This window comes from Micromonospora sp. NPDC049204, assembly GCF_040647935.1.
GTDB lineage: Bacteria > Actinomycetota > Actinomycetes > Mycobacteriales > Micromonosporaceae > Micromonospora.
The window spans coordinates 1-56,943 of the sequence record NZ_JBEZDC010000016.1 but is presented as its reverse complement, the minus strand read 5'-3'; the positions used below and the strand labels follow the sequence as shown (position 1 = coordinate 56,943).

The following is a 56,943-nucleotide window of genomic DNA, read 5'->3' as shown; positions in this document are numbered from 1 at the left end:
GGCATCGACGTGGTGGAGGTGCCGGTGGCCACCCCGGACGCCGTAGCGTCGCTGCGCGCCGCCGTCGAGGCGGGCACCGCGCGGGGCCGGATCGTGGGCGCGGGCACCGTGCTCGACGTCGAGCAGGTCGCCGCTGCCGCCGACGCGGGCGCCCGGTTCACCGTGGCGCCCGGCCTGGACCTCGCGATCGCCGACGCGGCGGCCGCCCGTGGTCTGCCGCACCTGCCCGGTGTGGCCACCCCCACCGAGGCCCAGCAGGCGCTGCGGCACGGGCTCACCTGGCTCAAGGCGTTCCCCGCGATCTCGCTCGGACCGGCCTGGTTCAAGGCCATGGCCGGCCCGCTGCCGCAGTTGCGCTTCGTCGCGACCGGCGGCCTGGACGCGGGCAACGCCGAGGCGTTCCTGCAAGCCGGCGTACGGGTGGCGGCGGTCGGCTCAGCCCTGTCCGACCCGACCCAACTCGACCGGCTAGCCGCCCTGCTAACCCGCCCCTCCAGCTAACCCACCCACCCCCACCCACGACCGGGTTGATCAAGAAGTTTGCGTCACCGGAAGCCGGAATCCTGACGCAAATCTCTTGATCAACCCGGTGGGGCGGGGCGCGGCCGCCAGGGCGGGTGGCGGGTTTGTGCCATGGCGTAAGTGCGTCGGGGGTTGGTGGGCGTCGGGGGTGGGTGTTGCGTCGATGCTGTGCGGCGTACCACTTCTCGACGCAAAGAGGTCATCTTGGCTCTGTCTCGCCGGCGTCGCCGATCCGGGCTGATCGCCCTCGGCACCGCCCTCACCCTGGCGGCCGGGTTCACCCCACCCGCCGCGGGGGCGTCCGCCGCCCCGCCGACCACCCCCGACCGCCCGGTCGGCCTTCCTCCGGCCGCCGCCGGACGCGCGTCCACCGTCACGCTGATCACCGGTGACACGGTCACGGTGACCACCGCGGCGGACGGCAGCACCGTGTCGACCGTGCGCCGCCCGGACGGCAGCACGCCGACCTTCCACCGCACCGTGCAAAACGGCGACACGTACGTCTACCCGGACAGCGCGCTGCCGTACGTCACCAGCGGCGTGCTGGACCGGCAGCTGTTCAACGTCACCGAGCTGATCGCCGACGGCTACGACGACACCCACACGGACAAGCTGCCGCTGATCGTCACGATGACCGACGCGGCGGTCCGCGCCCGCACCCGCCCCACAGTGGACGGCTCCGAGCTGGTCCGCCCGCTCGACAGCGTGCGGGGTGCCGCGCTGACGCGCCAGCGCGCCACCGCCGACCGGTTCTGGACCGCCCTCACCGCCGGCACCGCCCGGCGTACGGGTGCCGCCCCGACCCTCGCCAACGGCATCGCCAAGGTCTGGCTGGACGGACGGGTCCACGCCGACCTGGCCGACTCCACCGCGCAGATCGGCGCCCCGACGGTCTGGGCCGGGGGCAACACCGCCACCGGTGTCGACGTCGCGGTCCTCGACTCCGGCGCCGACGCCGAGCACCCGGACCTCGCCGGTCAGATCGCCGAGTCCAGCAGCTTCGTGCCCACGGAGCCGGACATCCTCGACTACAAGGGCCACGGGACACACGTCGCCTCGACGATCGCCGGCACCGGCGCCGCGTCCGGCGGGGTCGAGCGGGGCGTCGCCCCCGGTGCCCGCCTGCACATCGGCAAGGTGCTCAACAGCGAGGGCAGCGGGCAGGACTCCTGGATCATCGCCGGCATGGAGTGGGCGGCCCGCGAGCAGAAGGCCCGGGTCGTCAGCATGAGCCTGGGCGGCGAGGCCACCGACGGCAGTGACCCGATGAGCCAGGCTGTCGAGCGGCTCAGCGCCGAGACCGGCGCGCTGTTCGTGATCGCCGCCGGCAATGGCGGGCCGAACAGCATCGGCAGCCCGGGAGCCGCGGACTCCGCGCTCACCGTGGGCGCCGTCGACGCCACCGACCACCTCGCCGACTTCTCCAGCCAGGGACCCCGGGCCGGCGACGGCGGGCTCAAGCCCGAGATCACCGCGCCCGGCGTGGACATCCTGGCGGCCCGCTCCCACCACGTACGGGGTGGGTCGGGGGACTACACGCTGATGAGCGGCACGTCGATGGCCACCCCGCACGTGGCCGGCACGGCGGCGCTGGTTGCCGCGGCGCACCCGGACTGGACCGGTCAGCGCATCAAGGAGGCGCTGGTCAGCACGGTCAAGACCACTCCGGAGTACACCCCGTACCAGGCGGGTGCCGGCCGCGTCGACGCGGTCGCCGCCACCCGGGCCACCGTCTTCGCCACCCCGAGCGCGTACTCCGGCTTCCAGGCCTGGCCGCAGCAGCCGGGCAGGACCGTCGACCGGACGGTCACCTACACGAACCTCGGCACCGCGCCGGTCACGCTGAAGCTGGCCCTCGACGCGACCACCGCGCCGGCCGGCCTCTTCGCCCTCTCCGCCGACCGGGTGACCGTGCCCACCGGCGGCACCGCCACGGTCACGCTGACCGCGGCGTACGACAAGCTGCCGGTGGAGAAGCAGGTCAGCGGCATGGTCGTCGCCACCGACGACGCCGGTGTGGTCCGCGGTCGCACCCTGATCGGCGCCGGCAAGGAGGGTCAGCGGCAGAACCTGACGCTCGTCGCCAAGGACCGGGACGGCAAACCGCTCGTCGGCAAGGTCATCCTCACCACCGACGGGCTGTTCACCGCCGTGGACCTGCCCGAGAGCGGCACCGCCACGCTGCGGCTGCCGGTGGCGAGTTGGACCGGCTGGATCACCGCGGACGTGCGCGGCGTGAACGGTCCGCGTTCCAGGGGCATGGCGATGCTCAGCTTCACCGACGTCAACCTGGACCGCGACCGCACCGTCACCCTGGACGCGCGGGCCGCCCGGCAGGTACGGGCCACGGTGCCACAGCAGGTCACGGCCACCTCGCTGCGGATGGACATCCACCGGTCCACCGCGAACGGCCTCACCGAGAGTCAGGTGCTGCCCAACGACTCGTACGACAGCATGTGGGCGTTGCCGACGAGCCGCAAGGTCACCGACGGCGAGTTCGAGTTCGGTGCCCGGTGGCGGCTCGAACAGCCGGCGTTGACGATCTTCGCGGCCGGCCGCGCGTACGACGATCTGCTGGTGAAGCGGGCGACCCCCGCGCTGCCGGCCGGTCGTCGCCAGCTGGACGCGGTCTACGTCGCCGACACCTCGGCGGCCGGGCTGGCCAAGCGTCCGGTCCGGGACCGGGCGGTGGTGGTGCGGCGCAGCGACACCGTGGACATCGCCACCCAGGCGCGGGCCGTCGCGGCGGCCGGGGCGACGCTGCTGCTGGTGGTCAACGACGGCGTCGGTCGGCTCGACCCCTGGGACGAGACGCCGTGGAGCCCGCAGAGTCCGGCCCCGGTGACCGTGGCGACGCTGACCGCCGACGAGGGCGACCAGCTCATCGCGGCGCTGGGCCACGGCCCGGTGCGGCTGACCGCCGAGTCGCACCCGGAGACCACCTACCTGTACGACGTGGCGCACCACTGGACGGGAACGGTGCCGGCCGACCCCACCTACCGGCCGGCCAAGCGGGACCTGGCCCGGGTCGACGTGGAGTTCCGCAACTACCGCCCGGGCAAGGCGCTGGAGTTCCGCACCGACGTCTGGAAGGGCATGGCCTCGGGCAACCAGGAGACCGTCCCGGCCCAGGGTCGGCGCACCGACTGGGTGACCGCCGGCGAGCGGTGGATCGACGACGCGTACATCGTCGGCGAGACGGGCCAGCACCTGATGGAGGTGGCCACCTATCCGGCCGGCCGGCCGAGCGCCGTCGAGTGGTTCGGGCCGATCCAGCGACCCCGGATGGGTGGGGGTTACGTGCCGGTGCGCTACCTGGACACCCTCTACCTGCCCGCGCCCGGCTGGGGCGACGGGGGTGGTCACATCGGTGAGGCGCGCGCCAACTACGACATGGTCAACCGGACCACCCTCTACCAGGGTGACCGGGAGCTGAACTGGGGCAACGCCGAGTATCTCCAGGTCTCCGGCCTGGCGGCGCAGCGTCTGCCGTACCGGTTGGTGGTGGAGAACGACCGGGCCGCCTGGACCAACCCGTACTCCCGGCAGACCCGCACCGAGTGGGGCTTCACCTCGGCCGCCACCGGGGAGGAGTCGTCGGCGGTGCTGCCGATGATCCAGGTGGACTACCGGGTGGCCCTCGACTCCGCCGGCACGGCGTCGCGGCGGGCACCGTTGACGGTGGTCGCCGCCCACCTGCCCGGTGTCTCGGGCACGGTCGGCGCGGTCACCGTCGAGGTGTCCTACGACGACGGGGCGACCTGGCAGAAGCAGCGCTTGAGCCGGCACGGGGACGGTTGGCGTACCTCGCTCGCCGCACCGGCGAAGGCCGGCTTCGTGAGCCTGCGCACCACCGCGCGGGACGCCGCCGGCAACACCGTGAGTCAGCACATCACCCGGGCGTTCGGTCTGCGCTGACGCCCGTGTGACCGGCCGCCGGTCGGGTGCCTCGGCATCCCGGCCGGCGGCCGTGTCAGTCCCGCTCCTCGATGAGCTGGTCCCAGGAGGTGGTCACCGGCAACAGTCTTCCGGCCAGCCAGGCGGCGGTCTGGTCGTCGTGGTGCGGGTCGCCGGGCACCCCGCTGGCGCCCAGCGGGACCACCCAACGGCTGTCCTCGCGCCGGGCCAGGTCCCAGACGAAGCGCGCCGCCGGCCCCCGGAAGCACCAGTGGGTGACCCCGGGCACGCTGGAGGTGGCCAGCACACAGTCGTGGTCGCCGTCGAGTCCGGGGCCGGGTCCGAGATCCGGGTCGGGCAGCGCCCGCCACGCCGCGAGCCGGTGCAGGTCCCCCCACCGCACCGGGCAGTCCGCCGCTTCGGCGACCTCCTCGGCCGCGGCGCGCACCAGCGCGGCCACGTCCACACCAGGCAGCGGGGCCGCGCCGACCAGGTGCTCCAGCGCGTGACCGACGCGCGGGGTCAGTGCCAACCAGGGCGCGAAAACCTCGGGGTACGCGGGCGGCTCGGCCAGCGCGGCCAGCGCCGGGTGGGCGGCGAACCGGCGGACGACCGCGGCCCGCAGGAGGGCGAACTCCGCCGCGTCGGTGCTGTCGGCGGCCATCCGCCGGTCCCAGCGCAGCAGCCGTTCACGCAGCGCGGCGGCGGTCGGACCGAGGCCGGTCGACTCGGCCAGCACCGCCAGCAGCGGTCCGGCGGAGCCCAGGTGTGTGTCGGTGTGCACCGCGGCCACCGCGTCGGCCGTCCAGGCGTGCCCGGCGTCGAGCAGTTCGGCGATCCGGTCTGCCCGGTGCGGTGGGGCGAACTCGACGCCGAGCGGCGCCGCCAGCCCTCGCTCGTTGGCCATCACCGCCCGGCCGACCACCTCGGCCCGGGGCATCGGCGCGTACCAACCCTGCCAGGCGTGCGCGGCCTCCCAGGCGGGGACCACCCGCCGGCCGTTGTCCGGATGCCGTACCGGCACCGCCCCGGCGACCCGGTGCAGCAGCCCACCGGCGGTGTCCGCCGCCTGCACCACGTTGACCGGCTCCACCCAGTGCCGCAGCGCGTGGTCCACATCGGTCACGGTGCGGGCGCGCAGCAGCTCCGGCAGCGTCGCGAAGCCCAGCTCGGCGCGGACCCGGGGCGGGTAGCGCAGGCTGATCGCCGTCGCGTCGTCCGGCCCGCCGCTGATCACCGGACCCCGGTCGGTCTCCACCACCTCCACCTGGACCGGGTCGGCCCCGGCCACCAGGATCGTCTCGACGTGGACGTGCACCGGCCGCCAACCGTCCGGGCCGAGGGCCTGCACCTGCTCGCCGTCGCGGCGCAGTTGCTCGACGTACAGGTCCTGGTAGTCGGCCATCGCGTTGGTGATCGACCAGGCCACCGCGCCGGTGTGCCCGAAGTGCGCGATGCCCGGCACGCCCGGCACCGCCAGCCCGACCACGTCGTACTCCGGGCAGGCCAACCGGATCTGCTGGTAGACGCCGGGATCCTCCAGGAACCGGTGCGGGTCACCGGCGAGCAGCGCGGCGCCGGTGCCGGTGCGCGCGGCGGCGAGCAGCCACCCGTTGCTGCCGGCCACGGCGGGACCGTCGGTGGCGAACGCGTCGACCGCGTCCGGGCCGAGCCGCTGCGCCACGTGCTCACGCCAGAGCTTGCTCGGGAACCCCGCGAACAGGATGTGGTGGCCCAGCCAGACCGCCAGCGGTGTCCACGGCTCCCACCGGCCCGGTCGCAGCCCGGTCTTGGCGAACTCCGGCGCGCGTGCCGCCCCGGTGGCGAGGCTCTCGTTGACCCCGTCCACGTACGCGCCCACCCACTCGGCGGTCGCCGGGTCGAGTGTCGCGTGGCAGCGGCGTGCGGTGTCGTCGAGCCGGACCTGCCGGGCGAACCGGTCCCAGCCGAGCGCGTCGACGCCGAGGAAGGTGGCGCTGCTGCCCTGGGCGCGGTGCCGTTCCACCTCGAGCTGCCACGCCCGGTCGTACGCGGTCACCCGGCCCTGCGCCGCCGCCAGCGCGAGGGGGTCGTCGGCCCGCAGGTGCGGTACGCCCCACGGGTCGCGGAAACGCCGAGCATTCACGTGTGGGGCTCCCCAGTGGTGTGACGGCGAACCGCTGTTGACAATGACCGAGGTTAGGCTAACCTAACCCCGCTGCCTCGGTCGACCCGACCACCCCTTGATCGACAGCACTGCCCCCGGGAGGCGCGCGACCGCCCCGGGGGTGGTTCCGGCTGCCCTCGTCGAGAACGTGGAAGGACATCCAGTGACCGTGCCGACGTACCCCGTCGAGACCACCGCGCCACGACCGGCGCCGGCCGCCGCGCGGGCCCACCTGTTGCAGGACGGCTCGGTCGAGCAGTATCGGCGGGCCATCGCCGAGGGCGTCGACCGGGTCGCCCGCCGGGTGGCCACGGTGGACCGCCCGCTCACCGGCATCACGCCGGCCGAGCTGGCCCCCCTGGTGGACCGGGTAAACCTGGACCGGCCGCTGGGCGACGCGAGTGCCGCGCTCGACGAGCTGGAGGACGTCTACCTGCGCGACGCCGTCTGGTTCCACCACCCCCGTTACCTGGCCCACCTCAACTGCCCGGTGGCGATCCCGGCGCTGCTCGGCGAGGCGGTGCTCACCGCCGTGAACTCGTCGCTGGACACCTGGGACCAGAGCGCCGGAGCGACACTGATCGAGCGGCGGCTGATCGACTGGACCGCCGAACGGATCGGCCTCGGTCCCACCGCGGATGGTGTGTTCACCAGCGGCGGCAGCCAGTCCAACCTCCAGGCCCTGCTGCTGGCCCGGGAGGAGGCGTGCGCCGACGCGATCGGGCCGGCGGCGCGCGCCGAGTTGCTGCCCCGGCTGCGCGTGCTCACCTCCGCCGCCGGTCACTTCAGCGTGCAGAAGTCGGCCAAGCTGCTCGGCCTCGCCCCGGACGCCGTGATCGCGGTGCCCACCGACGCCCGGCGGCGGATCCGCCCGGCCGCCGTCCGCGAGGAGATCGCGCGGTGCCGGCAGGCCGGCCTGGTGGTGATGGCCGTCGTGGCCACCGCCGGCACCACCGACTTCGGCTCCATCGACCCGCTCCCGGAGCTGGCCGAGATCCGCGCGGCGACAGGCGTCTGGCTGCACGTCGACGCCGCGTACGGCTGTGGGCTGCTCGTGTCGCCGACGCGGCGGCACCTTCTCGACGGCATCGAGCGGGCCGACTCGGTGACCGTCGACTTCCACAAGTCCTTCTTCCAGCCGGTCAGCTCCAGCGCGCTGCTGGTCCGCGACCGGCAGGCGCTGCGGCACGCCACCTACCACGCCGACTACCTCAACCCGGCCCGGATGGTGCAGCAGCGCATCCCCAACCAGGTCGACAAGAGCCTGCAGACCACCCGCCGCTTCGACGCGCTGAAGCTCTGGCTGACCCTGCGGGTGATGGGGCCGGACGCCCTCGGCGCGCTCTTCGACGAGGTGATCGACCGGGCCGCCGACGCGTGGCAGTTGGTCAGCGAGGACCCCCGCTTCGAGGTGGTGACCCGCTCCGATCTGAGCACCGTGGTCTTCCGGTACCTCCCCACCGGGGCGGGCCGGGGCCTCGCCGACGCCGCCAACCTGCACGCCCGGGAGGCCCTCGCGGCGTCCGGTCTCGCCGTGGTCGCCGGCACCCGGGTCGACGGCCGACACTTCCTGAAGTTCACCCTGCTCAACCCGGCCACCACCGTCGACGACGTCGGCTACGTGCTGGACCTGATCGCCACCCACGCCGGCCGGTACGTGCACGACCACGTCGCCGCCGAGCTGACCTGCCACGTCGGCTGATGCCGACCGACCTGCCACGTCGGCTGATGCCGGTGAACCCGAATTCGCGCCTGGAGACCCGGATGTCCACCCACGACTTCATCGCCATCGGGCTGGGCCCGTACAACCTGGGGCTGGCCTGCCTCACCGCGCCCATCGACGACCTGGACGGGGTGTTCCTGGAGGCCCGGCCGAGCCTCGCCTGGCACCCCGGCATGCTGCTGGAGTCGGCCCGGTTGCAGACCCCGTTCATCGCCGACCTGGTCAGCCTCGCCGACCCGACCTCGCCGTACTCCTTCCTCAACTACCTCAAGGAGATCGGCCGGCTCTACCCGTTCTACATCCGGGAGAGCTTCTACCCCCTGCGCAGCGAATACGACGCGTACTGCCGGTGGGCGGCGGCGAAGCTGCCGAACCTGCGCTTCGGTCAGACCGTGACCACTGTGGAGTTCGACACCGCCGACCAGCGGTACGTGGTGCGGGCCAGCACCGGCACGGGGGAGACCGTCGAATATCGCGCCCGGCACCTGGTGCTCGGCACGGGCACGCCGCCGCACCTGCCCGACGCGGTCGCCGACCTGCCCGGCGACGCCGTGCACAACTCGCGCTATCTGGAGCAACGGACGGCGCTGCGCACCAAGCGCAGCATCACCGTGGTGGGCAGCGGACAGAGCGCCGCCGAGGTCTACCACGACCTGCTCGGCGACATCGACAGGTACGGCTACCAACTCAACTGGGTGACCCGGTCGCCGCGGTTCTTCCCGCTGGAATACACGAAGCTGACGCTGGAGATGACCTCACCGGACTACGTGGACTACTTCCACGCGCTGCCCGAGACGACCCGCTACCGGTTGGAGTCCGACCAGAAGGGCCTGTTCAAGGGGATCAACGCCGACCTGATCAACGACATCTTCGACCTGCTGTACGCGCTGAGCGTCAACGGGCCGGTGAACACCCGCCTGCTCACCAACACCGAGTTGGTCAGCGCCGCGCACCAGGACGGCGCGTACACGTTGGGGTTGCGTCAGGTCGAGCAGGAACGGGACCTCACGCTGCGTACGGAGGGCCTCGTCCTGGCCACCGGCTACCACTACCGGGTGCCGGAGTTCCTCGCGCCGGTGCGCGATCGGATCCGCTGGGATGCGCACGGCCGCTTCGACGTAGCCCGCAACTACAGCATCGACCACAGCGGGCGGGGCATCTTCCTGCAGAACGCGGGCACCCACACGCACAGCATCACCTCACCGGACCTGGGGATGGGCGCCTACCGCAACTCCTGGATCATCCGGGAGCTGCTCGGCCGGGAGCACTACCCGATCGAGAAGAGCATCACCTTCCAGGAGTTCGGGGTGACGTCGTGAGCGCCGTCTTCACCCGCGTCGACGATCGGCTCGGTGAGTTCGCGCTGCGTCCGCTCGACGCCGACGCCGACGCCGCGCTGCTGCACACCTGGGTAACCCACCCGAAGGCGGCGTTCTGGCTGATGCAGGACGCCGACGTGACCCGGGTGGCCGACGAGTACCGGCGGATCGCCGCGCACCCGCACCACGACGCGTACCTGGGGCTGTGGCGGGGGAGTCCGGCGTTCCTCGCCGAACGCTACGACCCGGCCCACGTCGAGCTGGTCGGCCTCTACGACCACCAGCCCGGTGACGTTGGCATGCACTTCCTCTGCGCGCCGGTCGGCACTCCGGTGCACGGCTTCACCAGGGCGGTGCTCACCACCGTCATGGCCTGGCTCTTCGCCGACCCGGCGACCCGTCGGGTCGTGGTCGAGCCGGACGTCCGCAACACCGCGGTGCACGCGCTGAACGCCGCCGTCGGCTTCACCGTCGTCGGCCCGATCGTCAAGCCCGAGAAGGACGCGCTGCTCAGCGTCTGCACCCGAGCCCAGTTCCAGGCCGCTGCCGACCGCGCCGCTGCCACCCGAACCGAAGGAGCCCCGGCGTGACCGCCACCGCCGTCCCCGCCCAGACCACCGTCGCCGCCGCGTACGACAGCCCCGGCGACCCGGTCGCGCATCTCACCCCCCAGCGTTGGGCCCGGGCCAACCGGCTGCTGGTCCGCAAGGCGTTCGCCGAGTTCACCCACGAGCGGCTGCTCACCCCGCAGCCGGTGCCGGGTCCGGACGACCGGCAGTGGTACGAGGTGCGCAGCGACGACGGCACGGTCACCTACCGGTTCGCCGCGCGGGTCCTGGCCCTGGCGCACTGGCAGATCGACGCGGACAGCATCACCCGGCACCGCGACGACACGACGCTGCCGCCCGACGCGGTGGACCTGATCGTCGAGCTGCGCGGCACCCTCGGGCTCTCCGCGCGGGTACTCCCGGTCTACCTGGAGGAGATCACCTCGACGCTGGCCGGCACCGCGTACAAGCTGGCCCAGGCCGCGCCGAGCGCCGCCGAACTGGCCGACGCGGACTTCCAGACCATCGAGACGTCGATGACCGAGGGTCACCCGTGCTTCGTGGCCAACAACGGCCGGCTCGGCTTCGGCGTCGACGAATACCACAGGTACGCGCCGGAGGCCGCCGCCCCGGTCCGGCTGGAGTGGCTCGCCGCGCACCGGGACCACTCGACGTTCAGCAGCGCCGCCGACCTCGACTACGACACGCTGATCGAGAGCGAGCTGGACGCCGAGACCCGGGGCCGGTTCGCGGCCACGATGACCGATCTCGGGCTGGACCTCGCCGACTACCACCTGATCCCCGCGCACCCGTGGCAGTGGTGGAACAAGCTGGCGGTCACCTTCGCCGGGGAGTTGGCCGCGCGCCGGCTGGTGCACCTCGGCCCGGGGCCGGACGTGTACCTCGCCCAGCAGTCCATCCGCACCTTCTTCAACGTCACCGCGCCACACCGGCACTACGTGAAGACCGCGTTGTCGGTGCTGAACATGGGCTTCATGCGGGGGCTGTCGGCGGCGTACATGGCGGCCACCCCGGCGATCAACGACTGGCTGGCCGAGCTGATCGCCTCCGACGAGGTGCTGACCGGCACCGGCCTGACCGTCATCCGGGAGCGGGCCGCCGTGGGTTACCGGCACCGGCAGTACGAGGCGGCGACCGACCGCACCTCCCCGTACCGCAAGATGTTGGCCGCCCTGTGGCGGGAGAGCCCCGTGCCCGACCTGGCGCCGGGACAGCGACTGTCCACCATGGCCGCGCTGCTGCACGTCGACGACGAGGGTGGCTCACTGGCGGCGGCGCTGATCGCCCGGTCCGGCCTGGCCCCCGAGGTGTGGCTGCGCCGCTACCTGGATGCCTACCTGACCCCGCTGCTGCACAGCTTCTACGCCCACGACCTGGCCTTCATGCCGCACGGCGAGAACGTCATCCTGGTCCTCGACGAGCACGACACGGTCCAGCGGGTGATCTTCAAGGACATCGCCGAGGAGATCGCGGTGATGAGCGACAAGGTCGAGCTGCCCGCCGAGGTGGAACGGATCCGGGTCGACGTGCCCGACGACACCAAGCTGCTGACCATCTTCACCGACGTGGTGGACTGCTTCCTGCGCCACCTCAACGCGGTGCTGGTCGAGGCCGGTGTGCTCGCCGAGGACGACTTCTGGCGTACGGTCGCGACCTGCGCCGCCGACTACTTCGACCGGGTGCCGCACCTGGCCGAGCGGGTCCGCCACTACGACCTGTTCGCACCGGAGTTCACGCTGTCCTGCCTCAACCGGCTCCAGTTGCGCGACAACCAGCAGATGATCGACCTGTCCGACCCGTCGGCGGCGCTGCAGTTCGTCGGCACCCTCGTCAACCCGTTGGCTGCCCACGCTCCGACCCGGTGACCATGATCGGGTCTGGTCAGCAGGCGTGCCAGCGGGTGCAATGGTGCCCATGGGATTCCTGAGTACCGCGAGCCTGTTCGTCGCCACGGTGACCACCGGCCTGACCGCCGGGTTGTTCGCCGCCTTCGCGTACGCGGTCATGCCGGGCCTGGGCCGCACCGACGACCGGACGCTGGTGCTCGCCATGCGACGGATCAACGAGTCCATCCTCAACGGGTGGTTCGCCGTCTGCTTCGGCGGTGCGCTGCTGTTCACGCTGCTGGCGGCGGCGCTGCACCTGGCCGCCGACCGCCGGGCGGTGCTGCCCTGGATCGTCGCCGGGCTGCTGCTGTACCTGGTGGTGCTCGGTGTCACCGCCGCGGTGAACGTGCCGCTCAACAACGTGCTGGCCCGCGCCGGCGACGTGGACGGGGGCACCGACCTCGCGGCCCTACGGGAGCGTTTCGAGGTGAGCTGGGTACGCGGCAACGTGCTCCGCGCGGTCGCGTCGACCGGCGCCTTCGGGCTGCTGGCGTGGGCGCTGGTCGTGGCGGGGCGGCTACCCGGTTGAGTCGCCGGACGACCGGCTGGGCGGGGCCGGGCTCAGTCGGTCGTCTCGGTGCTCTCGGCGGTGCCGGCCCGCTGGAACGCGCGGGTCAGCTGGGCGAGGTCGAAGCTCTCGAAGTGCTGAAGGAAGCGCCGGCGGACGGCGTCCAGGTGGCTGGGCCAGGACTCCTCCAGGCGGGCGAACCCCGCGTCGGTGAGCACGGCGTTCCAGCCGCGCGCGTCCTCCGCGCAGCGCTCCCGCTTGACCAGGCCCTGTGTCTCCAGCCGGATGATGGTGCGGGTCATGCCGCTGAGCGAGAGGTAGCAGGCCGCGGCGAGCTCGTTCATCCGCATCCGCCGGTCCGGCGCCTCGGATAGGTTCATCAGAGCGGTGTATTCGGTGAGCGGTAGCTGACGGTCACCGACCATGTCGGCGTCGATCGCGCGGGGCAGCACGTGCATCACCTGACCCAGGGCGCGGACCAGGGCCTCCTCGTCGGGGTTGAGGGGTTGCAGGGGTTCTGCGGCGGGGTTGGACATCCTCACAGCATACTTGCTTGATTGAGCAACTGATTACTCAGCGTGTGACCACGACCATAGAGGCGACATTTGCTTGACCAAGCAATCACCGGCTAGCGTCGGGCCGTCAGCCCAAGCACCGAGGAAAGGCGCCACCATGACCAGGATCGGGATCATTCTCGGCAGCACCCGCCCGGGGCGTAACGGTGAAGCCGTTGCCCGCTGGGTGCTCGAGATCGCCAAGCAGCGCTCCGACGCGGAGTACGAGCTGATCGACCTGCTCGACTACCAGCTGCCGCACCTCGACGAGGCGTACCCGCCGTCGATGGGCCAGTACTCCCAGCCGCACACGAAGCGGTGGGCCGAGACGATCGCCTCCTACGACGGGTTCATCATCGTCACCCCCGAGTACAACCACTCGACCTCGGGTGCCCTGAAGAACGCGATCGACTTCCTGTACGCCGAGTGGAACAACAAGGCCGTGGGCTTCGTGAGCTACGGCTCGGTCGGCGGCGCGCGGGCCGTTGAGCACCTGCGGTTGATCTCCGGTGAGCTGCAGATGGCCGACGTGCGTTCGCAGGTCGCGCTGTCGCTCTTCACCGACTTCGAGAACTTCAGCGTGTTCAAGCCCAACGAGTTCCAGCGCGACGCGCTGACCACCACCCTTGACCAGGTGGTCGCCTGGAGCGCCGCGCTCGCGCCGCTGCGCCAGGCCTGATCGTCTCGAGCACGTCCGTAGGCGGCCGCGGGATCCCTCCCGCGGCCGTCTGCGTCTGTCCGCCTCCCGGGCGGTCAGGCCCGCCCCGCGTCGGCGAGCAGGTCGAGCGAGACCTGCCACAGCCGCGCCGCCGCCACGGGATCGGTCGCGTGGTCGGCGACGCCCTGCAGCGGCGTCTCCGGGCGGTGGCGTGCAGCCTGGTTGCAGTCCTCGAAGTAGCGACCGCCCACGCCGTCGAGCTGCGGCCAGGCGGCGAGCAGCACCGAGGTCGCCGCCCCCTGCTCCGGGGTCTTGAAGTCGAACGCCGGCAGCCCCGCGTAGTCCTCCTCGGTGAGGTGCCGCCCCAGGTTCGTGGCGACCGCTCCCGGGTTGGCCGCGTTGACAGTGATGCCGTCGTCGGCCCAGCGCCGGTTCGCCTCGACCGCGAAAAGCGCGGTGGCGGTCTTCGACTCGCCGTAGGCGAGCATCCGGTCATAGGGGCGTGTGCGGAAGTTGACGTCCTCGAAGACCATCGGCGCCTGCACGTGGGCGATGGAGCTGAGCGACACCACGCGGGCGCGGCCGGCCGCCGCGAGCGCCCGGTGCAGCCCGGTGGTGAGCGTGAAGTGGCCGAGGTGGTTCGTGGCGAACTGCAACTCCCAGCCCTCCGGCGTGCGCGTCTCGGGGGTCGCCGACACACCGGCGTTGTTCACCAGGATGTGCAGGGGACCCGCCCAGGCCGCGACGAAGGCCGCGATCGACCGCTGGTCGGAAAGATCCAACGGTACGACCCGGATGGACGCGCCGTCCCCGATGTCCTGCGCTGTCCGCTCCCCGGCCCGGATGTCCCGTACCGCCAGGGTCACCTCGGCGCCCGCGCTCGCGAGGGCTCGGGCCGTCTCCACGCCGATGCCCGACGAGGCGCCGGTGACGACGGCGCGCTGCCCGCTGAGGTCGACACCGGCCACCACCTCACTGGCGGTGGACCGGGCGTGGAACGGCGTGGTGAGTCGTGTTGCACTCATGATCGGCTTCCTTCGGTGGGTGTCGTCGCGAGGCCGTTACCGCCTCCCGAACGATCCTGCGCGGAGGTCCGACGAGACGGCCAACACACGCTTCCTGACCTGGCTACAGTCTGTCCCTGTGGCCACCCCTGAGCTGCGGCAACTGCGATACTTCCTGGTCCTCGCGGAGGAGCTGAGCTACACCCGTGCCGCCGCCCGGCTGATGATCGCCCAGCAGTCGCTGTCCCAGCAGATCACCGCACTGGAACGCACCCTCGGGGCGAAGCTGTTCGACCGCGACTCCCGCGGCACCACCCTGACCGACATCGGTGCCCTGTTCCGGCCCGAGGCGCAGGCCGTGACGGACCGCGCCGACGAGGCCGTCGCCGTCGTGGGGCGGGCCCTGCGGGGCGAGGTCGGCAGCCTGCGACTCGCCTTCCTGACCACCGTCGCCAACCACCTCCTGCCCCCGGTGGTCCGGGCCGTGCACCAGCAATTTCCCGATCTTCACCTGGCCACCGAGTCCACCGCCATCGCGCCGCTGGTGCGGGGCGTGCTGGGCGGCCACTACGACGTCGCCTTCACCCGGACCCCGCTGGTCCCCGGCCTGGCGTCCCGGAGGCTGACGACCGAACCGGTGTGCGCGGTGCTGCCCGAGGGCCACCCGCTCGCGGACCGCGCCGAGCTGACGCTCGCCGACCTGGCGGACGAACCGTGGGTGACGACGCCGCGCACCTCCTGGGAACCCTGGCACCGCACCTTCGAGGAGCAGTTCCGGGAGGCCGGGTTCGTGCCGAACGTCGTCCAGGAGGACGCCAGCGTGCAGAGTCTCCTCGGCCTGGTCGCCGCCGGAGTCGGCGTCACCCGGCTCGCCAGCTCGGCAGCCAGCCTTCGCCGCAGCGGCGTGGTGTTCGTCCCACTGACCGGCGCCTACGCCCACACCGAGATGGTCTGGCTGCCGGGCGACGCCGCGCCTGCCCTGCGCCGGCTCCTGGACGTGGTAACCGACCTCGCGGCCACGACCGACCTCACCAGGACCGGCTGACCGGCCGGCCCGTCAGCGGCTCAGCCCGTCCGGAGATGGTGGGTGGTGCCGTCGGCGACCGCTCGGAGCTTGTCGGGGTTGGCCACGTTGTGGATGGCGGTGACGCGGCCAGCGGCGTCGATGTCGAGGCAGATGGTGGCGACCACGCGGCCCGCACCGCTGAACACCAGGCCCGGACGACCGTTGATCTCGACCAGGGCGGCGTGCATGTCGTGCGGCTCGACGCCCTGGTAGGTGACGGTGCCGATGGCCGCGAACCAGGCGGCGACCGACTCCGCGCCCCGGACGGGACGTCGGGCCTGGCGGACCTTTCCGCCACCGTCGGTCCACAACGTCACGTCCGGGGACAGCAACTCCAGCAGGGTGTTGAGGTCCCCGCCGGTCGCGGCGGCGAGGAACCGCTCGGTCACGCTGCGCTGCTGCGACCGGTCCACGGTGAAGCGGGGCCGCTGGGCCCGTACGTGCTCGCGCGCACGGTGGGCGGTCTGGCGGACCGCGGCCTCGGAGCGTTCCACCGCCACCGCGATCTCCGCGTGACTGAACTCGAACACCTCCCGCAGGACGAACACCGCGCGTTCGAGCGGGCTGAGCGTCTCCAACACCACGAGCATCGCCATCGACACCGACTCGGCGTCGGTGACGGCGTCGGCGGTGTCCCCAGCGGTCAGGACGGGCTCGGGCAACCACGGTCCCGGATAGGTCTCGCGGTGCCGTCGGGCCGAGCGCAGGCGCTCCAGCGCGAGGTTCGCCACGATGCGGGCCAGGTACGCCTTGGGGTCGGCGACCTGGGCGCGGTCGGCCGAGGACCACCTGATCCAGGCGTCCTGCACCGCGTCCTCGGCATCGGCCGCGGTGCCGAGGATGCGGTAGGCCACCGAGAACAGCAGGTTGCGGTGACGGTGGAAGACCTGCTCGTCCGGGTCGGGCGGGTGCGTCACCGCGCGTCGTCCCGCCGACGGGTGAAGCGGCCGCCACGCGGCCAGAAGACGCCGGAGGAGGGCATGGTCGTCATGCGCCGGTACGTCGGCCAGGGTGAGGCGCTCACGGTCTCCTTGTACCAGACCGCCGGACGCCCGGTCAGGCACCCGCGGCGAGGGCTGTCGTCGGGGCGGGTGAACTGCACGACCGCGTCGTTTCGGCCCAGGCTCACCGGCGTGTGGTAGTAACCGAACCGGAACTGCCGGGGTTGCCTGCCCCGCAGCGAGCGGACGATCGACACCGCCGCGTGCACTCCGGTCGGCATGCCGCTCTGGCAGGTTCCGTGCAGGACGCCGTAGCCCTGCCGGATCGCCGCCGCGTCGCCGATCGCGTACACGTCGGGGTGCGACACCGACCGCAACGTGGCGTCGGTGACGACGCGACCGCGTTCGTCCACGGTCAGCCCCGCGGCGACGGCCAGCGGCGACACCCGCGTACCGGCCGTCCAGAGGACGACGTCGGCCGCGATGGTCCGCGCACCGGCCAGTTCGACCCCGTCGGGCAGCACCTTCGTGACCGCTGTCCCGCTGATCACCTGGACACCGAGGCGGGTGAGCGCGGCCCGCAGGTGCGACCGCGCCCTCGCGGTCATCCTCGCCCCGGGATCCTGCCGGCCCACCAGCACGACGTCGAGTTCCGGGTGGCGTTCGGCGATCTCCGCGGCCGACTCGACGCCGGTCAACCCGCCGCCGACCACGACGACCGTGCCGCCGCCGAGCCGCGCCAGCCGATCCGCCAGCGTCGTCGCGTCGCTCGGACCGTCCAGCGTGTACGCGTGCTCCTCGACACCCGGCACCACCGCCGTGTCGGTCACGCTGCCCAACCCGTACACCAGGGTGTCGTAGCGCAGCACCCGACTGTCGTCGATCCGGACGGTCCTCGCCTGCGCGTCGACAGCCGTCACCCAGCCGCGGACGAAGTGTGCGCCCGTGTCCGCCAGCAGCGTGGGGATGTCCAACTCGGCGACGCGTTGCCCGGTCGCCGTCAGGTGCAGCCGGAGGCGCTCGGTGAACCGCTCGTGCGCGTTCACCAGGGTCACCCGCACGTCGGCCTTCCTGGTCCGGGCCGCGAGCTGGGTCGCCGCGGCCATGCCCGCGTAACCCGCACCGAGCATCAGGACGTGGTGCGTGCCCGCCGGGCCGGTGGTGTGCGCTGTGCTCATTGTTGTCGCCTCTCTGCGGGGATTGACGACCACGAGATGCGCGGCGGCCCCGGCTTCGTGACATCGGGTCGGTGTGACGCCCGCCACGGCCAGCACCGGGTGGCCGGGTCCACTACCCTCGTCGCGATGAGCCGATCCGCCGCCCTCGGCCGGCCTCCGCTGTGGCGGGACCGCACCTTCGGCACGTACTGGGTCGCCCAGTCGCTCTCCGCGGCCGGTGACTCGTTCGCCTACCTGGCGGTGCCGCTGCTGGTCCTCCAGGCCACCGGGTCGGTGGCGCAGATGGGCCTGCTCACCGCCGTCGCGGGCGCGGCGTCCGTCGTCGCCGGGATCTTCGGCGGGGTGCTCGTCGACAGGTACGACCGCCGCACCCTGATGATCGTGGCGGACCTGGCTCGGTTGGTGCTCTACGGCCTGGTGCCACTTGCCTGGCTCGCCGGCCCGCAGGTCTGGCTGCTCTTCGTCGTGCTGCCGATCTGCGAGGCGGCCGGCATGCTGTTCCAGGTCGCGGCGGTGACCGCGGTCCGCAACCTCGTCGACTCCGACCGGATCACCGAGGCCAACGGCCGGTTGCAGGCGACGTACGCGGCGGCGGCCGTCCTCGGGCCGCTGCTCGCCGGCGTGGTGTCGGCCAGCTTCGGCCCGGCGCTCGCCATCGCCGTCAACGCGGCGAGCTTCGCCCTCTCGGCAACCGGTCTGTGGCTGATCCGGCTGCGACCCGTACGAGCCGACGCCGCCGCACCGGCGACCCGCGAGCGGCCACTGGCCGAGTTCCTGGCCGGTGCGCGGTTCCTGTGGCGGCAGCCCGTGCTGCGCGCGCTGACCGTCCTGTTGTCGGTGTTCATCTTCCTGACCTACGGCTTCACCGACGTGCTGATCTACCACGTCACCCACGACCTCGGCGGCTCCGAGGGCACGGTCGGCGCGGTGCTCGGCCTGGCGGCGCTGGGCACGGTCGCCGGTGCGCTGCTGGTGGCCCCGCTGCGCCGTCGACGTGGCTTCGGCGCGACCTGGATCGGCGCGCACTCGGTCTGCGGTTTCGCCGTGGCGGGCGTCGGCCTCGCGACGAGCGTGCCGGCGGTCACCGCGCTGACCGCGGTGTACCTGTGCTGCCTGAGTGTCGGCGGGATCTGCTCGATGTCGCTGCGCCAGGAGATCACCCCCGACCACCTGCTCGGTCGGGTCACCTCGGCGTTCTGGAGCACGCACTACGCCCTCGGGCCGATCGGCGCCGCCACGCTGACCTGGGCCGCCGGCCGGTACGGCGTCCAGGCGGTCACCCTCGCGGCCGGCGCTGGCTGCCTGTTGGTCGCGGTCGGTGGCCTCTTCACCCCGGTCCGCCGCGCCGGCGCCGAGGCGCGTCGTCCGCCGGCCGTGGCCGAGGCCGGTCAGCCGCCGGTCAGAACTCCTGGTACATGACGTGCAGACCGACCCGGCCGAGGGTGGGGTGGCGGAACGCGCCGGGCACGGTGCCGACCACCGCGAAACCCTCCCGCCGGTACAGCTCGACCGCTGAGCTGTTGCTCTCCACCACGGCGTTGAACTGCATGCCGGCGTACCCCTGAAGGCGGGCCCAGGTCAGGGCGTCGCGGCACAGCGCGGTGCCCACGCCCCGGCCCCGGGCCTCGGCGGCGACCAGAAAGCTCGCGGTGGACACGTGCGCTCCCGGCCCGGGCCGGTTGGTGCCCATCTTCGCGGTGCCGAGCACCCGCTCGCCGTCGACCGCGACGACGGTCCGACCCGGCGGCGTCTCCACCCACATGCCGTACGCCTGCTCGGTGGTCATCGCCGGGTCGTAGGGGAAGGTCTCCCGCGCCCGGATCACCTCCTCGACGATCGGCCACACCTGCGACCAGTCCTCCGCCACGAACTCCCGAATCTGCACGCCGAGAAGGGTAGGAGCGGCGAGCCGCCCGGACAAACGGAATTGGGGTCAGGCCGTGAGCGCGCGAAGTTCCGCGTCCAGCAGCGTTGCGAGCCGGGCGTGCCGCTGCGGATGGCTGCTCGGGGTCATGCCACGGCTGGGCATCTCCACGGTCATCAGCAGGTACAGGTGCAGTCGATAGAGACCGAGGCGGCGGCGTGCGGAGGCGTCCAGCACCAAGGGTGTGTCGGCGGCGTCGCGGTAGCCGCGCAACAGCGGATGCTCCGGGTCGTCCTCGACGCGCCGGAAGAGCAGCGGCGAGACCAGGTCCAGCAGGGGGTCGCCGTAGAGGAACCGTTCGCCGTCGACCAGGCCGCACAGCCGAAGGCGACCCTGCGCGTCGGGCGCGGCCAGCACGTTGCCGTCCCAGCAGTCGAAGTGCAGCAGCGCCGGTCGGCGTACCTCGTCCAGCGCGTCGGCGTGCCGTCCGACGAGCGTGTGCAGGCGATCCGGGGTCACCGGCAGCCGCACGTGCCAGTCGGTCGCGTCGGCGAGCAGCGCGTCGAGCATCGCCGTGAACGCCACCCGCCAGGTCGCTGCGCCGGCCCGGTCGCCGTCGTACCCGAACCGGTCGCCGGTGACCCGATGCAACGCGGCGAGGGCGACGCCGAGGTCGTAGCGCGCGTCGTCGACGGCGACGTCGGCCTTGGCCAGCTCGGACAGGGACCGGCCGGGCAGCAGCGCGGTGACCAACCACTCGCCGTACGCGGGGTCGGTGCCGTGCCACAACACCGGGGGTACGGGTACCTGCGGGGCGTGCTCCGCGACGAGGCGGAAGTATCGGGCCTCGGCGGCGCAGAGTCCGCGTTCGTAGCGCAGCAGCGGCGTACCGGCCGGCGGGGCGAGCTTCAGCACCACCCGGCGGTCGTCGTCGAGGCGTGCCCACCAGACCGTCGCGTATCCGCCGCCGGCCAGCGGTCCGGCGTCCCGGACCCGGGTGTGCGGGCCGAACGACGCCCGGACCAGATACGCCACGTCGTCACCGGTGAGCAGACGCTGCGTCGGGCTGACGCCGGTCACGAGACGGTGTCACCCGCTCGAGCGCGCGGCGCGGCGCCGACGGTCACCGGTGCGGCGGGCGGAACGGGACCGGCGGTGTCCCTGCGGACCAGCTCGGCGGGGAGCACCTCGACCCGCGGGGTCGGGGCCTCCGCACCGAGCACCAGGGACATCGCCCGGACTCCCAGGTCCACGAGCGGCAACCGCACGGTGGTCAGCGCCGGGGTGACGTCCCGGGCGATCGGCATGTCGTCGAACCCCACCACGGAGATCTGCTGCGGCACGGCCAGCCCACGGGTCCGCAGGGTGGCGAGCGCCCCGATGGCCATCGAGTCGTTGAGGGCCACGATCGCGGTCAGCTCCGGGTCGGCGTCGAGTAGTCGGGCGGTCGCCTCGGCGCCGCCGTCGCGGTCGAACCCGGCGTACCGGATGCGCCGTTCCGGCAGGTCCCGGCCCTGCTCGCCGAGGGCCTGCCGCAGGCCGGCCAGGCGGTCGGTCGTGGTGGTCAGGATGCGCGGACCGGCGGCCACCCCGATCACCCGGTGCCCCAGCCCGCACAGCTCCCGTCCGGCGAGGTAGCCGCCGGCCCGGTTGTCCGGCATCACCGCGTCGCCGGAGTGTTCGTGCCGACCGATCACCGCCACCCGCCCGCCGGTGGCCTCGTACGCGGCGAGCTTCTCGTTGAGCTGCCGGGTGAACGCCTCGTCGTGGTAACCGGACCCGGCCAGGATCAGCGCCGCGACCTGGTGGCCGCGCAGCAGCTCCACGTACTCCAGCTCGCGGTCCGGATCCCGGTAGCTGTTGCAGATCATCAGCAGCCGGCCCTGGTCGGTGGCGACGCGTTGCAGGCCGCGGGTGATCTCGGCGAAGTACGGGTCGGAGACGTCGTGCACGATCACGCCCACCGCGCTGCGGTGCGAGCGGGCCAGCAGTTGAGCGTGGGCGTTCGGCACGTACTGCAACTCGGCGACGGCGGCGAGCACCCGCTCCCGCAGCTCGTCGGTCACCGGTTTGCTGCTGCAGTTGATCACGCGGGAGGCGGTGGCGGGTGAGACGCCCGCCCGGCGTGCCACATCGGACAGGGTCGCCATGGCCCGCCCTCTCGGTCTGTCGACGGCGTCTCGCCGTGCCGGCTAGCGCCACGGTACCGCAGAGAAAGCCCTTTCCCGCGGGGTGACCGGGCACTGTCGCAGGCTAGGCGGCGGGCGGGATGGTGGCGTCGATGAGGTGTGGACCGGTCCGGGCCAGCGCCTGGGAGAACTGCTCCGCGAGTTGCTCTGCGGTGGTGGCGCGGGTCGCGGGCATGCCGAACGCGTTCGCCAGCCCGACGAAGTCGATCTGAGGGTTGGTCAGGTCGAACATCGGATTGGCGCCGGGCTCGGCGCGGCCCGGGCGGTTGCTGAAGTATCCCCACTCCTGGCGCAGGATCGCGTACGCGTGGTTGTTGAGGATCACGTTGGTGATGTTCAACTGCTCGCGTACCTGGGTCCAGAGCGCCGTGGCGGTGTACATGACGCAGCCGTCGGCCACCAGCGCCACCACTGGCCGGTCGGGTGCGGCGACGGCGGCGCCGACGGCCAGGGGCAGGCCGTCGCCCATGGCGCCACCGGTCTGCATGAGCACGTCGTGTCGGGGAGCGCCGGCGGTGGCGGCGGCGAGGGCGATGCCGGAGCTGACGGATTCGTCGATGATGATGGCCCGCTCGGGTAGCAGTGCCGCGATGACGTCGACCCAGTTCTGCAGGGTGAGTGCGCCGGTGGGCAGCGCCGGTCGGTGCGGGTCGGTGACCGGGGCGGCGGTGTCCGGTGCCACCAGGTCGGCGAGTCGGACCAGCGCGGCGACGGCGTCCTGACCGACCTCGGCCAGCACGTGCGTCTGGGCGCCCTCGGGCACGAGGAGGCTCGGCTGGTCGGGGTAGGCGAAGAACGAGACCGGCGCCTTGGTGCCCGCGACGATGACGTGCCGCACGCCGTGCAGTTGGTCGAGCACCTGGTCGGGATAGAAGCCGAGCCGGGGAAACGCGGGTAGGCCCGCTCCTCGTTCGACCCGGTTGGAGTAGAGCTCCGAGAAGACACGTGCACCGGTCGCCGCGGCGATCCGGCCGGCGGCCAGCAGGCCCGCCTCCCGCAGTGCCGCTCCGCCGATCACCAGCGCGGTCGGTTCGCCGCTCCGAAGAGCCGCCGCGACCTGGGTGATCACCTCCTGGTCGACGGTCGGTGCCGGCCGGGGCGGCACGGGCGTACCGGCCGCGCCTCCGTCGGACCAGGACACGTCCGCCGGCATGATCACGGTGGCGATCTGCCCGGGGGGCTCCAGGACGGCGGCGAGGGCTGCGGCGGCGTCCGGGCCGGCGCCGGCCGCGTCCTCGGGGCGGCGGACGGGGCCGCGCAGCCATCCCGCCAGGGCGGCGATGTCGGAGTTCAACGGTGGGTCGAAGGCGGTGTGGAACGTCGCGTGGTCTCCGACGATGTTGACCACCGGCGAGTTGGCGCGTCGACTGTTGTGCAGATTCGTCAGGCCGTACGCGAGCCCCGGCCCGAGGTGCAGCAGTGTCGCGGCGGGCTTGCCCGCGATCCGGGCGTAGCCGTCGGCCGCGCCGCTGACCACGCCCTCGAAGAGAGCGAGTACGCCGCGCATCTCGGGCACCGACTCCAGCGCGCCGACCAGGTGTAGCTCGGTGGTGCCGGGGTTCGTGAAGAGCACCTCGACCCCGCCGTCGACAAGCGTCCGCAGTAGTGCCTCTGCGCCGTTCACACACGTCACCCCGTCGCCGCCCGGATCAACAGTGATTCGATACTAAACTCGCATTTCGGACTAGTGCTGCTAGGTTCCAGGAAGTAGCCCGGTAGGTGAAGGGGATCTGATGGAACAGGGATGGGCCGAACGTGGCTACCAGGCCCGGTGCCTGGACATCGCCGTCGATCGCTCCTACCAGGACTTCCGGCGGCAGTACGAGCAGGCCGTCCCGCCCTACGACGCGGCGGCGTTCAACGCACTGGTGGCCCGCGGCGCGCCCTGGGACGACGTGGTCGCCCTCATGCGCGAGCGGGCGCCACACGACTTCCTCATCTACTGGAGCAGCGGCGACCTGCGACCGATGATGAATCTCGCGGGCGACCCCAGGCACTGCGTCGAATACCTGATGGGCAACCACACCACCGCTGAGCGCATGTTCCGCCACGACCCGGCGGTCATGCTGTACGCGCCGCTGCGCACGTTGATCAGCGACAGACCCGACGGCGGAGCGCGGTTCGTCATCGAGCAACCCAGCCGCGCGTTCGGCTCCCTGGGGGTGGACGCGATCCACGAGGTGGGCCGGGAACTCGACCGTGAGGTCGCCGCCCTCCTGACGCACCTCACGGTGCCCGTACCGGCGGGCCTGTCCGACTAGCGCCTCGGCTCGCCTAGTCGGCTGGCCGGTCCGGAGCGCGCGAGCCGTACGCCGGGCCGAACACCACGAGCAGCGCCAGGTCCTCGGTCACCTCCTCGAACCGGTGCTCCTCGCCAGCCGGCACGAAGATCACCGAACCCGGGTGCACCTCGGCCGCGCCGTCCGGGGTCACGATCCGCGCCCGACCCGCCGTGACCACGTAGATCTCATCCTCGGTGTGCGGGCTCTGGTCGTCGCGGCCGCCCGCCGGGATGCAGTACGTCCCCACCGACAGGTCCGGCACTCGCAGCTGTTCGACCCAGTCGTTGGCGGCCCCGGCGGGCGCGGTCCACCGGCCCGCGCCATCGATGATCAGCATGGCGAAAGCCTAGTACGGCAAGGGGAGTAGGCGGGGCCGCGGAATTCGAGGACCCGGGTTCAATGGATCGACTCGACGAACCGATGACGGATCGATCCGGGCGCCGATGTCACGTCAACGACGATGACGGTGACGTTGTCGTGCCCACCCTGATCGATCGCCGAGGCCACGAGTTGATCGGCGACGTCCCCCGAGCTGCCATCGGAGTCGAGCGCAGCCCTTATCTGCTCGTGTGGCACGTACGAACTCAGTCCGTCAGAGCACAGCAGGACCCGGTCGCCGGGATGGAGCCGGAGTGGCGTCAGGTCGGCCGACCGGCCGTCGTTGCGGCCGTCGAGGAAGCGGGTCAACTTCTCGGGGAGGTTGGGCACCTTTCGAGCGCCGGCGACGAGATGATCGTAGGTGTGGTCCTCACTGATCTGGAGCAAGGGATTGTCGTGGGAACCATGGCGTCGGATCAGGTAGGCGCGGGAGTCCCCGACGTTCGCCACGACCGCCTGACTGCCGGATCGCAGTAAAGCGACAAACGTGGTCCCCATCCCCGCCAGCTTCGGGTCCTCGCGGACTTTCCGGCGTAACGCCTCGCTCGCTTCGTTGACGGCCCGTCCCAGGACATCAGCAAGATCCTCCGGATCTACCGGGCGGTCGTACGGCTGCACGGCAGCGATGGCTGTGCTGCTGGCGATGTCACCGGCGACGTGGCCGCCGAGACCGTCGGCCACGACATAGAGCCATTGCCCTTGGCTGTAGGAGTCCTCATTCCGTTTGCGGATGAGGCCCTGGTGCGTGCGGCTGGCGGCTTCGACCGTGAGGGCCATGGTCATGACCCATTTCTCGGTTCGGCGTCGGGCCACGGCTCCTTGGCGTTCGAGTCGCGGTGCAGGACGTGGACCGTTTCGACTCGGTCGCTCGCCACGACGTACTCGGTCACCTCGACCGGCTTCTTGTCGCCTCCCGAGGTGCCGACTCGCACGATCTCCAGTACGGGCAGGTTGGTGGGGATCTCCAAGAGGGCTGCTTCGTCTTTGCTGGGCATCCGGGCGCGGTGAATCTCCATCCAACTGATGGGCCAGTGGCCGGCGGCCTCGATGTGGTGCAGCCACTCGCCCGCCGCCGGGTTCGCGTCCAGGTCGGCGACGATGTCGGCGACACGTGGATGAATCCACGAGATGTTGATCTGAAATGGGGCTTCCGACACTGGTCCGGTAACCCGAAACCGGCGAAGCACTTCGGTGCCGGGCTGCACGCCAAGAAGCTTGGCGATGCGGGGATCGTCCAGTGGGGCCGGCGCATTGATGGCCTTGCCGTGGCGAACCCATACCTCCTGGCTGCTAGCCGAAGGGAATGAGTATCCGGTTGCTTGCTCGTTGCGCTTGACCAGATCGCCGCGGGGTCGACGTGGACGCATGGTGCCGTATCGAACGGCGATGCCCCGCCCCTGCACAGCCCACACGTAGCCCTCCGTCTCCAGCAGGGCGATGGCCCGCCCGACGGTGTCGCGGTTGGCGTCGTATGCGGCAGCGAGTTCGTTGAGGGTCGGAAGCCGCGCGCCCGGTTCCCACTCTCCGGCTTCGATCCGCTCGCGGATCATGGCCGCGATGTTCAGGTAGCGCGAGTGCACCGGCACGCCCACACCCTTCCCGGTTGTCCCGTGACAATCCTTGACTCTGAGCCAGATTGTCCCCAGACTATCTTGTATCGATTGTCCCAAGACAATCTGGCGTCCGGAGGCGCGAGGGTGGGTCAGCCGTCGAAGCCGGGCGCACCGGCATGTTCAGGAGGCGGGCGTACATGACTGGAAATCGTCGCGAGCCAGGCTAGCTGCGACCCGCGAGCAAGCCGCCGATGCCTGAGATCCCGACGGTTGTCGTGGCGGAAGTGCCGCAGGTCTTCGTTCTCATCAGGGACGAGGAGGTTGTCGGCTACCTTTTCGACCTCCCGTCCGGGGCAGTCGCCATCCTCGACGGTGCGCGGGAGATCTTCCGATCGGACTGCCTGGAGGACTTCACCAGGTCCTTCGGCCTCCGGCTGGATCTGGACATCGCGAAGGTCAGACAGGACCGCTGACCGTGCGCCTCGAGGGCTTGCCGGGGTCCGCCCTGCTCAGGCCGCATCGGGGAAACTTGATCTAGGCACGGCCGACCGAACGTGATCTTATACGCACCGGCGATCCGTAACACCGCGCAAACCATCGATTAACCATCGGCGGCTTAGGTGGGGGAGCGCTCCCATGAGCGGATCGTGATCGTGGAACAGCTCCACAAGGGAGCCATCGAAAGGAGCCTCGTGGCTACAGGCACGAGCGGAAACAGGCTGCGACGACTAGCGATACCGACGCTTGTCGTCGCCCTGATCACTGGCACCACCGGGGTTGCGGGATCGGCGTCGGCGGCGCCCGGAGGGGCATCGGGCAGCGGCACCGGCTACTTCACCACCGGGCAGGACAAGAAGGTCACCCTGACCGACGGGGCCGATCGTCGACCCGGCGGCCGGAACGCGGCCAGCCAACGGGCCGCCGTGGACGCAACCGGTTCGGGCATGTACGTCGTCGAACTGGCCGAGGACCCGCTGACCGCGTACGCCGGCGGTGTGTCCGGGCTGGCGCGGACCCGTCCGGAGGTGGGCGCCCGGCTGGACGTGACCTCGGCACCCTCGCGGGCCTACCGCGGGCACCTCGACGCGCAGCGTAAGGCCGTCGCTGCCGCCGCCGGGGTCACCGTCAAGGCGGCGTACACCGCCGCCTTCAACGGGTTCTCCGCGAAGCTGACCGCCGAGCAGGTGACCGCCCTGCGGGCGGACAAGCGCGTGCGTGCGGTGACCGCCGCGCAGGCACTCGGCACCAGGACGCCGCCGCCCACCGCGCCGTCGCCGACCGCCCCGGCACCCACCGCTCCGACCACGCCGGAGCAGCCCCCGGCGGGAGGTCCCGCCGGCAAGCCGGTCAAGCCCGGCCCCGGCACGGGCGCGGGCATGGTCATCGGCGTCCTGGACACCGGCATCTGGCCGGAGAGCGCGTCGTTCGCCAAGAAGGTGCCGGCCCCCTCGACCTGGCACGGCACCTGCCAGACCGGTGTCGCCTTCGTGGCCGAGCACTGCAACGGCAAGATCGTCGGCGCCCGGTACTTCGCCGACACGTGGCTCGCGGGCGGCGGCTCGGTGCCCGAGGGCGAGGTGCTGTCTCCCCGCGACATGAACGGGCACGGCACGCACACCGCGTCCACGGCGGCCGGTCTGCCGATCCCGAACGTCACCATCGACGGTCGGCGCTTCGGTCCCGTCTCCGGGGTGGCGCCGGACGCCCAGATCGCCGTCTACAAGGTGCTCTGGAACGGCATGGGCTTCGACGCCGACATCATCGCCGGCATCGACGCCGCCGTCGCCGACGGCGTGCAGGTGATCAACTTCTCCATCGGCAGCGAACTCGGCGACTGGGAGGCCAACACCCCCATCGGCATCGCGTTCCTCAACGCCACGCTGGCTGGAGTCTTCGTGGCGGCCTCGGCCGGCAACACCGGCATCGTGAGCGGGGCGATCAGCAACGCGGCACCGTGGGTGACCACGGTCGGCGCGGCGGTGACCAAGCTCGACGAGGCGACCGTCAAGCTCGGCGACGGCACGAAGCTCGTCGGCGGCTCGCTGGACGCGCTGCCCGGCGGCGACACGCCGATGGTCTTCGGCGACCAGGCCGGATCGCCGGATCTGGGCGCGGTCTACTGCGAACCGGGCAGCCTCGACCCGGACAAGATCAAGGGCAAGGTGGTCGCCTGCGCGCTGTCCAACATGTTCGGCTCGGCCGCCGAGATCAAGGCCAAGGGCGGCGCCGCGATGGTCGTGTTCGAGCCGACCGGCAACTACCGGATCAACTCGATCTTCAACTTCCCGGTCGTCTACCTGCCGACCGAGAAGCAGGCCGGCACGCTGTTCAACTACCTGATGCGCCACCCGACCGACGCGCGGGTGTCCCTGCGCAGCGGCGGTGACGGCTCCAGCGTCCCCGGCGTGCCCAGCGTCGCGGACTTCTCCTCCACCGGCCCGAGCAGTGTGGCCGTCGGTATCGCGAAGCCGGACCTGGTCGCGCCGGGTTCGGACATCATCGCCGCGGTCTCCCCGGCGGGCAACTTCGGGCGGGCGTACGACGCGTACTCGGGCACCTCGATGGCCTCGCCGTACGTGGCCGGCGCGGCCGCGGTGCTGCGTGCCGCGCACCCGACCTGGTCGCCGGGCGCGGTCGCCTCGGCGCTGCGCACCACCGCCACCGACACGGTCGGCACCAGCAGTCCCCTCGACCAGGGCAGCGGTTTCATCAACCTGGCCGGGGCCGCCGACCCCGGACTGGTCATCGCGCCCACCGCGGCGGATCTGGTCACCTTCAGCGAGACGGCCGCGCCGGACGGCAAGGAACTCAACCTGCCGGCCATCTCGCTGCGCGAGTACGACGGGACCCGTCCGGTGACACTCACCCGCACCCTGACCAACGTGGGCAAGGCGCGGGAGACCTACCGCTCGTCGGTGTCCGGGCTGGACGGCATGAAGGTCACCGTGACGCCGGCGTCGGTGACGCTGGCACCCGGCACGTCCGCGACCGTGACCATCACGCTGCGTCGGGGCAGCGCGCCCTGGGACCGGTACGTGACCGGGTCGATCGGCTGGCGCGGCAAGGCCCACAGCGCCCGGATCCCGGTCACCGCCCGTCCGTGGGGAATCATGCCCCGGCCGTACGCCGACGACGGGGAGGAATTCGGTCGGATGACCAGCGGCTCGTTCGGCGCGATCCAGCCCGGCTTCACCGGATCCCTGTCCGGTCGCAGCACCGGCTACACGCCGATGCGGCGCGCGTCGTACTCGATGCCGGCCGGGGTCTCCGGCGGCGTGTTCGACCCGGGCGCCACCGGAGTGAAGAAGTTCGACTTCACCGTGCCGGCGAACACCGCCGGCATCATGGCCGAGGTCAACACCGACGATCCGAACACGAACCTGGACCTCTACCTGTACAAGGGCGACAAGCTGGTCTACAGCAGTGACAGGTACTGGACCAGTCTGGAGCAGGTGTACAAGTTCCTGCCCGAGCCGGGGCGCTACACCGCGTACGTGTTCGCCCAGTACCCCGGCGGCCCGGTCGTCGACTTCCAGTTCAGCCACGCCATCATCGGCCGGAACGCGAAGTACGCGGGTGCCACGCTGACGCTCCCCTCCACGGTGGAGCGCGGCTCGACGCAGGGATTCACGCTGAAGCCGAACAAGCCGCTGCCCGAGGGCGACTTCTGGTCGTACACGGAGTACAGCACCAGCGGCACGGTCATCCCCGGAAATCTCGTCTACACGCAGCAGAGTTCCTGGGAATAGCCGGTAGTAGAGGGTGGGGCGGTGCCGACGTGCGCCGTCCCACCGTCGCTCCGCCACCGTCCGCTGCGGCTATCTGTCGTACCTGCCACCGTCCATCCGGAGGGTGGCGCCGGTCAGATAGCCGGAGACCGGGCTGGCGAGGTACGCGACGAGATCGGCGTACTCGCGAGGAGTGCCGATGCGACCGACGTCGGTACCAGCGCGAATCGGGGCAGCGTTGCGCTCGACCTCCTCCCACGTCTCACCCCACCCGTTCTCGCGGCCGAGTTCCATGAGGTACTCGCGGGTGGCGGGGACCAGGATGGCGCCGGCCGCGATGGCGTTGGAGGTCACCCCCGTGTGCTTGAGGTCACGTGACAACGACCGGGCGAGGTTGAGCCGGGCGGCGTTGCTGGCCGCATAGTGCGGCTGCCCCGCCGACGGCGTCTCACCGGTCACGCTGCCGATCTGGATGACACGGCCCCATCCCTTGGCCCGCATCGCGGGGACCAGGTGTCGGATGAGGCGGACCGAGCTGAGCACGTTGAGGTTGTACATGTCGGCCCACGCGTCCGCGTCCAGGTCGGACCACCCTGATTCGGGGTCGTATCTGCCGGCGTTGTTGACCAGGATGTCCACCTCCCCGGCCTGGGTAGCCACGGCCTCGGCGCCGACATCAGTGGTGAGGTCTCCGATCACGGCCTGACCGCCCACCTTCTGCGCGGTCTGCTCGGTGCGGGTCTGGTCTCGGCCGTGAACGACCACGGCAACGCCTTCGGCGGCCAGGGCCGCCGCGATCTCCGCACCGAGACCGCTGCTCGCGCCCGTCACAAGGGCGCGCCTGCCAGCAAGTTGCAAGTCCATGATCTTCCCCCGTTACGTCCGGGACGGCCGGGCCAGTGCCCGACGCCGTATCGGACTCTGACTCGCAGATAATGGACCCGCAAGTCCAGAATCGGGTCGACGATTCACGCAACCGAGGGTCCCGTCGGTCTGCACCCCTCGGCCGAGCCTGGTCGAACGGTGGGGCGATCAGCGAAGCTCGGGAACGCCGAGCTCGGGGTGGTCCCGCCGGAACGCGGCCAGTCTGGGAAACCGTCGGCGGACGGCAGCCCAATCGTTGAGGTCCGTGCGCTCACCCAGCAGATCCTCGGGTCCGTCCGGGTCGTAGCCGGGCGGCCAGGTGCCGCTGACGACGATATGCGCCTCCGTGGTGAACTCGTCGAACCACTGCGCCCGGGCGTTGCCCGCATCCGCGGCAAGGTCCGTGAGGCTGTCCGGATCCCGAGCGATCCGCTCCGCCACCGCGCGACCGTAGGAGATTATCCAGTCCTGGATGTGGCACAGGTCTTCCTCCTCGACCGGGCCGAGCAGCAGGCAGGCCGCGTCGGTCACCGGCCAGGAGTACAGGCGGGACCGTGTCTGTTCCCAGAGCCGGACGAACTCGACGACCTTGGTCGCGTCGAGCGTGCGGAGGCGGCGGAAGAGAACGCGTGAGGCGAGTTCGGTGTTGTCTCCGCTCTCCCGTCGGGACTCCTCGACAAGCGCCCAGAAAGCGTCCTCGTCCACGAACGGACCGTAGCGCGGGTCAGGGGAGTAAGCCAGTGGTGCGGGCCTGGTACAGCTCGCGACGTGCTTGTTTGGTGTCGAGCCGTTCGAGGCCTCTGGCAGCCCAGTCCCGCAGCGATTCGTCGTCGCCGTGGAGTTGGTCGACGAGTACCGGCAGGGCTTGCTCGGCGCGGGCGTCGCCGATCAGTTCGAGTAGCCAGCAGCGCAGGCCATGGTCAGTCTCGCGGTCGAACTCGACGATCAGCTCGTCGAGGTGCTGCGCGACGTGGGGCCGCAGCTGGTGGAACCCGTCTTCCTGGGTCTGCGCGTCATTGCTGCGCATCAACCGCATGGCTTGCTGGAACTGGTTCACCACGTCGTCTCCAGTGCGGTGTCTCAATTAGGCGCGGTCACGGTTCCTGAGGACAACCGAAGATCGTGCGACGGCACGATACCGGCCTGCTCGGCCGATCCTGGAATGGACGCCGTGGCCGGGTCTCTTGAACCACCCTGGTATCTGGTCAAGAATCGGCGCGGTGGACGACGGGGATTTTTCGCAGGACTGGGTCCAGTTACTGAGCCACCTTGACCGGCAGGTGTCCTCCGGTCAGCTCTCGGCGGACACGGCCTCGTTGCCCGACCTGATGAGCAGCTACCAGGTCCCGGGGGTCAGCATCGCCGTCGGGCACCTGAGCGGGCAGGTGTGGGCGGCGGGGTACGGCGTCACGGGTGGCGAGACGTCAACGCCGGTGACCGAGCGCACGATCTTCGCGGCCTGTTCGATCAGCAAGCACGTCGCCGCGTTCGGCGCACTGCGACTGGTCCAGGACGGCGTGCTGGATCTGGACACCGACGTCCGCGACTACCTCACCTCGTGGCGACTGCTCGACCGCGCGGGCCGGCAACCAGCGGTCACCGTACGGCAGCTGCTGGCCCACACCGCAGGCCTGTCCGACACCTGGTATCGCGGCTACGCCGGGGATCGCGCCCCGTCGCTGGTGCAGGTCCTGGAGGGCAGCGGCCCGACGACCACCGCACCGGTACGGTCGACCCTGCTGCCGGGCAGCCGCTTCCGTTACTCGGGCAGCCACTACTGCGTACTTCAGCAGGTGCTGATGGACGCGACCGGTACGCCGTTCGAGGATCTGATGCGGACACTGGTGCTGGACCCGGTGGCCATGGCCGGCAGCAGCTTCGACCAGCGGTTTCCACACCAGCGACCGCATCTGGTGGCGCGGGGCCACCACATCGGCGGCACCGGGATCCCCGGCGGGTGGCGAACACAACCGGAGTTGGCGGCGGCCGGGCTGTGGAGCACCCCGACCGACCTGCTCCGGCTCGACCTGGAGATCGCCCGGGCGGCCTCGGGGAATTCGACGCTGCTCGACCGCGACCTGGCCACCCAGATGTGGGCACCGCAGATTCCGGGCGGCTCCTACGGTCTCGGCACCGAGATCGGCGACCGCGCCGGGTGTCGGCGGTTCGGGCACACCGGGTTGAACGTCGGATACACCTGCTTCTCCTACGTGTGGCCCGACAGTGGCACCGCGGTCGCGGCGATGACCAACTCGGAGGACGGCTGGGAGCTGCTGGCCAGCATCCGCGCCGCCGCCGACCGTCGGTACGCCAGCAGTCTCGCCACCGCACCCCTCGACGACGTCGCGGGCCACTACGTCCTGCGTGACGACTATCCGATCGACGTCGCGGTCACCGACGGTCAGCTGATCCTCTCCGCTCCCGGCCAGCAACCGGTGACGCTGGTGGCCGCCCCGGACGGTCGCCACCTCCACCCAGGACTCGACCTGGAGATCCGCTTCCTGCCGTCCGACGGCCAGCCACACATCCTGGAACTGCGGCAGGAAGGAGTTACCCAGACCGCGAAACGGTCGTGAGGGCGACGGACACCAAAAGGATCTTGGTTGTACTAGTCTTCCCGCCATGGCTTTGAGTCCAGACCAGTTCTATGACCACGCGATGTCCGTCGCGGACAGCGAGCGGCGGCTTCCGCTGGCGGCGGGAATGACGGGTTGGGACATCAGCCCCTTCGACCAGGACGGGTTGCGTGTCGCGCCACTGCGCCCGCCGGTGCTGCCCGAGCCCGCCCGACACGGTGAGGACCCGGCGGAGTGCCGCAACTGCGAGGAGCGGGACGAGGGGATCTGGTTCAACGAGCACTGGCGGCTGGCCCGGGTCACCGGAGGGGGCGTGCCGTTGGCGTTGATGCTGTATCCGCGCGACCACTACGACATGGCCGACCTCCCCGACGATCTCGCCGCGGAACTGGGACTGCTGAGCACGCGAATCGTCCGCCACGTGCAGGCCCTGCCGCACATCTCGCGAGCCCACGTCTACCGCGTCGGTGACGGTGCCGCCCACCTGCACGTCTGGTTCTTCGCGCGGCCCGAGGGCCAGGGGCAGCTCTTCGGATCCTGGTTGGTCATCTGGGACGACCTCCTGCCGGAGTATCCCGCCGACCTCGCCGAGGCGGACGCCGCGATCGTGGCCGACGCCCTGGTCGCCTCGCACGGTGGCCGCCGAACGGCCGCCCCCTGACCGCCCGCCGGACCGGCTGATCCGACCGGAGATGCACCGGCAGCGGGTAGGGACTTGACCGCTAAACCGAGATGGCTATTGCGCCACGCCGGCGAGCAGCCACCGCCGGACGGGGATCTCCAGCAGGACTCGCTCGCCCTCCGGGCTGACCTGTGCGCTGACATCCCAGCCGCCGTACTTGCTGGCGAACACGGTGACGATGGCGCTCGGTAACGCGCCGCGGTGCACCCGGGCGGCACCCTCCGCCACGACGGGAGCGTCGCCGCCCTCCAGGGCCAGGGAAACCCGCGGGTCGGCCAGAATGTTGCGAACCTTGACGCTGCGGCTGTCGCAGCCGATCCACCAGGTCTCGGCGGCGTAGACGAACCAGACCGGCGTCAGGTGCGGGGAGCCGTCGCGCCGCAACGTACACAGCCAGACGTTCCTCTCCTGCGCCAGGCGAAGCTCGACGTCTCTCGATGGTGTGGTGCGGGGTTCGGTCACCTGGCAAGTCGATCACACCGCCGCGATCGGCTACCCGATCGCGGTGATGTCCGCGCGCAGCTGCCTGCGGGTTCAACGCCTGGACGACGACATCGGCACCGGCACCCTCAGGTGGCCGGTGCCCAGGAGGGGCGCCAGGTCGCGGCGGGGAGCGGAGTCAGGCTCGCGACGTGGTCGATGACCGCCCGCAGGCCCGGGTGCGGGTTCGCCCGGGGCAGGAGGAGCGACAGCGGGTACGCGAGCGTCGGACGCACGATCGGGATGCGGCGCAGGTCGTGGTTCGCCGGCCAGAGGTACCGGTCGCGCGAGCCGACGAGGGTTGCCACGTCGGCGGAGTCCGCGAGGATGTCGAGGAGGACCTCGTCGCCGAAGTGCGGGCCGGCCGCGTCGATGCGGAGGTCGAAGTCGGTCGCGAGCTGGTCGTAGAAGTCCGCCCATTCGCTGCGCGGCGCGATGCCCGGCACCCAGATCCGATGACCGCGTAGCTGTGCCGGTGTCAGTGAGCGTGCGCCGGCGAGCGGGTGCCGCGGGCCGACGAGGAGTTCCGTCGGGGAGTCGAACGCGCGGATCATCCGCACGTCGCGCGGCAGGGCGGCCGGGTCGGTGACCGAGCGGAACGAGGCGTCGATATCGCCGGCCTGGACGGCGGCGGCCGCCGCACGGGGGTCGTTGACCCGCAGGGTCACCACGTCGAGGGTGATTTCCGGATGCGACCGCCAGTAGTCGTGCAGGACGACGGCCTGCGCGGTTCGCAGTCCGAGGACGTCGATCCGCAGGGCCCGCGAGCCGGGCCTGATCGCGGCGACGGCACGGTCGACACCGGCGACGACGTCCCGGGCGTGCGCGAGAAACGCCTGGCCGTCGAGCGTCAGCTCGACCCCTCGGGCGGTACGGGTGAACAACCGCACGTCGAGTTCACGTTCGAGGGCCGCGATCCGCTTCGACACGGCCTGTTGCGTCACGCCCAGCTCGTCGGCCGCCTGTTGCAGCTGCCCGAGGTCCGCCGCCCGGACGAACGATCGCACCGCCTCGGTATCCACCGACCCATTATGCGCACGCACAACCGCTGGTTGTGGCTCGCCCGAACATCGGTTGTTTGATTCCGCGCTGGCCCGTGGGGTGGGATGCCCCGATCCGAACACCGCCTGTCAAGAGGGAGTCACATGCGCGTCCGGTTGGGGCCCGACTTCGGGTGGCTGTGGTCGGCGTACGGTGTCAGCGCCTACGGCACGTGGCTCGCCTTCGGCGCGTTTCCGCTGCTCGCGGTCCAAGTGCTGGACTCGTCGGCGTTCGCCGTGGCACTCCTGGAGGCGGCGGGGCTCGCCGTCGCGGCGATCCTCGCCCTCTCGCTCGGACCGTGGGTCGAGCACCGGGCCAAGCGTCCGGTCATGATCGCGATGGACCTGGTCCGGTTCGCGGCGATGGTCAGTGTCCCGGTCGCGTACGTCCTCGGCGTCCTGTCGTACGGTCAACTGCTGGTTGTCTCGGTTGTTTCCGGGACGGCGAGCATCGCGTTCGCCGCCGCCTCCGGCGCGTACCTGAGGTATCTGGTCCGTGGTGAGCACCTGCTGGTGGCGAACGGGCGGTTCGAGGGCACGACCTGGTCGGCGACCGCGGTGGGTCCGCCCGTCGGTGGCGCGCTCGTCGGGTTGCTCGGCCCGGTCGTCACAATCCTGGCCGACGCGCTCAGCTACCTGCTGTCCGCGCTCGCGGTCCTGCGTATTCGGGGCGGCGACGTCGCGACTCCCCGCGACCGGGTCACCCGGCTGCGCCCAGCCGACCTGCTGCACGGCTGGCGAGTCATCCTCGGCGACCGCGTCCTGCGGGGTCTGTTTCTCAACTCGGTGCTGGTCGGCGGCCTCATCATGGCCACCGCCCCGCTCCTGGCCGTTCTCCTGCTGGGCGAGTACGACGTCCCGGCCTGGCAGTACGGTCTCGCCTTCGGCATCCCGGCGCTCGGCGGGTTCGTGGGTGCCCGCCTGTCCGCGCGCCTCGTGCACCGCCACGGCCGGCACCGCGTCCTGATGGTCACCGGTTGGCTGCGATCGGTGTTCCCTATCGGTCTCGCGTTCGTCCAGCCCGGCATCCCCGGGGTGGTCACCGTGATCGTCGTCGAGGGTCTGCTGATCACCTGCATGGGCATCTTCAATCCGATCTACGCGACCGAACGCCCGCAACGGACTCCGGTGGTGCACACCGCCCGGGTCCTCAGCACCTGGAGTGCCAGCAGCAGACTCCTCCAGGCCGTCCTGATGGTGATCTGGGGTGTGCTCGCCACCCGCACCAGCGCGCTCGCCGCGATCACCGTCTCCGGCGTACTCCTGCTCGCCACCCCGCTCCTGCTGCCCAGGCGGAAGGACTGGTCGGCGTCGGAGCCGGTCCGGCCGGCCGAGCCCGTCCGCGTCGGCGGGCGCGTCGATGGATGATGGGTGGATGGAGGGACGGGCGTACCTGGAGAAGTACATTGTCGATCGACTGCCCGCCGGTGCTGGTCAGCCGCCGCACGGGCTGACGGTGGACCGTTCGGAGATCCGTGGCGTGGCGGTGGGACTGGTGGCGGCCGGTGCCCTGGCTCAGGAGGACATGGAACGCATCCTCGCCGACCTGGATCGGGAGTTGGAGCGACGTGGCCGGTTGGCCCGTCTCGAGACGCGCATGTCGACCGAGAAGCGCATGTCGACCGAGGGTCGCCTGACGCCCGATCACTGGGCGCCGCTGTCGGTCGAGACCCGGCAACAGTTGGCGTTACAGCACGGTCGTGACCGCGCGCGGTGGCAGGAGCCGGGTGTCGACCCTGCCCGGTTGCGGGAGGTGATCTCGCTGGCCGGTCGCACGCTGACGCTTCACGCGGTGCCCGCCACGCTGATCAGCCTGGAACGCTGGTCGACGATGGTCCTGGTGAGGCTGGCGTACGCCGGCACCGACGCCCGCGACCCGGGTTCGCTGGACGGCATGCACGACCGGTTGCGGCGGTGGCGCGGGTGGGACGACGCGGGAACGCAGTACCGGGCGGGCGGCGGCAGCGGCGAACAGCGCGGGGGACTGTCCATGGAGACGGTGGTCTTCGAACCCGGCCCGCCGGACGAGGCGCGCACGCTGACGCTGGCGTACGACCGGGACGGTGGGTCGGAGCGCTGCACAGTTGCCCTCGGCGGCCCGACGACGCCAGCCTGATCGGAAGCACCGTCGGCTCAGGATCATCGGTCCTTGCGGAGCAGGACTGTCACCGCCTGGCCGTCGGCCGTGCCGAACATGCCGTCGGTGGGGTGGCCCAGCGCGGCGGCGAGGGCGCGGACGTGCAGATCGACCACCGCCTCCACCAGGTCGGCCAGCACGGACACCGTGCCGCGGCCCTGTCGCCAACCCGCCACGCACAGGCCGAGGCCGATGACCGCCGCAGGCCACCACAGCAGGCCGAGCGCCAGATACAGCAGCCCCCAGCCCACCCGCCGGGCGGCGGCGGTGAAGTCGGCCTGCGCGAGGGCGAGCGGGTCCCGGCTCTCCTCGGGCAGCAGCAACCACAGTCGGGGCCAGGCCGCGGCCAGGTCCAGGCCGTAGCAGTCCCGCACCCGTACCGCCGTGGCGATCATGCGGTCACCGATCCAGGTTGGCCGGTCCGGCTCGGTCAACGCGATCCGGTCGCAGGCGCGGGCGAGCGCCTGGGTGTCCGGCAGCGGTCCGGTCGCGCCGTCGGCGGACCGCAACCGGCGTGCCTTGTCCCGCAGGGCGTTCTCGTAGCGGTCCACGGCGGCGTGCCACCGGCGGCGCCGCCGACGGGTCACCGCCTCGCCGGCCCGGCCCCAGCCCTGCGTCCACAGGGTCACGACCAGGCGTTCCAGGCTCTGAGCGGCCGTCGCGGCGACGACGCTGGCCAGCACGACACCGAGTACGATCAGCAGCGCGGAGCCGGTGCCCGGGGCCGGTGACCCGAGGGCGAGCCGGTCCACCTCCCGCGCCAGCAGGCGCAGGTCCCACCAGTGGGCGTGGCCGAGTCGCACCGCCACGGCGGCCAGCGCCACGAACACCACACCGGGCAACGCCAGCCCGGCGAGCCACCGCTCCGCCAGTTTCCCGCCGAGCGAGGCGATGACCGCGTTCACCGGTCCATCCGGAACGTCGGCAGCGAGCAGTCCCACACGGCGCAGTGCGGCGGGCCGGCGTCCGGCCGGGGGATCTCCACCCGGTCGCACAGGTCACCGGGGCACACCTGGACGATCTCCGGGCGGCGGCCGTGGATGCCGGCCAGTGGCAGGTAGGGGTGGCCCCGGGCGGTCGTGTCACCACCGACCAGCCCGCTACGGCGCATCAACTCGGTCACCTCGGCGAGCACCGCGTCCACGCCCTGGTCGGACAGCGGCCGGTCCCGCAGCCGCGCCAGGGCCCGGGCCGGCTCCGGCCCGAGCAGGTCGCCCACCTGCGCGATGTCCGCGCAGACCCGGGCCAGCCGGGCCGCCCGGTCGTCGTCGAGTCGCCTGTCCGGCGCCGATTGACTCATCGGCTGATTATCTCCTGTCGATGTGGACGCGCGGCTGGCAGGCTGGGGAGCGACCGCGACGGGGAGGTGTGCCGGTGAGCCGCTACGCAGGGGACGCCGTCGACCACTGGCGTCGGGCCGCGGCCGGGCAGCCGCGTGGGGACCGGCGGTGGGCCGAGGCCCAGGTGGAGTTGGGGGCCGCGCTGCTCGACAGGCACCACGCGGACCAGGCGCGGGAGGACCTGATCGAGGCCACCGTCGTGCTGGAGGCCGCGATCCGCACGATGGCCGACTCCTTTCTGGCCGAGGAGTTGGGTACGGCGCACGGTGTCCGCGCGCTGGCCACGTACACCGATGTGCTGCTGGCCAGAGCCCGGATCGACAGTGATCCGCAGCTACTGGACATCGCCGAGCAGTATCTGCAGTTCGCCGAGGACGCCTCGGCCGACCTCGGCAACAGCGCGTTGCTGATGCTCAAGACCTGCCAGGTCCATCGAGCCCGGCACACCTTCGACGGCTCGGTCGACACGCTCTACCGGCTCACGGCCATCGCCAAGCTGGCCGAGTCGTGGATCAGCGAGGAGCACCGGCCCGTGTTGCGCGGCATCCACGCGGAGGCGCTGTTGCGCGCCCACCAGCTCACCGGGGTGGAGGACTACGTCGACGAGGCGATGGAGCTGGTGTCCTCGGTGGACACGACCGGCCCCAACCAGGACCAGATCGTCATGCTGCGAGCCCGGTGCCTGCTGGCCAGGGCGGCCGGGACCACCCACACCGCCGATGCCGAGCGGGCCGTCGCGGTGCTGCGGGGGCACACCCCGCAGAGCAACGGCCCGCGCTTCCTGGCCGGGCAGACGTTGCTCACCCTGGTCGACCGCACCGGCCGCGCCGAGTTGCTCGGCCCGGCGTGGGAGGAGTTCACCGCCGCGCTGAACACCGTCGGAGACGGGCATCCGGAACATCGGATGGCGCTCGCCAGCCTCGCCAGCGTCGGCATGAAGACCCACCAACTGACCGGCGACATCTCCGCCCTGGAGTCGGCGATCGGCCTGCTGCGCCGGGCGCTCGCACTCTCCGTCCGCGGCGAGGCCAACCACGCCCTGTACCTGGACCAGTTGGGCTACAGCCTCCGGCTGCTCTACGACGCCACCGGGGAGCCCGCCTACCTGGAGGAAGCGCTCGTCCTGCTGCGCAGGGCGCTCGACGCCCTGCCCGCGCGCGATCCGCAGCGTGTCAAGACCGGGTTGTCCATCGCCCAGGCGTTGCGGGCAACCTATCTGCGTACCGGTGAGCCCGCCCTGCTCACCGAGGCCGCCGAGCGGGCGCGCGCCGCCGGCCGCATCGACTCCGGCGCCGTGCCGGTCCGGATCCAGGCCTTCGACAAGGCGGCCTACACGCTGACCACGCTGGGCCGGTGGGACGAGGCGACGGAGGCCTTCGACGAGGCCATCACGTTGCTGCCCCGGCTGGCCTCCCGGGGGCGTACCCGCCACGACCAGTACGCCGACCTCGGCTCGACGGCCGGGTTGGCAGCAACGGCCGCCTCCTGCGCGATCGGCGCCGGGCAGCCGGAGCGCGCCCTGGAGCTGCTCGAACGTGGCCGGGGCCTGCTGCTGCACCAGCGGTTGACGGCGGACGGCGAGTGGGCGGCGCTCCAACGCGCCGACCCGCGTCTGGCGGTCGACTTCCAGCGGATGCGCCAGGACTTCGAAGCGCCCGCCCCCGAAGCGCTCCGACCCACCACCTTCGGCCGGGACCGGGAAACCGAGTGGAACGTGCTGCTGGCGACGATCCGGGAGCTGCCCGGCCTGGGTGACTTCCTGTGCCCGCCCAGCGCGCGGCAGCTGCTCGACCAGGTCGACGGGACCGTGATCGTGCCGATCGCGAGCGAGTTGCGCTGCGACGCGCTCATCCTGCGGCAGCACCGCGTGACGGTGCTGCCGCTGCCGGATCTGTCGCTGACCGACGCGATGACGCAGCTACGGCTGCTCCAGGAGGCCACCACCACGGCGTACGACCCGACGGCGGACGCGCGGAGCAGGCTGCGCGCCCAGTCGGTGCTCACCGGCGTACTGGAATGGTTGTGGCATGCCCTCGTCGGGCCGGTGCTGGACCGGATCGACGCGCCCGGGGCGGCCGGTGAGCTGCCCCGCGTCTGGTGGTGCCCGGTCGGCCCGCTGGCGTTCTTCCCCCTGCACGCCGCCCAGGCCGGTGCCGGCCGATCCGCCCTCGACCGGGTGGTCTCCTCCTACACCCCGACCGTGACCGCGCTCGCCCGCAAACGCACCGGGCCGCGACAGTCCCGGCCCGACGCCCGGTCCTGCGTCGTGGCGATGCGCGCCACCCCCGGCGGCCCGCAGGCGCTGCCCAGCGCCGAACGCGAGGCCGTGGCGGCGGCGGGGGCGCTGCCCGGAGCGTGGCTGGGGCTGGACGCGACGGCCACCCGGCAGCACGTCCTGGACCGGTTGGCCGGCTCGGCCTACGCGCACTTCGCGTGCCACGCGGTGGCCGACCCGCACGACCCGGCGCAGGGCCGACTGCTCGTCCACGACCACCAGGACAGCCCCCTCACCGTGGCCGACGTGTCCCAGCTCGACCTGGACGCGGAGTTCGCCTTCCTGTCGGCCTGCGCCACCGCCCAGGCCCCGCCGACCCTCGTCGACGAGGCACTGCACATCACCGGCGCCTTCCAGCTCGCCGGATTCCGGCACGTCATCGGCACCCTGTGGGAGATCGACGACGCGGTCTCCCTCGCCCTGACCACCGCCTTCTACCAGCACGGCGACGCGACCGGGGCGGCGGCGTACGCGCTGCACGCGGCCGTGCGGGCGCTGCGGGACCGCTACCCGCTGGCACCGACGCTGTGGGCGGCGCACATCCACACCGGCGGCTGACCACCGCCCGTCGGCGTCAGCGGGTGCGCCGGACCAGCGCCCGGGCCTTCTCCGTGTGGGGATGGGTCGGGCCGTGTACGCGTTCGCACCCGGCCAGCGCGGCCCGTGCCTCCTGGCCCGCCCGCCGGTCACCCGCCTCGACCAGCAGCAGGGCGAAGAGCGTCCGCATCTCCAGGGTCGCGGGATGGTCGACGCCGCGACCCCGTTCACTGTCCGGCACCGTGTCCGCCAGCAACCGGATCGCCTCGGCCCGCCGGCCCACTCCGTCCAACGCTCGGGCCAGGGAGTGCCGGGCGTGCAGGAGTACGCCGTCGGTGTTACTCAGGACTCGACCGGCGTCGTCCGCCAGTGACCGGGCCGCGTCGACCGCCTCGGCCGCCCGGCCGTTGTCGAGCAGGACGACCAGCAGGTTGCTGCGGGCCTGCAGCGTCACCGGGTTCGTGGACCCCACCGCCCGGCTCAGCCGCCGGGCCACGTCCCGCAGAGCCCGTTCGGCCTCTTGGCTGCGGCCCTGTAGGTGCTGGAGCCCGGCCAGCTTCATCTGGCAGGTCAGGGTGTCCGGGTCGTCTCGGCCCAGCGTCCGGGCCATGCCGTCGGCGACCCGCCGCAGCAGCGGCTCGGCCTCGTCCATCCGACCCAGCTCGATCAGCAGCCAGCCGAGGTTGTTGCCGCTGCGCAACGTCTCGACGTCGTCGTCGCCCAGCACCCGGCGCCGCGCCTCGTAGGCGTCCCGTTGCACGCGCTGCGCCTCGGCGTGGGAGCCGCGCTGCCAGAGCGCGAAGGCCAGGCTGTGCTTGCTGCGCAGGGTGTCCGGATGCTCCGGCCCGAGCGCCGAGCTGCGCAACGCCACGACCTCCTGATAGAGGGCCACGGCCTCGTCGATGTCGTTGTCGCGCATCAACTCCTGCGCGTAGAGGGTCCCCGCCTCCAACGTTCGCGCGTCGGTCGCGCCGTACTGCTCGTGGTAGGCGTGGTACTGCAACCCGAAGGCGGTCGGACCACCGAGGGTCGTGGTGCTTGAACGACCGCCCTGGGTGACGGTGATCTCGATGACCGGGCCGGACGGCTTCGACTCGCGCGGTGGCTCGTCGTCGCGTTTACGGCCGCGGTTGAACCATCTGCCCACCGCTCGCACCTCCCGCAGTGTCGACAACCACACGGCCCGTCATCGACAGCAGACTACGTGTCAATGTTCCGCCCCGTCATCCCTCGGCAGCTGGGAGCCGGACGCCCGGAATGGCGACGACGTATGGTGAGTTCTCGTTCACGCGGCCACGGGGGTAGGTCAATGACGAATCTCAGCCACAAGCCGACCCTGACCGGGCGTCTGGTCACGTTGCGGCCCGTGACCGCCGATGACGCCGAGGCGATGACCGCGATCATGATCGATCCCGAGGTGGCCCGGCTCACCGGCAGTGTCAGCAGCAGCGCGGAGCTGGGGGAGGCCCCGCCGCTGGAGGTCAGCCGCGACTGGTACGGCTCCCGAGGCGCCACCGACGACCGGCTGGACCTGGCCATCGTGGACAACGCGACAGGCGCCCTGGTCGGCGAGGTCGTCCTCAACTGTCACGACCCCGACGCCCGCAGCGTCAGCTTCCGTACCCTCATCGGGCCGGAGGGGCGCGATCGTGGCCTGGGCACCGAGGCGACCCGGCTGCTGCTCGGCTACGCCTTCGGCCAGCTCGAAATGCACCGGGTCGGGTTGGAGGTCTTCGACTTCAACCCCCGCGCCCGCCACGTGTACGAGAAAGTCGGCTTCGTCCACGAAGGCACCCGCCGCCACGCCCTGCGCTTTGACGACGATTGGATCGACGCCCACGACATGTCGATTCTCGAGCACGAGTGGGCCCTGCACCAGGGCCACCCCTGACGGGGATCGACGGCCGGGACGTCAGGAGTTCGAGAGTGCACGTCAGCATGGCGACGAGCCCCGGCAGGGCCAACCGGCGCAACGAGGACTTCGTCGGCGCGGTGCCGGGTGCTGTCGTCCTGTTGGACGGCGCGGGCATCCCGGGAGCGGAGTCGCTCTGCCGCCACGGGGTTGCCTGGTACACCCATCGCCTCGGCGGCGCGCTGCTCGGCCGGTTGTCGCCCGACGACGGCCGGGACCTCGCGACCGTCCTCGCCACCGCCATCGACGAGATCGCCGCCGCGCACCGGCACAGCTGCGACATCGCGGATCCCAGCAGCCCGCAGGCGACAGTCGTGCTGGCCCGCGTCCATCGGGGTCGGCTCGACTACCTGCTCCTCGCGGATTCCTATCTCGTCCTCGACCAGGCCCACGGCGGCCCGCAGGTGATCACCGACGAGCGTGAGGTGATCGCCCGGCGCGACTGTTCCGTCCCGCTGAGCGGTGTAGCTCGGGACACGCCCGAGTACGACCGCATTCGCGCCTCCTGTGCCAGCGCGCTGCGTGCCCGCCGGAACCGGCCGGGCGGCTACTGGATCGCCAAGGACGACCCGCACGCGGCCCGGGAGGCGGTGACCGGCAGTCGGTCCCTTGCCGACCTGTTCGGCATCGCGCTGCTCAGCAACGGCGCCAGCCGGATCGTCGATCCGTACGGGCGGACCGACTGGCCCGGCGTGCTGGCCCTGCTCGCCGCCCACGGCCCGGCCGGCGTCATCCGGGCCGTCCGGGAGGCCGAAGCCGAAGCCGACCCCGACGGCCAGGTCCCGGACGACGCCACGGTGGCGTACTGGACGCACCTGCCGCGCTGAGGGCTCGCCCCGAGACCCGTTTACCGAGATGCGGCCCGGGGAGCGCTCGTTCGACTCAGCGTGCACTCGGGTTTGGTCAGGCTGAGGTACGAGCCGGCGGCGACCAGCAGTCCCAGACCCCACAGCGTGTACGCCGGCAGCACGACGGCCAGGAACCACGCCGGCCCGTCCACGTTGTCGCCGGTGGCCCAGGCGGTCATGCCGGCGATACCGAAATAGGTGGTGAGGCCCGCGCCGACGAAGAGTCCGGGGCCGGCCACCAGCCAACGTGGGACCTTTCGGCCGGCGAGCGGCAGGACCCAGCCGGGCCAGATCCGGCCCCAGCGGTGTACCAACGCCAGCGGCAACAGTGTGCCCGCGAGGAGCATCAGGACGACGAAAGTGATCATGAAGGTCCAGGGGATCTCCGGTGCCTTGCTCGACAGGAAGCCGTGCACCCGCTCGGCGGTGAAGCGCGCCAGGCAGGCGGCGACCGTCAGGTATCCGGCGAACCACGCCCAGGATGGCGTCGGAGCGTCCCGCCCCTCGGGCCGGCGGCCGTGAACCCGACCGCAGCGGTGGCAGGCCCCGCGTGCCCGCCGCTGCTCGGCGTTGGCGGTGACGATGGTCAGGGCGCCGCCCAGGGCGCCACTGCCCTGTGCCAGCAGCGTCACCCAGTCCATCGCGTCCAGATCCATCCCGAACAGGCCGCCGAGGATCATCAGGAGGGTCAGCGGGACCATGAACGAGTACAGGACCATCGACACACCGGACACCCAGCCGAGTACGGCCAGCGTCCAACGGACGCTCGTGCTCCGGTCGTGTTCGACGCCCGAGCTGATCAGCAGGATCGCCGCCGCCGACAGCACCGCGGGCACCACCGGAAGCCACCCGCCGGGGAAGAAGGATTCGCCCGGCTCGGCGAATCGGGGCGCGCCCCGGAGCGCCCACCAGGCGTGCACGACCGCGTACGCGGTGACCCACAGCGCGGCGGCCGGTGGTACCCACAGCTGCCCGCGAGATCCGGGCGAGCGGGGCCGGAGGTGGGCGACCACGGGGACCGTCATGGACCGATGATCTCTGGCGATGGGTCGTCTCTCCTCCCCTGCGCAGGGGATCCCCTGCCCCGGCCGGGGGAGTGGCCGTGGGGTGAGCACGACCACGGCCGGGCCGACTCCGGCCGGAGCGCGTGCCGACCGCGGTGCCCACCCCAGTACGCTCGGCGCACGGTCAGACGCGATGGAGGCGGGGTTGGTGGCGGTCCTACGGGTGACAACTCGCAATGCGCGGTTCCAACAGTGGGAGGCGCTGTTGGGCAACCGCACCAAGCGCCAGCGCAGCGGCGAGTTCCTCGTGCAGGGCGTCCGACCCATCACGCTCGCGACCCAGCTCGGGTGGCAGGTCCGCCAACTCCTGTACAACGCGGACGCACACCTGTCGAGCTGGGCGCACGAGACCCTCGACGCGGCCCGCGCGACGAAGGTGGCCGTTGCCGGCGAGCTGATGCTCGAGCTGGGTGGCAAGGCGGACGTCGCCCCGGAACTGCTCGCCGTCGTGGCGTTGCCCGATGACGACCTCGGTCGCATCCCGACCGGTCCCGACCTGCTCGCGGTCGTGTTCGACAGGCCCACCAGCCCCGGAAACATCGGGACGCTGGTCCGCTCGGCGGACGCCTTCGGCGCCCGGGGCGTCATCGTCACCGGCCATGCCGCCGACGTCTACGACCCCAAGTCGGTTCGGGCCAGCACGGGCTCACTCTTCTCGGTCCCCGCGGTGCGGGTGCCCTCCCACCGGACGGTGCTCGACTGGGTCGAGGCCATCCGCGCGGACGGCGTCGACGTGCAGGTGGTGGGGACCGACGAGAGCGGTGCGGTGGAGGCGGCGGAGTACGACTTCACCCGGCCGACGCTGCTGGTGGTCGGCAACGAGACGTCCGGGCTGAGTTCGGCGTGGCGCGACGCCTGCGACCACCTGATCCGGATACCCATGGTGGGCATGGCCAGCTCCCTGAACGCCGCCACCGCCGGATCCGTCGTCCTGTACGAATCGGCACGGCAGAGGGCGCGCGGGTAGCGGGTCAGGGGATGAGCCGGTCGAGCAGCTCGAACCGCTCGTACGGCTGGTCGTAGTCGCCGAAGTGCCCGTCGTCGCGCACGATCTGGGTGCCCCCGAGCCGCTCGAACATGGCGCGCCCCTGGCGGTCGTCGCAGCCGTACGGGTCCTTGCGTGAGTTGATGAAGTAGATGTCGCGCACGTGGGACCGGATCGCGGCCCAGTCGTAGCTCTGCTGCAGGACCGGTTCCTCGCTGGTGTTGGGTCGGGTGCAGTAACCGGCGACCAGGATCGCCTGCGCCACGGTCACGTCGACGTGTTCGAGGAGCGCCAGAAGGAGCGCCGCGCCACCGGAGTGGCCCACCAGGATCGTGTCCTCGTCGAAGTGGTGCCCGTCGAGCACCGTCGGCAGGAACGTGGCGATCGGTTCGACGTTGATGCCCGGGTGGTGCGGGACCTCGACGGTGTAGCCCCGGGCCTCCAACCGTCGCGCCAGCCAGCGGTACCAGACGACGTCCGGGTTGCCACCGGTCCCGTGGAAGATGATCGCCCTGCGCCCCACCCTGCCCCCTTCGGATCGACGTGCAGATCAAACCACGTGATCCTCGGAGGCGGGGCAGGCGACGCCCACGGCATTCGGCAGGGCGGCCGGGCGCTCAGTCCACGGGTGCCGGCAGCGGCGCGGCCCGGTCACCGTCACCGCCGGCGCGCGCCCCGACGGGAGCGACGATCGGGGCGGCGACGATCCGGCTGGGCAGCACCGGCGCGTCCCGGCCCGTGCCGCGCCGGTCGCCACCGGAGGACTGCTCGTGGTAGTCCTGCTCGACGTTGACCGTCCAGACGTCGTGCGTACTGCCGGTTGCGATGTTCTCGACCGTGAGCATCGCGGTCAGCATCGAGTGGTCCTGGTTGTTGTAACGGTGCATGCCGTTGCGCCCCACCGGGTGCACGTTCGGCACCGCCTCGGCCAGCCACGCCCGGATCACGTCCACGTTGTGCTGGTAGCGCTCGTCGTACACCGGGTAGGCCTTCGGCATCCGCACGACGTAGCCGGCCTCCACCACGCCGGGCCGCGCCAACCCCAGCCGCTCGAGCTCCGCGGTGGCCAGGGCCACGAGGTCGGCATCCGGGGTACGCCACATCTCGTCGTCCTCGAACACGAAGTACTCCAGGCCGAGGCAGGTACGGCCGTCCTTGACGAGGTACGGCGACCAGGAGCCGAAGTTCTGGATCCGGCCCACCCGTACCCCCGGATCGTGCACGTAGATCCAGTTGTCCGGGAACGAGAACTCCGCGGGCACCACCAGCGCCACCGTCAGGAAGTCGCGGTAGCGCAGGTCGGCGGCGCAGGCCAGCACCTCCGGCGGCGCCGCCGGACGCAGGACGGACACCAGCTCCGAGATCGGCATCGACGAGATCACGTGGTCCGCTGGCTCGGTACGCTGCCCGTCGGCGCCGTTGACCGTCACGCTGATCGCCCGCCGTCGCCCCGGGTCGCGGTGCACGGCGGTGACCCAGGTGCCCGTCGACACCTGCCCACCCCGGTGGCACACCTGCTCGGCGCAGCGCTCCCACATCATCCCCGGCCCGTACTTCGGGTACTGGAACTCCTCGATCAGGCTTGTCACGTCCGTGCGTCGCCGCCGGGGCAGCAGCGCGTTGCGGATCGCCGTGGCCAGGGACAAATTCTTGATCCGCTGTGCGGCCCAGTCCGCCTGCAACCGGTCCGCCGGCATTCCCCAGACCTTCTCCGTGTACGTCTTGAAGAAGATCGAATACAGCCGCCAGCCGAACCGGGCCGACACCCAGCCCTCGAAGTGCGACTGGTCGCGTGGCGGCCGGAGCCGGGCGTGGGCGTACGAGCCGAGGCAGCGGACCGCCTCCGCCAGCCCCAGGTTGCGCAGCGCGTTGACGGCGCTGAGCGGGTAGTTGAACAGCGCGCCCCGGTAGAAGATCCGGCTCATCCGGGGCCGGGTCAGGAAGTCCTCGTCCGGCAGGATCTCGTGCCAGAACGCCTCCACCCGGGGCACCTTCGTGAAGAACCGGTGCCCGCCGATGTCGAACCGCCACCCGTCGCGTTCCACGGTCCGGCTGATCCCGCCGACCACCTCGTCGGCCTCGAAGACCCGGACCGTCCGGCCGTGCCGGAGCAGTTCGTACGCCGCCGTGAGCCCCGCGGGCCCCGCGCCGATGACCACCGTGCCGTGCTGCTCGCCCATGCTGCCGCACTCCCCGCTCTGCTGATCGTCGGTGGCGCCGCGCCTACCCGTTCTGCGCCGAATGTCACTCCCGGTCAACGATCGATTCCACTCCGGAGTGGCGTCTGGCGGCGTACAACGGGTTGGACCACACTCCTGAGCGGCGGGTGGGCCGGCGAACCGGGGGGCGGGGCGGATGCACCGGTGGCGGAGCGGCGCGGCGACGCTGGCCGTCCGACTGGGCGCTGCCGGGCGCGCCGGCCTGGTGGCCGCTGCCGGCCGTGCCGGCCTGGTGGCCGCTGCCGGCCGTGCCGGAGCGCGCGCGGTCCGTCGGGTGCCGGCGCCCTGGCCGTACGTGATCGGCCTGTTCCTCGGCGCGAAACTGCTGCTGACCCTGCTCGGGTTGCTGGTCCTGCACGCCTGGGACGACGTGCCCGGGGCGCCGCCGCCCGACGAGGCGCTGATGTGGGCCCAGCAGCGCGAGATCTCCGGGCACCGGTGGATCTCCCTCTGGTTCGCCTGGGACGGGCTGCTCTACCTGCGGCTGAGCGAGCTGCCCCTGACCGGGCCGTGGCGGGACTTCGGCTTCCCGCTGCTCTACCCGTTCCTGGCCCGGCCGGTCGGCGCGCTGCTCGGCGGCGACAATGCGCTGGCCCTGCTGGTGATCAGCAACGTCGCGTTCCTGCTGGCGCTCTGGTACGGCTACCGGCTCGCCGAGGTGCTGCTCGGCGACGTACCCGCGGCCCGCCGCTTCACCAGGTACCTCGTGCTGCTGCCGACCGCGTTCCTGTTCCAGGCCGCGTTGACCGAGTCGCTCTTCGTCTGTCTCGCGTTGGCCGCTTTCTACCACGCCGAGCGACGCCAGTGGCTGCTGGTCGGTGTGCTCGGCTACTTCCTGGCGATGAGCCGCTCCGTCGGCCTGCTCGTCGCGCTGCCGCTGGCCCTGGTCCTGCTGCGTCAGCACGACTGGCGGCTCGGCCCCCGCGCCCTGCTCGGCTGTCTGCGAATCGGCTGGCCGTTGCTGCTGCTGCCCGCCGGCTGGTTCACCTTCATGGCGTTCTGCCGGTGGCGCGGCGGCGACTGGTTCGCCTACCAGCACGCGCAACGGACCGGATGGGGCATCGAGACGCAGAACCCGGTGCCGGTGCTGCTGAACGGGCTGACCGGGGAGCCCCGCGACGCCGCGCGGGTCCTCTTCGCCGTGGCCGTGTTGGCCGTGCTGGTCGCCGGGTTCCGCCGCCGGGAGGTGGCCTACCTGGTGTACGGCGTCCTCATGGTGCTGGTGCCGCTGTCGATCGGCCCGGCGGTGTACCGGAGCCTGCTGCGCTACCTGCTCGCCGCGTTCCCGGTGGCCCTGGTGCTGGCCCGCTGGGCCCGCCACGGCGGCGTCGACCTCTGGCTGACCGCGACGCTCGCCGTGGTGCAGGGCGTGCTGTTCGTGCTCTGGCTCACCTACTGGACCCACATGATCATCTGATTGGGCCGGCCGCCGACGGGGCAGAATGACGCGGTGACCGAGCCGCGGGTCCGCCTCGACAACCTCGGGGCCTGGCTGATCAAGGGCAACGCCGACCAGGTCGACCTGACCGCCCGGTTCGCCCAGGGTCCCCGGGTGACCAGCTGGTGCGTACGCCCCGGCTACCGGGCGCGGATGATGAGCGCCGGACAGGCGATCGTCTTCTGGGCCAGCGGCAGTCGTGGTCGACTGCCCTACGGGCTGTGGGGGATCGGTCGGGTCACCGGGCCGGCCGAGCCGGGGCCACCGGGGCAGCCCTGGTCGGTGCCACTGGACCTGCCCATCCTCGCCGAAGGGGACCGGGTGCCCCGGCAACGACTACGCGCCGATGGGCGGCTCGCCGCCCTGGAGGTGTTCCGCCAACCGCAGGCCGCCAACCCGTCGTACCTGACCGTGGCGCAGTTCGCGGCGCTGCGTACCCATCTGCCGACCTGAGCGCGTGCCCGGCGCGGGCACATGCGTGGGGCCTGTGCGAGGCTGTTTTCCCGCATCTGACTGGAGGCCCGGTGTTCGCCCTGCCGCTGACCGAGGAGGTCGAGCTGCGCCCGCTGGACCCGTGGCGGGCCGAGGAGTTCCTCGCCCACCTGGATCGGGCGCGGGAGCACATCCAGCCCTGGGTGGCGCCGTCGTTCGTCGCCACCGACCTGCCGTCGGCCCGCGCGGTGTTGCAGCGGTACGCCGACCGGTGGGCCAGCGACACCGGCGGCATCTGGGGGCTGTGGTGGCGCGGCACGCTCGTCGGCGGCGTCATGTTCGTGTCGTTCGACGCGACCCGGGGCGTCTGCGAGGCGGGTTGCTGGGTGGAACCGGCCGCGCAGGGAAGGGGAATGGTCGCCCCGGCGATCCGCCGGATCGTCGACTGGGCCGTCCGCGAGCGCGGCATCCACCGGGTCGAGTGGCGTACCGCCGCCGACAACATCCGCAGCAGGGCACTCGCGGCGCGGCTCGGTTTGCGCCTCGACGGCACCCTCCGCCAGGTCAGCCCAGGCCCGCACGGCCGCATCGACCTTGAGGTCTGGTCGGTCCTGGCCGACGAGTGGCTGGCCGGACCGGACGCACCGCCGACCATTGTCCACTGACGACCGCGGGTTTTGTCGTACCCCGGCGGCACCATTCATCCATGGCCGTCCCCGCGCTCACCCCCCACCCCGACCCGCCGCGTTCCGTGCCGCTGCGTGAGGCGCGCACCCGGTTCAGTCAGCTTGTCGCGCTCGCCGAGCTGACCGACGCGGTCACCGTCGTTACCCGCGACGGCGATCCCCGCCCGGTCGCCGCGATCGTCCCCGCCGCAGCCGCGCGCAGCGGCGCCCAGGCCCGCGCCGACGCCGACCGGCTCGCCACGGTCACCGCAGGCTGGGCACGCCGTCTCGAGGAGCAGCACCGACGCAGCACCCAGCGGCACGCCGCCGAGCTGGCCGCGATCCGCGCCGCGCTGGCGCAGGCGTGGGCCGAGTTGGATCGCCGGGTCGTCCCGGGCGGCGACCCCACGCTGGCCCGGCTGCGCGCGGCGCACAACGACCTGCTCGCCGGCTGACCGCGTCCGCGCGGCCAGCTGTCGGCGGGATCCTCCACAGCTGGCGAGCCACGGCGAGCGCGCGGCGCCGTATCCTTCGTCCGTGGGGCTGCGGTTCACGACACGCGGATCGGACTCGCCGTGGGTGGACACCGTCTGGACCTGCACGAGCGACCAGGTCACCGCGATGACGTCGGTCGCGGGGGTGCGGTGGGGCCTGGTGTTCTGGACACAGGCCGGCCGGGCGCACACGGGCATCACCGGTCCCGAGACCCGGACCGGCACGGCGCCGGTGCCGGAGGGCGCGACCTTCACGGGCATCGAGTTCGCCGTGGGCACCTCGTTGCGGGCCGTGCCCACCTCGGCGCTGACCGACGGTGGCATCGCGCTTCCCGACACCACGCGTCGGACGTTCTGGCTGGACGGAGGGCACTGGCAGACGCCCTCTCCCGACGACGCCGAGGCTCTGGTCGACCGTCTCGTCCGGGCCGGGGTCGTGGTCCGTGACGCGCTCGTCGCCGACGTGCTGCGGGGTCACCGCCCGCCCGTGTCGGGGCGCACGCTCGAACGCCGGTTCCGCGCCTCGACCGGATTGACGCGGAGCGCCGTCCGGCAGATCGAGCGTGCCCGCACGGCGGCAGAGTTACTGGCTGCCGGCGACCCGGCCGCCGACGTCGTCGGCAAGCTCGACTACTTCGACGAGCCGCACCTGGCCCGAGCGTTGCGCTCCTACGTCGGCCGCACCGCCCGGCAGTTGCGCGAGGGGTCCGGCGGCGCGATCGCCCTCGACCTGGATCACCGCCGGACGTCGTAGACCAGCTTGACGATCCCGTTCGGGTAACTCTCCGACTCCCGCAACGTCAGCATGTGCTTGTCCCGGTCGGCCCGGCCGAACAGGCTCTTGCCGGCACCGAGCAACACGGGGAAGACGAGCAGGTTGTACTGGTCGATCAAGCCCGCGTCGGACAGCCGCCGAGCCAGCTCCGCGCTCCCGTGGATGAAGATCGCGCCGCCCTCGCTCTCCTTGAGCGCGGCGATGTCCCCGGTCGAGCGCAGGATCGTGGTCGGCCCCCACCCGTCGACGACGGCGTCGTCGGACAGCGAGGTCGACACGACGTACTTGGGCAGCTCCTTGTAGCCGGCGTGGTCCTCCGAGCCGGGCCAGACCGGCGCGAACGCCTCGTAGCTGCGCCGGCCGAACATCAACGCCGTCGTGTCGGCGAGTTCCTCGCCCTTCAACGACCAGGCTTCCGGGACGAACTCGAGGTCCTTGAACACCCACCCACCGCTGCGGTGCTCCTCGGTTGGGCCGCCGCCGGGCGAGTCCACGACGCCGTCGAGCGACATGAAGCCGGTGTAGACCAGATTGCGCATCGTGCTGTCTCCTCGTGCTCGGGCGAGCTGCCGGGTCCACGCTAGATCGCGACGGCGGTGGTTGTCTTGGACGAAAACGACAGCGGACCCACCACCGCCGCGGCCGGCTCGTCGTCCGTGTCTGTGGCGACCCGACGTTCAGCCGGTGGCCGGGTAGGCGTGCGTCTCGGCTGCCTTGACGGCCACCCAGACCCGCTGACCGGGAATCAGTCGCAGTTGGGCGGCCGCGGCAGGCGTGACGTCCGCGGCCACCCCGATCGGCCCGTCCAGCTGCACCCGTAGGTTGTCGCCGTGCCGCTGCACGCCGGTCACCGTCCCCGCCCAGGTGTTGCGCGGGCTGCCCTCCGGCTGGGACGGGTGCAGGGCCACCGCCGCGGGGCGGAACGCCACGAAGGCCTCGCCGTCCAACCGGTCGGCGACGGTGAGGGTCAGGGCCGGCGCGACGCGTACCCCGTGTCCTTCGGCCCTGCCCCGGTAGAGGTTGAGCCCGACCAGCCGGGCCACGTAGTCGGTGCGCGGCCGGGCGGTGACGCTCGGTCCGTCACCCTCCTGGACCACCCGACCACCCTCGACGATGACCAGCCGGTCGGCCAGCGCGAGGGCGTCCAGCGGGTCGTGGGTGACCAGCACCGTGGCGCCCGGGTGCGCGGACAGGTGCCGGTGCAGCTCCGCGCGGGTGTCCAGCCGGGTACGCGCGTCCAGCGCGGCGAGCGGCTCGTCCAGCAGCAGCAGCGACGGCGCGACGGCCAGCGCGCGAGCCAGCGCCACCCGCTGCGCCTGGCCACCGGAGAGTTGTCGGGGACGGCGGTGCGCCTGCGCGTCGAGCCCCACCCGAGCGAGCCAGTCCCGGGCGGTGGCACGCGCGCCCCGCCGGTCCACGCCGTGCCGGCGTGGCCCGAACGCCACATTGTCCAGGGCACTGAGGTGCGGAAACAGCAGGTAGTCCTGGAAGACCACGCCGATCGGCCGGCGCTCGGTGGGTACCCATCCGCGCGTCTCCGGGCGGTCCAGGTCGACGCCGTCGAGCGTGACGTGCCCGGCGGTGAGGGGATGCAGCCCGGCCAGCGCGCGCAGCGCGGTGGTCTTGCCGGCGCCGTTCGGCCCGAGCAGCGCGACCACCTCACCGGGCGCCACGCGCAGCGGGACGTCCAGCCGGAAGGCGCCCCGCTCGACGACGAGCCGGGCGTCGAGCAGCGCAGGCTTCATGCGCTGGTCATCCAGCGGTCCCGCAACGCCACCAGAATGCCCACCGACACGACGAGCAGCACCAGGCTGAGCACGATCGCGGACTCCAGGTCGGTCTCCAACGCCAGGTAGACCGCGAGCGGCATGGTCTGTGTCCGACCGGGATAGTTGCCAGCGAAGGTGATGGTGGCACCGAACTCGCCCAACGCCCGCGCCCAACAGAGCACCGCCCCGGCGGCCAGCCCCGGTGCCACCAGCGGCAACGTGACGTGGGTGAAGGTGGTCCACCGGCCCGCACCCAGGGTGGCGGCGGCCTCCTCGTAACGGTGGTCGGCGGCGCGCAGCGCCCCCTCCACCGCGATGACCAGGAACGGCATGGCGACGAACGACTCGGCCACCACGACGCCCGCGGTGGTGAAGGGCAGGGTGATGCCGAACGTGGCGTCCAGCCAACCGCCGAGCAGCCCCCGCCGGCCGAAGACCAGCAACAGCGCCACCCCGCCGACGACCGGCGGCAACACCAGTGGCACGGTGACCAGCGCGCGGACCAGTCGCCGGCCGGGAAACTCGACCCGGGCCAGCACCCACGCGAGCGGCACCCCGAGCAGCAGGCAGAGCGCGGTGGCCAGGGTCGCGGTCTGCACCGACAGCCGCAGCGCGGTCAGCGCCCCCGGCGTGGTGAGCCGTTGTGGCAGGGTCGCCCAGGGCGCCCGGATCACCAGACCGACGAGCGGGAGGACGAGGAAGAGCAGCCCCAACCCGGCGGGGATCAGCAGCGCGATCGGCACCCGCCCCCGCCGTCGGGGCGCGGCGTGCTCGAGGACCCGACTCATGGCGCCTGAAAACCGGCCTCGGCGAGGACCGCCTGCGCCGGCGCCGAGCGGACGTACGCGACGAAGGCCTTCGCGCCGGCCGGATTCGGGGCGTCCCTCAGCGCGACGATCGGGTAGTCGTTGACCGCCCGCGCCGACTCGGGAAACTCCACCCCGGTCACGTCGGCGCTCGCCGCTCGTGCGTCCGTGCGGTAGACCAGGGCCGCGTCGACCTCACCGAGCCTCACCTTGGCGAGCGCGCCCTTGACGTCCTGCTCCAGGGTCACCGGGGTCAGCGCGACGCCGGCCGTGTCCAGGGCGGTGCGGGCGGCCGCCCCGCAGGGCACCTGGCTGGCGCAGAGCGCCACCTTCACGTCGGACCTGCTCAGGTCGGCCAACCCGGTCACGCCTGCCGGGTTGCCGCGGGGCACCGCGATCACCAACTGGTTGCGGGCGAAAGTTGTCGGCGTGCCGTCGGCGTTGCCCGCCGCGGTGACCGTGGCCATGTTCGCCGGGGCGGCGGAGGCGAACACGTCCGCCGGCGCACCCTGGTTGATCTGGTTGGCCAGCGCGGAGCTGCCGGCCACGTTGAGAGTCACGGTGCTGCCGGGGTTGGCGGCCTCGAAGTCCTTACCGATGCGGCGGAACGACTCGGTCAACGAGGCGGCCGCGAAAACCGTCACCCGGCCGGTGACCCGGCCGTCGACGGCACCACCGGAGGCTTGGTCGCCGCTCGCGCCGCAGCCGGCGACGGCCACCGCCACGAGTACGACCACCACCGCGCGCAGCGCCCGCGCGCTCATCCCGCCGACCTTCCCCTGCTCGGGGCGGGTGCGGCCCGCTCCACCACCACCGTGGTCGACTTGATCACCGCGACGGCCATCGACCCGACCCGCAGGTCCAGCTCGTCGACCGCCTCCCGGCTCATCAGCGACACGACGCGGAACGGGCCGGCCTGGATGTCGACCTGAGCCATCACCGTGTCCTTGCGAACGTCGACGACGATGCCGCGCAGCCGGTTACGGGCCGAGGAGAACTCGGCGCCCGCGTCCGGGTCGCCGGCCTGGGCCCGGGCGAACACGGCCAGGTCGACCCCGTCGATCACCCGGTGGCCGTGCTCGTCGCGCCCGGCCGTCAGCCGCCCGGCGTCCACCCAGCGCCGGATGGTGTCGGCGCTGACGCCGAGCAGGTCGGCGGCCTCCCCGATCCGGTACGTCGTCACCCGCTCACCCTAGCGCCCGCAGATGCGAGCCCATAAGACCCCCACGCCATCATCTGCGCAGGAAAGGGGCGTCAACGTCAGCAGTTGCGGCAGCGAGCCCGAGACGCACCGCCTCCGCCCGTCTCGCCCCTCGCCCGTCTCGCCCCTCGCACGTCTCGGTCCCTCGGCGCCCTCGCCGCAAGATCGTGCTCGATTCAGGAAGTAGTGGCATCGGTGTGTTGGTGAGGCCACTACTTCCAGGATCGAGCGTGACCAACGGATGTGAGCCGCCCGAAGTCGCTCCCGGGGCCTGGCTGAGCACGGTGCTGGTCATCAGGACCCGCGCAACTACCCGGATGTTGCTGCCTCGCGCGCCTCTGAGGCAGCAACATCCGGGATGTTGTGACGATCTTGGCGCGGGGCGCGGGGCGCGGGGCGCGGGGCGCGGGGCGCGGGGCGCGGGGCGCGGGGCGCGGGG

54 protein-coding genes (1 of these 54 only partly in view) are annotated in these 56,943 nt (G+C 71.9%); 26 read left to right on the top strand and 28 right to left on the bottom strand.

The window, feature by feature from the left end; translation table 11 throughout:
* Positions 1-501, top strand: partial view of a bifunctional 4-hydroxy-2-oxoglutarate aldolase/2-dehydro-3-deoxy-phosphogluconate aldolase gene (locus AB0A90_RS26350; RefSeq protein ID WP_357253202.1) — the 3' portion only. Its footprint begins 111 nt before the window's first position; the window shows 501 of its 612 coding nt (coding positions 112-612); the start codon falls outside the window, past its left edge; it ends in the stop codon at positions 499-501.
* A 225-nt stretch (positions 502-726) separates the two neighbouring features.
* Positions 727-4,440 carry a S8 family serine peptidase gene (locus tag AB0A90_RS26345; protein WP_357253200.1) on the top strand — a complete coding sequence of 1,238 codons (3,714 nt, stop codon included), beginning with the start codon at positions 727-729 and terminating at the stop codon, positions 4,438-4,440.
* A 55-nt stretch (positions 4,441-4,495) separates the two neighbouring features.
* On the opposite strand, the gene AB0A90_RS26340 is transcribed toward AB0A90_RS26345, so the two are convergent.
* Positions 4,496-6,544, bottom strand: coding sequence for a penicillin acylase family protein (locus tag AB0A90_RS26340; protein WP_357253198.1), 2,049 nt, complete (start codon positions 6,542-6,544; stop codon positions 4,496-4,498).
* Between the two features lie 184 nt (positions 6,545-6,728).
* On the opposite strand from AB0A90_RS26340, the gene AB0A90_RS26335 reads away from it, so the two are divergent.
* The 5 genes from AB0A90_RS26335 to AB0A90_RS26315 all read left to right on the top strand — a co-directional run bounded on the left by AB0A90_RS26335 (position 6,729) and on the right by AB0A90_RS26315 (position 12,591).
* Positions 6,729-8,267: an aspartate aminotransferase family protein gene (locus tag AB0A90_RS26335; protein ID WP_357253196.1), complete on the top strand. Its 1,539-nt coding sequence runs from the start codon at positions 6,729-6,731 to the stop codon at positions 8,265-8,267.
* Positions 8,268-8,329: 62 nt separating this feature from the next.
* A complete protein-coding gene (locus AB0A90_RS26330) occupies positions 8,330-9,607 on the top strand; it encodes a SidA/IucD/PvdA family monooxygenase (protein WP_357253442.1) in 1,278 nt (425 codons plus the stop codon).
* Entirely contained in the window at positions 9,604-10,197 is a 594-nt protein-coding gene (locus AB0A90_RS26325) for a GNAT family N-acetyltransferase (RefSeq protein WP_357253194.1), read from the top strand. Before AB0A90_RS26330 ends, AB0A90_RS26325 begins: the two co-directional genes overlap by 4 nt.
* Positions 10,194-12,041: an IucA/IucC family siderophore biosynthesis protein gene (locus AB0A90_RS26320; protein WP_357253192.1), complete on the top strand. Its 1,848-nt coding sequence runs from the start codon at positions 10,194-10,196 to the stop codon at positions 12,039-12,041. The genes AB0A90_RS26325 and AB0A90_RS26320 overlap by 4 nt, the downstream gene beginning before the upstream one ends.
* Before the next feature lie 49 nt (positions 12,042-12,090).
* The gene (locus AB0A90_RS26315) at positions 12,091-12,591 is read left to right on the top strand and encodes an anthrone oxygenase family protein (protein ID WP_357253190.1); all 501 of its coding nucleotides are present in this window, start codon (positions 12,091-12,093) and stop codon (positions 12,589-12,591) included.
* A gap of 32 nt (positions 12,592-12,623) precedes the next feature.
* On the opposite strand, the gene AB0A90_RS26310 is transcribed toward AB0A90_RS26315, so the two are convergent.
* On the bottom strand, positions 12,624-13,106 hold the full coding sequence (locus tag AB0A90_RS26310; RefSeq protein ID WP_357253189.1) for a MarR family winged helix-turn-helix transcriptional regulator: 483 nt from the start codon (positions 13,104-13,106) through the stop codon (positions 12,624-12,626).
* 136 nt (positions 13,107-13,242) lie between these two features.
* On the opposite strand from AB0A90_RS26310, the gene AB0A90_RS26305 reads away from it, so the two are divergent.
* A complete protein-coding gene (locus AB0A90_RS26305) occupies positions 13,243-13,803 on the top strand; it encodes an NAD(P)H-dependent oxidoreductase (protein ID WP_357253187.1) in 561 nt (186 codons plus the stop codon).
* A 74-nt stretch (positions 13,804-13,877) separates the two neighbouring features.
* Here the strand turns inward: AB0A90_RS26305 and AB0A90_RS26300 are convergent, their stop codons facing one another.
* Entirely contained in the window at positions 13,878-14,807 is a 930-nt protein-coding gene (locus tag AB0A90_RS26300) for an SDR family NAD(P)-dependent oxidoreductase (RefSeq protein ID WP_357253184.1), read from the bottom strand.
* Positions 14,808-14,925: 118 nt separating this feature from the next.
* Here AB0A90_RS26300 and AB0A90_RS26295 point away from each other — a divergent pair, with 118 nt between their 5' ends.
* Complete coding sequence (locus AB0A90_RS26295) at positions 14,926-15,831, top strand: LysR family transcriptional regulator (protein ID WP_357253181.1); 906 nt, start codon at positions 14,926-14,928, stop codon at positions 15,829-15,831.
* Positions 15,832-15,851: 20 nt separating this feature from the next.
* Here the strand turns inward: AB0A90_RS26295 and AB0A90_RS26290 are convergent, their stop codons facing one another.
* Both AB0A90_RS26290 and AB0A90_RS26285 read right to left on the bottom strand, forming a co-directional pair.
* Complete coding sequence (locus tag AB0A90_RS26290; protein WP_357253178.1) at positions 15,852-16,769, bottom strand: RNA polymerase sigma-70 factor; 918 nt, start codon at positions 16,767-16,769, stop codon at positions 15,852-15,854.
* The gene (locus AB0A90_RS26285; protein ID WP_357253175.1) at positions 16,766-17,971 is read right to left on the bottom strand and encodes an FAD-dependent oxidoreductase; all 1,206 of its coding nucleotides are present in this window, start codon (positions 17,969-17,971) and stop codon (positions 16,766-16,768) included. The genes AB0A90_RS26290 and AB0A90_RS26285 overlap by 4 nt, the downstream gene beginning before the upstream one ends.
* Before the next feature lie 126 nt (positions 17,972-18,097).
* Here AB0A90_RS26285 and AB0A90_RS26280 point away from each other — a divergent pair, with 126 nt between their 5' ends.
* Positions 18,098-19,390, top strand: a complete 1,293-nt coding sequence (locus tag AB0A90_RS26280) for an MFS transporter (protein ID WP_357253172.1) — start codon at positions 18,098-18,100, stop codon at positions 19,388-19,390.
* Here AB0A90_RS26280 and AB0A90_RS26275 read toward each other — a convergent pair.
* From AB0A90_RS26275 to AB0A90_RS26260, 4 genes are all read right to left on the bottom strand, one after another.
* Complete coding sequence (locus AB0A90_RS26275; RefSeq protein WP_357253170.1) at positions 19,371-19,856, bottom strand: GNAT family N-acetyltransferase; 486 nt, start codon at positions 19,854-19,856, stop codon at positions 19,371-19,373. The two genes, AB0A90_RS26280 and AB0A90_RS26275, sit on opposite strands and share 20 nt — an antisense overlap.
* Before the next feature lie 48 nt (positions 19,857-19,904).
* Positions 19,905-20,915 carry an aminoglycoside phosphotransferase family protein gene (locus AB0A90_RS26270; RefSeq protein WP_357253168.1) on the bottom strand — a complete coding sequence of 337 codons (1,011 nt, stop codon included), beginning with the start codon at positions 20,913-20,915 and terminating at the stop codon, positions 19,905-19,907.
* A complete protein-coding gene (locus tag AB0A90_RS26265; RefSeq protein ID WP_357253165.1) occupies positions 20,912-21,985 on the bottom strand; it encodes a LacI family DNA-binding transcriptional regulator in 1,074 nt (357 codons plus the stop codon). The genes AB0A90_RS26270 and AB0A90_RS26265 overlap by 4 nt, the downstream gene beginning before the upstream one ends.
* A gap of 103 nt (positions 21,986-22,088) precedes the next feature.
* Positions 22,089-23,648 (bottom strand): acetolactate synthase large subunit, encoded by a 1,560-nt coding sequence (locus AB0A90_RS26260; RefSeq protein WP_357253162.1) that lies wholly within the window; start codon positions 23,646-23,648, stop codon positions 22,089-22,091.
* 109 nt (positions 23,649-23,757) lie between these two features.
* Here AB0A90_RS26260 and AB0A90_RS26255 point away from each other — a divergent pair, with 109 nt between their 5' ends.
* Positions 23,758-24,285 (top strand): hypothetical protein, encoded by a 528-nt coding sequence (locus tag AB0A90_RS26255; protein ID WP_357253159.1) that lies wholly within the window; start codon positions 23,758-23,760, stop codon positions 24,283-24,285.
* A gap of 13 nt (positions 24,286-24,298) precedes the next feature.
* Here the strand turns inward: AB0A90_RS26255 and AB0A90_RS26250 are convergent, their stop codons facing one another.
* From AB0A90_RS26250 to AB0A90_RS26240, 3 genes are read right to left on the bottom strand one after another with little or no spacing between them, the layout of a single operon-like run.
* Positions 24,299-24,643 (bottom strand): cupin domain-containing protein, encoded by a 345-nt coding sequence (locus AB0A90_RS26250; RefSeq protein WP_357253156.1) that lies wholly within the window; start codon positions 24,641-24,643, stop codon positions 24,299-24,301.
* Between the two features lie 59 nt (positions 24,644-24,702).
* On the bottom strand, positions 24,703-25,461 hold the full coding sequence (locus AB0A90_RS26245) for a protein phosphatase 2C domain-containing protein (RefSeq protein WP_357253441.1): 759 nt from the start codon (positions 25,459-25,461) through the stop codon (positions 24,703-24,705).
* Between the two features lie 2 nt (positions 25,462-25,463).
* Positions 25,464-26,264 carry a GntR family transcriptional regulator gene (locus tag AB0A90_RS26240; protein ID WP_357253439.1) on the bottom strand — a complete coding sequence of 267 codons (801 nt, stop codon included), beginning with the start codon at positions 26,262-26,264 and terminating at the stop codon, positions 25,464-25,466.
* A gap of 224 nt (positions 26,265-26,488) precedes the next feature.
* Between AB0A90_RS26240 and AB0A90_RS26235 the strand changes: the two genes are divergently transcribed.
* Both AB0A90_RS26235 and AB0A90_RS26230 read left to right on the top strand, forming a co-directional pair.
* Positions 26,489-26,710 carry a hypothetical protein gene (locus tag AB0A90_RS26235; RefSeq protein WP_357253153.1) on the top strand — a complete coding sequence of 74 codons (222 nt, stop codon included), beginning with the start codon at positions 26,489-26,491 and terminating at the stop codon, positions 26,708-26,710.
* Between the two features lie 219 nt (positions 26,711-26,929).
* The gene (locus AB0A90_RS26230) at positions 26,930-29,986 is read left to right on the top strand and encodes a S8 family serine peptidase (protein ID WP_357253151.1); all 3,057 of its coding nucleotides are present in this window, start codon (positions 26,930-26,932) and stop codon (positions 29,984-29,986) included.
* A 69-nt stretch (positions 29,987-30,055) separates the two neighbouring features.
* On the opposite strand, the gene AB0A90_RS26225 is transcribed toward AB0A90_RS26230, so the two are convergent.
* From AB0A90_RS26225 to AB0A90_RS26215, 3 genes are all read right to left on the bottom strand, one after another.
* Entirely contained in the window at positions 30,056-30,796 is a 741-nt protein-coding gene (locus AB0A90_RS26225; protein ID WP_357253148.1) for an SDR family oxidoreductase, read from the bottom strand.
* 201 nt (positions 30,797-30,997) lie between these two features.
* The gene (locus tag AB0A90_RS26220) at positions 30,998-31,534 is read right to left on the bottom strand and encodes a DUF4240 domain-containing protein (RefSeq protein ID WP_357253145.1); all 537 of its coding nucleotides are present in this window, start codon (positions 31,532-31,534) and stop codon (positions 30,998-31,000) included.
* A 19-nt stretch (positions 31,535-31,553) separates the two neighbouring features.
* Positions 31,554-31,889: a HEAT repeat domain-containing protein gene (locus AB0A90_RS26215; RefSeq protein WP_357253142.1), complete on the bottom strand. Its 336-nt coding sequence runs from the start codon at positions 31,887-31,889 to the stop codon at positions 31,554-31,556.
* Between the two features lie 160 nt (positions 31,890-32,049).
* Here AB0A90_RS26215 and AB0A90_RS26210 point away from each other — a divergent pair, with 160 nt between their 5' ends.
* Positions 32,050-33,405 carry a serine hydrolase domain-containing protein gene (locus tag AB0A90_RS26210; protein ID WP_357253139.1) on the top strand — a complete coding sequence of 452 codons (1,356 nt, stop codon included), beginning with the start codon at positions 32,050-32,052 and terminating at the stop codon, positions 33,403-33,405.
* Positions 33,406-33,451: 46 nt separating this feature from the next.
* A complete protein-coding gene (locus AB0A90_RS26205) occupies positions 33,452-34,066 on the top strand; it encodes a hypothetical protein (RefSeq protein ID WP_357253136.1) in 615 nt (204 codons plus the stop codon).
* A 75-nt stretch (positions 34,067-34,141) separates the two neighbouring features.
* On the opposite strand, the gene AB0A90_RS26200 is transcribed toward AB0A90_RS26205, so the two are convergent.
* Positions 34,142-34,549: a pyridoxamine 5'-phosphate oxidase family protein gene (locus AB0A90_RS26200; RefSeq protein WP_357253134.1), complete on the bottom strand. Its 408-nt coding sequence runs from the start codon at positions 34,547-34,549 to the stop codon at positions 34,142-34,144.
* 107 nt (positions 34,550-34,656) lie between these two features.
* Positions 34,657-35,589, bottom strand: a complete 933-nt coding sequence (locus AB0A90_RS26195) for a LysR family transcriptional regulator (RefSeq protein ID WP_357253131.1) — start codon at positions 35,587-35,589, stop codon at positions 34,657-34,659.
* 123 nt (positions 35,590-35,712) lie between these two features.
* On the opposite strand from AB0A90_RS26195, the gene AB0A90_RS26190 reads away from it, so the two are divergent.
* Both AB0A90_RS26190 and AB0A90_RS26185 read left to right on the top strand, forming a co-directional pair.
* The gene (locus AB0A90_RS26190) at positions 35,713-36,975 is read left to right on the top strand and encodes an MFS transporter (RefSeq protein ID WP_357253128.1); all 1,263 of its coding nucleotides are present in this window, start codon (positions 35,713-35,715) and stop codon (positions 36,973-36,975) included.
* Positions 36,976-36,982: 7 nt separating this feature from the next.
* On the top strand, positions 36,983-37,723 hold the full coding sequence (locus AB0A90_RS26185) for a hypothetical protein (RefSeq protein WP_357253125.1): 741 nt from the start codon (positions 36,983-36,985) through the stop codon (positions 37,721-37,723).
* Positions 37,724-37,746: 23 nt separating this feature from the next.
* Here AB0A90_RS26185 and AB0A90_RS26180 read toward each other — a convergent pair whose 3' ends face one another.
* Both AB0A90_RS26180 and AB0A90_RS26175 read right to left on the bottom strand, forming a co-directional pair.
* Positions 37,747-38,649 carry a hypothetical protein gene (locus tag AB0A90_RS26180; RefSeq protein WP_357253123.1) on the bottom strand — a complete coding sequence of 301 codons (903 nt, stop codon included), beginning with the start codon at positions 38,647-38,649 and terminating at the stop codon, positions 37,747-37,749.
* Entirely contained in the window at positions 38,646-39,044 is a 399-nt protein-coding gene (locus AB0A90_RS26175) for a hypothetical protein (RefSeq protein ID WP_357253120.1), read from the bottom strand. Before AB0A90_RS26175 ends, AB0A90_RS26180 begins: the two co-directional genes overlap by 4 nt.
* A gap of 74 nt (positions 39,045-39,118) precedes the next feature.
* On the opposite strand from AB0A90_RS26175, the gene AB0A90_RS26170 reads away from it, so the two are divergent.
* Positions 39,119-41,917 carry a CHAT domain-containing protein gene (locus AB0A90_RS26170; protein ID WP_357253118.1) on the top strand — a complete coding sequence of 933 codons (2,799 nt, stop codon included), beginning with the start codon at positions 39,119-39,121 and terminating at the stop codon, positions 41,915-41,917.
* A gap of 16 nt (positions 41,918-41,933) precedes the next feature.
* Here the strand turns inward: AB0A90_RS26170 and AB0A90_RS26165 are convergent, their stop codons facing one another.
* Entirely contained in the window at positions 41,934-43,043 is a 1,110-nt protein-coding gene (locus AB0A90_RS26165; protein ID WP_357253116.1) for a tetratricopeptide repeat-containing protein, read from the bottom strand.
* Positions 43,044-43,205: 162 nt separating this feature from the next.
* Between AB0A90_RS26165 and AB0A90_RS26160 the strand changes: the two genes are divergently transcribed.
* Positions 43,206-43,787 (top strand): GNAT family protein, encoded by a 582-nt coding sequence (locus AB0A90_RS26160; protein WP_357253113.1) that lies wholly within the window; start codon positions 43,206-43,208, stop codon positions 43,785-43,787.
* Between the two features lie 35 nt (positions 43,788-43,822).
* A complete protein-coding gene (locus AB0A90_RS26155; RefSeq protein WP_357253111.1) occupies positions 43,823-44,635 on the top strand; it encodes a hypothetical protein in 813 nt (270 codons plus the stop codon).
* A gap of 20 nt (positions 44,636-44,655) precedes the next feature.
* On the opposite strand, the gene AB0A90_RS26150 is transcribed toward AB0A90_RS26155, so the two are convergent.
* Complete coding sequence (locus AB0A90_RS26150) at positions 44,656-45,681, bottom strand: hypothetical protein (RefSeq protein WP_357253108.1); 1,026 nt, start codon at positions 45,679-45,681, stop codon at positions 44,656-44,658.
* A gap of 184 nt (positions 45,682-45,865) precedes the next feature.
* Here AB0A90_RS26150 and AB0A90_RS26145 point away from each other — a divergent pair, with 184 nt between their 5' ends.
* Positions 45,866-46,687 carry an RNA methyltransferase gene (locus tag AB0A90_RS26145; RefSeq protein ID WP_357253437.1) on the top strand — a complete coding sequence of 274 codons (822 nt, stop codon included), beginning with the start codon at positions 45,866-45,868 and terminating at the stop codon, positions 46,685-46,687.
* A gap of 4 nt (positions 46,688-46,691) precedes the next feature.
* Here the strand turns inward: AB0A90_RS26145 and AB0A90_RS26140 are convergent, their stop codons facing one another.
* On the bottom strand, positions 46,692-47,228 hold the full coding sequence (locus AB0A90_RS26140; protein ID WP_357253105.1) for an alpha/beta hydrolase: 537 nt from the start codon (positions 47,226-47,228) through the stop codon (positions 46,692-46,694).
* A 94-nt stretch (positions 47,229-47,322) separates the two neighbouring features.
* The gene (locus AB0A90_RS26135; RefSeq protein WP_357253102.1) at positions 47,323-48,885 is read right to left on the bottom strand and encodes an NAD(P)/FAD-dependent oxidoreductase; all 1,563 of its coding nucleotides are present in this window, start codon (positions 48,883-48,885) and stop codon (positions 47,323-47,325) included.
* A 175-nt stretch (positions 48,886-49,060) separates the two neighbouring features.
* On the opposite strand from AB0A90_RS26135, the gene AB0A90_RS26130 reads away from it, so the two are divergent.
* The 5 genes from AB0A90_RS26130 to AB0A90_RS26110 all read left to right on the top strand — a co-directional run bounded on the left by AB0A90_RS26130 (position 49,061) and on the right by AB0A90_RS26110 (position 52,707).
* Positions 49,061-50,341 carry a hypothetical protein gene (locus AB0A90_RS26130; protein WP_357253100.1) on the top strand — a complete coding sequence of 427 codons (1,281 nt, stop codon included), beginning with the start codon at positions 49,061-49,063 and terminating at the stop codon, positions 50,339-50,341.
* 33 nt (positions 50,342-50,374) lie between these two features.
* Positions 50,375-50,815: a hypothetical protein gene (locus AB0A90_RS26125; protein ID WP_357253097.1), complete on the top strand. Its 441-nt coding sequence runs from the start codon at positions 50,375-50,377 to the stop codon at positions 50,813-50,815.
* A 71-nt stretch (positions 50,816-50,886) separates the two neighbouring features.
* Complete coding sequence (locus tag AB0A90_RS26120) at positions 50,887-51,459, top strand: GNAT family protein (protein WP_357253094.1); 573 nt, start codon at positions 50,887-50,889, stop codon at positions 51,457-51,459.
* 41 nt (positions 51,460-51,500) lie between these two features.
* A complete protein-coding gene (locus AB0A90_RS26115) occupies positions 51,501-51,914 on the top strand; it encodes a type II toxin-antitoxin system Phd/YefM family antitoxin (protein WP_357253091.1) in 414 nt (137 codons plus the stop codon).
* Positions 51,915-51,996: 82 nt separating this feature from the next.
* A complete protein-coding gene (locus AB0A90_RS26110) occupies positions 51,997-52,707 on the top strand; it encodes a helix-turn-helix domain-containing protein (RefSeq protein WP_357253088.1) in 711 nt (236 codons plus the stop codon).
* On the opposite strand, the gene AB0A90_RS26105 is transcribed toward AB0A90_RS26110, so the two are convergent.
* The 5 genes from AB0A90_RS26105 to AB0A90_RS26085 all read right to left on the bottom strand — a co-directional run bounded on the left by AB0A90_RS26105 (position 52,689) and on the right by AB0A90_RS26085 (position 56,486).
* Complete coding sequence (locus tag AB0A90_RS26105) at positions 52,689-53,267, bottom strand: dihydrofolate reductase family protein (protein ID WP_357253085.1); 579 nt, start codon at positions 53,265-53,267, stop codon at positions 52,689-52,691. The genes AB0A90_RS26110 and AB0A90_RS26105 overlap by 19 nt on opposite strands.
* Before the next feature lie 138 nt (positions 53,268-53,405).
* The gene (locus tag AB0A90_RS26100) at positions 53,406-54,473 is read right to left on the bottom strand and encodes an ABC transporter ATP-binding protein (RefSeq protein ID WP_357253083.1); all 1,068 of its coding nucleotides are present in this window, start codon (positions 54,471-54,473) and stop codon (positions 53,406-53,408) included.
* Positions 54,470-55,285: an ABC transporter permease gene (locus AB0A90_RS26095; RefSeq protein WP_357253080.1), complete on the bottom strand. Its 816-nt coding sequence runs from the start codon at positions 55,283-55,285 to the stop codon at positions 54,470-54,472. The genes AB0A90_RS26100 and AB0A90_RS26095 overlap by 4 nt, the downstream gene beginning before the upstream one ends.
* Positions 55,282-56,067: a molybdate ABC transporter substrate-binding protein gene (gene modA / locus AB0A90_RS26090; protein ID WP_357253077.1), complete on the bottom strand. Its 786-nt coding sequence runs from the start codon at positions 56,065-56,067 to the stop codon at positions 55,282-55,284. Before modA ends, AB0A90_RS26095 begins: the two co-directional genes overlap by 4 nt.
* On the bottom strand, positions 56,064-56,486 hold the full coding sequence (locus AB0A90_RS26085; protein WP_357253073.1) for a TOBE domain-containing protein: 423 nt from the start codon (positions 56,484-56,486) through the stop codon (positions 56,064-56,066). The genes modA and AB0A90_RS26085 overlap by 4 nt, the downstream gene beginning before the upstream one ends.
* Positions 56,487-56,943 lie beyond the last annotated feature (457 nt).

Excerpts from the sequence above, each read along its gene's own strand:
- AB0A90_RS26330 (WP_357253442.1), top strand. The coding sequence starts at position 8,330 with ATGTCCACCCACGACTTCATCGCCATCGGGCTGGGCCCGTACAACCTG.
- AB0A90_RS26315 (WP_357253190.1), top strand. The coding sequence starts at position 12,091 with ATGGGATTCCTGAGTACCGCGAGCCTGTTCGTCGCCACGGTGACCACC.
- AB0A90_RS26310 (WP_357253189.1), bottom strand. The coding sequence starts at position 13,106 with ATGTCCAACCCCGCCGCAGAACCCCTGCAACCCCTCAACCCCGACGAG.
- AB0A90_RS26305 (WP_357253187.1), top strand. The coding sequence starts at position 13,243 with ATGACCAGGATCGGGATCATTCTCGGCAGCACCCGCCCGGGGCGTAAC.
- AB0A90_RS26300 (WP_357253184.1), bottom strand. The coding sequence starts at position 14,807 with ATGAGTGCAACACGACTCACCACGCCGTTCCACGCCCGGTCCACCGCC.
- AB0A90_RS26285 (WP_357253175.1), bottom strand. The coding sequence starts at position 17,971 with ATGAGCACAGCGCACACCACCGGCCCGGCGGGCACGCACCACGTCCTG.
- AB0A90_RS26280 (WP_357253172.1), top strand. The coding sequence starts at position 18,098 with ATGAGCCGATCCGCCGCCCTCGGCCGGCCTCCGCTGTGGCGGGACCGC.
- AB0A90_RS26265 (WP_357253165.1), bottom strand. The coding sequence starts at position 21,985 with ATGGCGACCCTGTCCGATGTGGCACGCCGGGCGGGCGTCTCACCCGCC.
- AB0A90_RS26255 (WP_357253159.1), top strand. The coding sequence starts at position 23,758 with ATGGAACAGGGATGGGCCGAACGTGGCTACCAGGCCCGGTGCCTGGAC.
- AB0A90_RS26250 (WP_357253156.1), bottom strand. The coding sequence starts at position 24,643 with ATGCTGATCATCGATGGCGCGGGCCGGTGGACCGCGCCCGCCGGGGCC.
- AB0A90_RS26245 (WP_357253441.1), bottom strand. The coding sequence starts at position 25,461 with ATGGCCCTCACGGTCGAAGCCGCCAGCCGCACGCACCAGGGCCTCATC.
- AB0A90_RS26235 (WP_357253153.1), top strand. The coding sequence starts at position 26,489 with ATGCCTGAGATCCCGACGGTTGTCGTGGCGGAAGTGCCGCAGGTCTTC.
- AB0A90_RS26205 (WP_357253136.1), top strand. The coding sequence starts at position 33,452 with ATGGCTTTGAGTCCAGACCAGTTCTATGACCACGCGATGTCCGTCGCG.
- AB0A90_RS26190 (WP_357253128.1), top strand. The coding sequence starts at position 35,713 with ATGCGCGTCCGGTTGGGGCCCGACTTCGGGTGGCTGTGGTCGGCGTAC.
- AB0A90_RS26185 (WP_357253125.1), top strand. The coding sequence starts at position 36,983 with ATGGAGGGACGGGCGTACCTGGAGAAGTACATTGTCGATCGACTGCCC.
- AB0A90_RS26175 (WP_357253120.1), bottom strand. The coding sequence starts at position 39,044 with ATGAGTCAATCGGCGCCGGACAGGCGACTCGACGACGACCGGGCGGCC.
- AB0A90_RS26160 (WP_357253113.1), top strand. The coding sequence starts at position 43,206 with ATGACGAATCTCAGCCACAAGCCGACCCTGACCGGGCGTCTGGTCACG.
- AB0A90_RS26150 (WP_357253108.1), bottom strand. The coding sequence starts at position 45,681 with ATGACGGTCCCCGTGGTCGCCCACCTCCGGCCCCGCTCGCCCGGATCT.
- AB0A90_RS26135 (WP_357253102.1), bottom strand. The coding sequence starts at position 48,885 with ATGGGCGAGCAGCACGGCACGGTGGTCATCGGCGCGGGGCCCGCGGGG.
- AB0A90_RS26130 (WP_357253100.1), top strand. The coding sequence starts at position 49,061 with ATGCACCGGTGGCGGAGCGGCGCGGCGACGCTGGCCGTCCGACTGGGC.
- AB0A90_RS26115 (WP_357253091.1), top strand. The coding sequence starts at position 51,501 with ATGGCCGTCCCCGCGCTCACCCCCCACCCCGACCCGCCGCGTTCCGTG.
- AB0A90_RS26105 (WP_357253085.1), bottom strand. The coding sequence starts at position 53,267 with ATGCGCAATCTGGTCTACACCGGCTTCATGTCGCTCGACGGCGTCGTG.
- AB0A90_RS26100 (WP_357253083.1), bottom strand. The coding sequence starts at position 54,473 with ATGAAGCCTGCGCTGCTCGACGCCCGGCTCGTCGTCGAGCGGGGCGCC.
- AB0A90_RS26095 (WP_357253080.1), bottom strand. The coding sequence starts at position 55,285 with ATGAGTCGGGTCCTCGAGCACGCCGCGCCCCGACGGCGGGGGCGGGTG.
- modA (WP_357253077.1), bottom strand. The coding sequence starts at position 56,067 with ATGAGCGCGCGGGCGCTGCGCGCGGTGGTGGTCGTACTCGTGGCGGTG.